At 67.9% G+C, this 57,671-nt stretch carries 48 protein-coding genes and 1 tRNA gene (1 of these 49 only partly in view); 32 read left to right on the top strand and 17 right to left on the bottom strand.

Features of this window, described 5'->3' with window-relative positions; all coding sequences use genetic code 11:
- From ASF81_RS15290 to ASF81_RS11645, 5 genes are all read left to right on the top strand, one after another.
- The coding region (locus ASF81_RS15290; RefSeq protein ID WP_200932956.1) for a hypothetical protein at window positions 1-952 on the top strand (952 nt) is incomplete at its 5' end.
- Window positions 953-1,186: 234 nt separating this feature from the next.
- Complete coding sequence (locus tag ASF81_RS11635) at window positions 1,187-3,589, top strand: EAL domain-containing protein (RefSeq protein WP_156363245.1); 2,403 nt, start codon at window positions 1,187-1,189, stop codon at window positions 3,587-3,589.
- Between the two features lie 74 nt (window positions 3,590-3,663).
- Window positions 3,664-3,735: transfer RNA gene (locus ASF81_RS15090), tRNA-Arg, on the top strand.
- Between the two features lie 149 nt (window positions 3,736-3,884).
- Window positions 3,885-4,310, top strand: a complete 426-nt coding sequence (locus tag ASF81_RS11640; protein ID WP_055808762.1) for a TadE/TadG family type IV pilus assembly protein — start codon at window positions 3,885-3,887, stop codon at window positions 4,308-4,310.
- Window positions 4,310-5,986 (top strand): TadG family pilus assembly protein, encoded by a 1,677-nt coding sequence (locus ASF81_RS11645; RefSeq protein WP_055808764.1) that lies wholly within the window; start codon window positions 4,310-4,312, stop codon window positions 5,984-5,986. Before ASF81_RS11640 ends, ASF81_RS11645 begins: the two co-directional genes overlap by 1 nt.
- 3 nt (window positions 5,987-5,989) lie before the next feature.
- Here the strand turns inward: ASF81_RS11645 and ASF81_RS11650 are convergent, their stop codons facing one another.
- Entirely contained in the window at window positions 5,990-7,345 is a 1,356-nt protein-coding gene (locus ASF81_RS11650; RefSeq protein WP_055808766.1) for a M23 family metallopeptidase, read from the bottom strand.
- Window positions 7,346-7,663: 318 nt separating this feature from the next.
- Between ASF81_RS11650 and ASF81_RS11655 the strand changes: the two genes are divergently transcribed.
- The 3 genes from ASF81_RS11655 (at window position 7,664) to ASF81_RS11665 (ending at window position 11,535) form a co-directional block, all read left to right on the top strand.
- Window positions 7,664-10,876, top strand: coding sequence for a YdbH domain-containing protein (locus ASF81_RS11655; protein WP_055808769.1), 3,213 nt, complete (start codon window positions 7,664-7,666; stop codon window positions 10,874-10,876).
- Window positions 10,877-10,953: 77 nt separating this feature from the next.
- Complete coding sequence (locus ASF81_RS11660) at window positions 10,954-11,142, top strand: YnbE family lipoprotein (RefSeq protein ID WP_055754620.1); 189 nt, start codon at window positions 10,954-10,956, stop codon at window positions 11,140-11,142.
- Between the two features lie 33 nt (window positions 11,143-11,175).
- Entirely contained in the window at window positions 11,176-11,535 is a 360-nt protein-coding gene (locus ASF81_RS11665; protein WP_055808771.1) for a DUF1318 domain-containing protein, read from the top strand.
- A 68-nt stretch (window positions 11,536-11,603) separates the two neighbouring features.
- On the opposite strand, the gene ASF81_RS11670 is transcribed toward ASF81_RS11665, so the two are convergent.
- On the bottom strand, window positions 11,604-12,734 hold the full coding sequence (locus ASF81_RS11670) for a DNA cytosine methyltransferase (RefSeq protein WP_055808773.1): 1,131 nt from the start codon (window positions 12,732-12,734) through the stop codon (window positions 11,604-11,606).
- A gap of 79 nt (window positions 12,735-12,813) precedes the next feature.
- On the opposite strand from ASF81_RS11670, the gene ASF81_RS11675 reads away from it, so the two are divergent.
- Window positions 12,814-13,290, top strand: a complete 477-nt coding sequence (locus ASF81_RS11675) for a COG3650 family protein (RefSeq protein ID WP_055808775.1) — start codon at window positions 12,814-12,816, stop codon at window positions 13,288-13,290.
- A gap of 71 nt (window positions 13,291-13,361) precedes the next feature.
- Here ASF81_RS11675 and ASF81_RS15480 read toward each other — a convergent pair whose 3' ends face one another.
- From ASF81_RS15480 to ASF81_RS11685, 3 genes are all read right to left on the bottom strand, one after another.
- Window positions 13,362-13,619, bottom strand: a complete 258-nt coding sequence (locus tag ASF81_RS15480) for a LytTR family DNA-binding domain-containing protein (RefSeq protein ID WP_235559357.1) — start codon at window positions 13,617-13,619, stop codon at window positions 13,362-13,364.
- Between the two features lie 26 nt (window positions 13,620-13,645).
- Entirely contained in the window at window positions 13,646-14,125 is a 480-nt protein-coding gene (locus tag ASF81_RS15485; RefSeq protein ID WP_235559358.1) for a hypothetical protein, read from the bottom strand.
- A 91-nt stretch (window positions 14,126-14,216) separates the two neighbouring features.
- Window positions 14,217-14,975, bottom strand: a complete 759-nt coding sequence (locus ASF81_RS11685) for a TetR/AcrR family transcriptional regulator (RefSeq protein ID WP_055808777.1) — start codon at window positions 14,973-14,975, stop codon at window positions 14,217-14,219.
- Window positions 14,976-15,152: 177 nt separating this feature from the next.
- Here ASF81_RS11685 and ASF81_RS11690 point away from each other — a divergent pair, with 177 nt between their 5' ends.
- The 8 genes from ASF81_RS11690 to ASF81_RS11725 all read left to right on the top strand — a co-directional run bounded on the left by ASF81_RS11690 (window position 15,153) and on the right by ASF81_RS11725 (window position 27,324).
- Entirely contained in the window at window positions 15,153-17,393 is a 2,241-nt protein-coding gene (locus tag ASF81_RS11690; RefSeq protein ID WP_055808780.1) for a TonB-dependent receptor, read from the top strand.
- 142 nt (window positions 17,394-17,535) lie between these two features.
- On the top strand, window positions 17,536-19,062 hold the full coding sequence (locus tag ASF81_RS11695; protein WP_055808782.1) for an MFS transporter: 1,527 nt from the start codon (window positions 17,536-17,538) through the stop codon (window positions 19,060-19,062).
- An 85-nt stretch (window positions 19,063-19,147) separates the two neighbouring features.
- Window positions 19,148-20,338: an ADP-forming succinate--CoA ligase subunit beta gene (sucC, locus tag ASF81_RS11700; protein WP_055808784.1), complete on the top strand. Its 1,191-nt coding sequence runs from the start codon at window positions 19,148-19,150 to the stop codon at window positions 20,336-20,338.
- Window positions 20,339-20,395: 57 nt separating this feature from the next.
- The gene (gene sucD / locus ASF81_RS11705; protein ID WP_045809475.1) at window positions 20,396-21,298 is read left to right on the top strand and encodes a succinate--CoA ligase subunit alpha; all 903 of its coding nucleotides are present in this window, start codon (window positions 20,396-20,398) and stop codon (window positions 21,296-21,298) included.
- A 262-nt stretch (window positions 21,299-21,560) separates the two neighbouring features.
- On the top strand, window positions 21,561-24,575 hold the full coding sequence (locus tag ASF81_RS11710) for a 2-oxoglutarate dehydrogenase E1 component (RefSeq protein WP_055808786.1): 3,015 nt from the start codon (window positions 21,561-21,563) through the stop codon (window positions 24,573-24,575).
- Between the two features lie 41 nt (window positions 24,576-24,616).
- Window positions 24,617-26,152, top strand: coding sequence for a 2-oxoglutarate dehydrogenase complex dihydrolipoyllysine-residue succinyltransferase (gene odhB, locus ASF81_RS11715; RefSeq protein WP_055808789.1), 1,536 nt, complete (start codon window positions 24,617-24,619; stop codon window positions 26,150-26,152).
- Between the two features lie 56 nt (window positions 26,153-26,208).
- Window positions 26,209-26,820, top strand: a complete 612-nt coding sequence (locus tag ASF81_RS11720; RefSeq protein ID WP_055808791.1) for a glutathione S-transferase family protein — start codon at window positions 26,209-26,211, stop codon at window positions 26,818-26,820.
- Window positions 26,821-26,961: 141 nt separating this feature from the next.
- Window positions 26,962-27,324, top strand: coding sequence for a hypothetical protein (locus ASF81_RS11725; protein WP_197070946.1), 363 nt, complete (start codon window positions 26,962-26,964; stop codon window positions 27,322-27,324).
- On the opposite strand, the gene prfA is transcribed toward ASF81_RS11725, so the two are convergent.
- On the bottom strand, window positions 27,325-28,392 hold the full coding sequence (prfA, locus tag ASF81_RS11730; protein WP_017505440.1) for a peptide chain release factor 1: 1,068 nt from the start codon (window positions 28,390-28,392) through the stop codon (window positions 27,325-27,327).
- Window positions 28,393-28,597: 205 nt separating this feature from the next.
- Here prfA and ASF81_RS11735 point away from each other — a divergent pair, with 205 nt between their 5' ends.
- Genes ASF81_RS11735 through ASF81_RS11745 form a run of 3 tightly spaced genes read left to right on the top strand, consistent with a single transcriptional unit; the run spans window position 28,598 to window position 30,512 of the window.
- Window positions 28,598-29,203: a response regulator gene (locus tag ASF81_RS11735; RefSeq protein ID WP_055808793.1), complete on the top strand. Its 606-nt coding sequence runs from the start codon at window positions 28,598-28,600 to the stop codon at window positions 29,201-29,203.
- 57 nt (window positions 29,204-29,260) lie between these two features.
- Window positions 29,261-29,701 (top strand): Rrf2 family transcriptional regulator, encoded by a 441-nt coding sequence (locus tag ASF81_RS11740; RefSeq protein WP_055808795.1) that lies wholly within the window; start codon window positions 29,261-29,263, stop codon window positions 29,699-29,701.
- Window positions 29,702-29,735: 34 nt separating this feature from the next.
- Complete coding sequence (locus tag ASF81_RS11745; protein ID WP_055808797.1) at window positions 29,736-30,512, top strand: sulfite exporter TauE/SafE family protein; 777 nt, start codon at window positions 29,736-29,738, stop codon at window positions 30,510-30,512.
- 102 nt (window positions 30,513-30,614) lie between these two features.
- Here the strand turns inward: ASF81_RS11745 and ispG are convergent, their stop codons facing one another.
- From ispG to ASF81_RS11765, 4 genes are all read right to left on the bottom strand, one after another.
- Entirely contained in the window at window positions 30,615-31,751 is a 1,137-nt protein-coding gene (gene ispG, locus ASF81_RS11750) for a flavodoxin-dependent (E)-4-hydroxy-3-methylbut-2-enyl-diphosphate synthase (RefSeq protein ID WP_055808798.1), read from the bottom strand.
- 48 nt (window positions 31,752-31,799) lie between these two features.
- Window positions 31,800-32,903, bottom strand: coding sequence for a RodZ family helix-turn-helix domain-containing protein (locus ASF81_RS11755; RefSeq protein WP_200932957.1), 1,104 nt, complete (start codon window positions 32,901-32,903; stop codon window positions 31,800-31,802).
- Window positions 32,904-33,015: 112 nt separating this feature from the next.
- A complete protein-coding gene (gene ptsP, locus ASF81_RS11760; protein ID WP_369814640.1) occupies window positions 33,016-35,274 on the bottom strand; it encodes a phosphoenolpyruvate--protein phosphotransferase in 2,259 nt (752 codons plus the stop codon).
- A gap of 62 nt (window positions 35,275-35,336) precedes the next feature.
- Window positions 35,337-36,611, bottom strand: a complete 1,275-nt coding sequence (locus ASF81_RS11765; protein WP_055808799.1) for an aspartate kinase — start codon at window positions 36,609-36,611, stop codon at window positions 35,337-35,339.
- A 56-nt stretch (window positions 36,612-36,667) separates the two neighbouring features.
- Here ASF81_RS11765 and ubiG point away from each other — a divergent pair, with 56 nt between their 5' ends.
- Complete coding sequence (gene ubiG / locus ASF81_RS11770) at window positions 36,668-37,486, top strand: bifunctional 2-polyprenyl-6-hydroxyphenol methylase/3-demethylubiquinol 3-O-methyltransferase UbiG (protein WP_156363247.1); 819 nt, start codon at window positions 36,668-36,670, stop codon at window positions 37,484-37,486.
- Window positions 37,487-37,629: 143 nt separating this feature from the next.
- On the opposite strand, the gene ASF81_RS11775 is transcribed toward ubiG, so the two are convergent.
- A complete protein-coding gene (locus ASF81_RS11775; RefSeq protein WP_055808800.1) occupies window positions 37,630-39,675 on the bottom strand; it encodes an OPT family oligopeptide transporter in 2,046 nt (681 codons plus the stop codon).
- A 122-nt stretch (window positions 39,676-39,797) separates the two neighbouring features.
- Here ASF81_RS11775 and mutM point away from each other — a divergent pair, with 122 nt between their 5' ends.
- Genes mutM through ASF81_RS11795 form a run of 4 tightly spaced genes read left to right on the top strand, consistent with a single transcriptional unit; the run spans window position 39,798 to window position 42,923 of the window.
- Entirely contained in the window at window positions 39,798-40,661 is an 864-nt protein-coding gene (gene mutM, locus ASF81_RS11780; protein WP_055808802.1) for a bifunctional DNA-formamidopyrimidine glycosylase/DNA-(apurinic or apyrimidinic site) lyase, read from the top strand.
- Window positions 40,662-40,679: 18 nt separating this feature from the next.
- Entirely contained in the window at window positions 40,680-41,123 is a 444-nt protein-coding gene (locus tag ASF81_RS11785) for a hypothetical protein (RefSeq protein ID WP_055808804.1), read from the top strand.
- A 59-nt stretch (window positions 41,124-41,182) separates the two neighbouring features.
- Window positions 41,183-41,971 carry an enoyl-CoA hydratase-related protein gene (locus tag ASF81_RS11790; protein WP_055808807.1) on the top strand — a complete coding sequence of 263 codons (789 nt, stop codon included), beginning with the start codon at window positions 41,183-41,185 and terminating at the stop codon, window positions 41,969-41,971.
- A gap of 52 nt (window positions 41,972-42,023) precedes the next feature.
- Window positions 42,024-42,923 (top strand): alpha/beta fold hydrolase, encoded by a 900-nt coding sequence (locus ASF81_RS11795; RefSeq protein ID WP_200932958.1) that lies wholly within the window; start codon window positions 42,024-42,026, stop codon window positions 42,921-42,923.
- A gap of 3 nt (window positions 42,924-42,926) precedes the next feature.
- Here the strand turns inward: ASF81_RS11795 and ASF81_RS11800 are convergent, their stop codons facing one another.
- From ASF81_RS11800 to ASF81_RS11810, 3 genes are all read right to left on the bottom strand, one after another.
- Complete coding sequence (locus tag ASF81_RS11800; RefSeq protein ID WP_235559359.1) at window positions 42,927-45,101, bottom strand: protein-disulfide reductase DsbD; 2,175 nt, start codon at window positions 45,099-45,101, stop codon at window positions 42,927-42,929.
- An 85-nt stretch (window positions 45,102-45,186) separates the two neighbouring features.
- Window positions 45,187-45,627 carry an OmpA family protein gene (locus tag ASF81_RS11805; protein WP_200932959.1) on the bottom strand — a complete coding sequence of 147 codons (441 nt, stop codon included), beginning with the start codon at window positions 45,625-45,627 and terminating at the stop codon, window positions 45,187-45,189.
- Window positions 45,628-45,746: 119 nt separating this feature from the next.
- A complete protein-coding gene (locus tag ASF81_RS11810; protein WP_055754593.1) occupies window positions 45,747-46,097 on the bottom strand; it encodes a glycine zipper domain-containing protein in 351 nt (116 codons plus the stop codon).
- Between the two features lie 142 nt (window positions 46,098-46,239).
- On the opposite strand from ASF81_RS11810, the gene ASF81_RS11815 reads away from it, so the two are divergent.
- Window positions 46,240-47,175: a diacylglycerol kinase family protein gene (locus ASF81_RS11815; RefSeq protein WP_055808810.1), complete on the top strand. Its 936-nt coding sequence runs from the start codon at window positions 46,240-46,242 to the stop codon at window positions 47,173-47,175.
- The gene (locus ASF81_RS11820) at window positions 47,175-48,026 is read left to right on the top strand and encodes a metallophosphoesterase (RefSeq protein WP_055808812.1); all 852 of its coding nucleotides are present in this window, start codon (window positions 47,175-47,177) and stop codon (window positions 48,024-48,026) included. Before ASF81_RS11815 ends, ASF81_RS11820 begins: the two co-directional genes overlap by 1 nt.
- 167 nt (window positions 48,027-48,193) lie before the next feature.
- Here ASF81_RS11820 and ASF81_RS11825 read toward each other — a convergent pair whose 3' ends face one another.
- Window positions 48,194-49,639 carry an AMP nucleosidase gene (locus ASF81_RS11825; protein ID WP_017505461.1) on the bottom strand — a complete coding sequence of 482 codons (1,446 nt, stop codon included), beginning with the start codon at window positions 49,637-49,639 and terminating at the stop codon, window positions 48,194-48,196.
- Window positions 49,640-49,767: 128 nt separating this feature from the next.
- Between ASF81_RS11825 and ASF81_RS11830 the strand changes: the two genes are divergently transcribed.
- Window positions 49,768-51,018: a multidrug effflux MFS transporter gene (locus ASF81_RS11830; protein ID WP_055808814.1), complete on the top strand. Its 1,251-nt coding sequence runs from the start codon at window positions 49,768-49,770 to the stop codon at window positions 51,016-51,018.
- A gap of 62 nt (window positions 51,019-51,080) precedes the next feature.
- Complete coding sequence (locus ASF81_RS11835) at window positions 51,081-53,033, top strand: M1 family metallopeptidase (RefSeq protein ID WP_055809002.1); 1,953 nt, start codon at window positions 51,081-51,083, stop codon at window positions 53,031-53,033.
- Window positions 53,034-53,035: 2 nt separating this feature from the next.
- Here ASF81_RS11835 and ASF81_RS11840 read toward each other — a convergent pair whose 3' ends face one another.
- The gene (locus ASF81_RS11840) at window positions 53,036-53,467 is read right to left on the bottom strand and encodes a DUF488 family protein (RefSeq protein ID WP_055808816.1); all 432 of its coding nucleotides are present in this window, start codon (window positions 53,465-53,467) and stop codon (window positions 53,036-53,038) included.
- Window positions 53,468-53,582: 115 nt separating this feature from the next.
- On the opposite strand from ASF81_RS11840, the gene ASF81_RS11845 reads away from it, so the two are divergent.
- Window positions 53,583-54,560, top strand: a complete 978-nt coding sequence (locus tag ASF81_RS11845) for a complex I NDUFA9 subunit family protein (protein WP_055808818.1) — start codon at window positions 53,583-53,585, stop codon at window positions 54,558-54,560.
- Window positions 54,561-54,681: 121 nt separating this feature from the next.
- Window positions 54,682-56,523 (top strand): DNA helicase RecQ, encoded by a 1,842-nt coding sequence (recQ, locus tag ASF81_RS11850; protein WP_055809004.1) that lies wholly within the window; start codon window positions 54,682-54,684, stop codon window positions 56,521-56,523.
- A gap of 6 nt (window positions 56,524-56,529) precedes the next feature.
- On the opposite strand, the gene ASF81_RS11855 is transcribed toward recQ, so the two are convergent.
- Entirely contained in the window at window positions 56,530-57,006 is a 477-nt protein-coding gene (locus ASF81_RS11855) for a hypothetical protein (protein ID WP_055808821.1), read from the bottom strand.
- Window positions 57,007-57,105: 99 nt separating this feature from the next.
- Between ASF81_RS11855 and pgi the strand changes: the two genes are divergently transcribed.
- Window positions 57,106-57,671, top strand: the 5' end (the start) of a protein-coding gene (gene pgi, locus ASF81_RS11860) for a glucose-6-phosphate isomerase (RefSeq protein ID WP_055809006.1). It continues 1,042 nt past the right edge of the window; only the first 566 of its 1,608 coding nucleotides appear in the window; its start codon is at window positions 57,106-57,108; the stop codon falls past the right edge of the window.

The raw sequence follows: 57,671 nt of genomic DNA on the forward strand, positions 1-57,671 counted from the left end.
CGGCAACCCAGGCTCGGGCAACCCYGGCAACGGCAACCCRGGYTCGGGCAATCCGGGCAACGGCAACCCAGGCTCGGGCAACCCCGGCAACGGCAACCCGGGTTCRGGCAATCCCGGCAACGGTAACCCCGGCAACGGTAATCCGGGCAATGGCAACCCCGGCAACGGCAACCCGGGTTCGGGCAATCCCGGCAACGGTAACCCCGGCAACGGTAATCCGGGCAATGGCAACCCTGGCAACGGCAACCCAGGCTCGGGYAACCCMGGCAACGGCAACCCTGGCAACGGCAACCCCGGCTCGGGCAATCCGGGCAATGGTAACCCGGGGTCGGGCGACCCGGGCAACGGCAACCCCGGCAACGGCAACCCCGGCAACGGCAACCCCGGCTCGGGCAACCCTGGCAACGGCAATCCGGGCAACGGTAACCCCGGCAACGGTAACCCCGGCAAGGGCAACCCCGGCTCGGGCAACCCTGGCAACGGCAATCCGGGCTCGGGCAACCCTGGCAACGGCAACCCCGGCAACGGCAACCCCGGCAACGGCAACCCCGGCAACGGCAACCCGGGCTCGGGCAACCCAGGCAACGGCAACCCTGGCAACGGCAACCCTGGCAACGGCAACCCCGGCTCGGGCAATCCGGGCAACGGTAACCCCGGCAACGGCAACCCCGGCTCGGGCAACCCCGGCTCCGGCAACCCCGGCTCGGGCAATCCCGGCGCCGGCAACCCTGGCAACGGCAACCCCGGCAACGGCAACCCCGGCAACGGCAATCCGGGCAACGGCAACCCGGGCTCGGGCAACCCAGGCAACGGCAACCCTGGCAACGGCAACCCCGGCTCGGGCAATCCGGGCAATGGTAACCCSGGSTCGGGTAACCCCGGGCAACGGYAACCCYGGCAACGGCAACCCCGGCTCTGGCAACCCTGGCAACGGCAATCCGGGCAATGGTAACCCCGGCTCGGGTAACCCCGGCAACGGCAACCCTGGCAACGGCAAYCCCGGCTCGGGCAACCCCGGCGCCGGCAACCCCGGCTCGGGCAATCCGGGCAACGGTAACCCTGGCAACGGCAACCCCGGCAACGGCAATCCGGGCTCGGGCAACCCGGGCAACGGCAACCCCGGCAACGGTAATCCGGGTGGGGATGATCCCGGCAAGGGCGGTCCTCGGCCTCCGAAGCGGTGACCATGCGCACCGCTGCTGATGGACTCGGTCGACGTCGACTTCCTGTCGTCGTTTGGTCCGTGCTGATCCTGGCGTTCGCTGGCGTTGGCATGCTCGCGAACGCCTTCCGGCCCCTAGACGACGTCATCGCCTCTGCGCGGTTCTCGGTTCTGGAGCGACCTGCCAGCCAGAGCCTGACGATCGTCGAGATCGATTCCCGAAGCCTGGTCGCCGCAGAAGCCTGGCCATGGGACCGGCGAAGATATGCCCAAGCGATCGACAATCTGATTGCGGCCGGCGCGACCCTGGTCGCCGTCGATGTCGATTTCAGCGCGCCGTCCAACCCCGCGTCCGATCAGGCGCTGGCGGCGGCGGTATCGCGCCATCCTGGTCAGGTGGCGTTGGCGACCTTTGAGCAGATGGAGTCGTATGGCGCCGGCGAGAGACGCAGATCGGGCAACCGCCCGATCGGGCCGCTTCTGAACGAGTCGTTGCTCGCGTCGGTCAATGTGCCGGTGGATGGGGACGGACGGGTGCGCCATTACGATTACGGCGCCTCAGAAGACGCGCCGCCATCGGTCGCGGCCCTGCTGGCCGATGCCTCGGTGCGTCAGGGCGCTTTCACCGTCGATTTCGGGATCGAGCAGAAATCGATCCCCCACCTCAGTTTCGAGAACGTCTATAGCGGCCGCTTCGACCCCTCGCTCGTGCGCGGCAAGAAGGTCCTGATGGGGGCGACGGCCCTGGAACTCGGCGACGAGTTCGCCACGCCCGTCGGGCTGTTGCCCGGCGTCATCATCCACGCCCTCGCCTACGAAAGTATCGCTGGCGGACGGGCCTTGATCAGCCTCAGCCCGCTGGCTCTTCTGATCCTCTGCGCCGGACTCGTCGCGGCGCTGCAGCCCGTCAGAAGCGGGGGCGCTGCTCTGTGGCGGTTAGTCGTGCGCCATGTCGCCGTCACGGCCTTGATCGTGATCGCGCCGGTCGTGCTTCAGGCCTTGTTGGCGGTTAGCATCGACATCGCCGCGCTTCTTTTCACGCAGACACTGATGGCGATCTGGGCGACCCGCGTCGAGCTGACGAGGCAGGCCAAGGCGATCGTGCAGGCGCGAGAGGCCGGCCTGCTTCATCTGGCGATGCATCAGCCGGAAACCGGGCTTCCAAACCGCCGAGCCCTGCTGGCGGGCATCGACGATCTCATCGCCACAGCCGAGACGAACGTCGCCGTCTTTGCGATCGGCGTGGATCGCCATGCGGAAATGCGCGGGGTCGTCGGTTATGACGTCGCCAACACCTTGATGGTCCAGCTTGCCGATCGCTTGGCCGATTTGGCCGAAGTGGACCTGGTGGCGCAAATCGCGTCCTCGGTGCTCGCCTTCTCGCGGGCCGATCTGTCCGCCGATCAGCAACACGCCCTGGCCAGATCTCTTCGCGCCGTAGAGACGACCTTCACAGTCGACGGCCAGCCGCTGGATCTGTTCGTCCGCATCGGCAGCGCCTCGCAGGATAGGCAATCGGCGAGCGGCGACGCCCTGATCGAACGGGCGACGACGGCGCTAAACCAGGCCGATCTCTCGGACGACCGTACGGTGCTGTATGACGAGGCGACTTTTGTCGATCCCGACAACAACCTCGCCCTAATGTCGGAACTTCGCGACGCCCTGCGCAGGAGCGACGTCAGTCTGCACTATCAGCCGAAGCGGAAGACCTCGGATGGCTCAACGGCTTCGGTCGAGGCGCTCTGCCGCTGGCATCATCCGGTGCGGGGTCGGATCGGGCCGGACCTCTTCATTCCGATCGCCGAACAGACGGGACAGATCAGGGCGCTGACCGAATGGAGCATCGTTAAGGCGATTGAAGATCAGGCCGCGCTCAGGGCTCGGGGCGTTCATCTGGCCATCGCTCTGAATGTGTCCGGACGGCTCCTTGTGGACGAGGCCTTCCAAGCGCGTGCGCTTCAGGTGATCGAGGGCTGCGACGCCGATCTCATCTTCGAAATCACTGAGACTGCCGTCATCGAAAACCCGAAGATCGCGGCCCAGGCGATCGCGGCCTATCGGTCGGCGGGGGTGCGGATTTCGATCGACGACTACGGCGCCGGCCTATCTTCGCTCAGCTATCTGAAAATGCTGAACGCTGACGAGTTGAAGATCGACCGGTCCCTGATCCTTGATGTCCTCGACAGCGGGCGTGATCGCCTGATCATCAAATCCACCGTCGATCTGGCCCACGGCTTAGGCATGACCGTCGTCGCAGAAGGCGTTGAAACCGAGGAAGTCTTTGACGCCTTGTCGGCTCTGGGATGTGACACCATCCAGGGCTACTGGGTCTCGCGACCACTGCCTTTTGAAGGTCTGGTGAGTTTTTTGACACCATCCGAAAGCACAAAAGTTCTGTCCGACCCCCATCTAGGCACCGCTGCATAGAGCTTGAGGATCGTAACATGAAGCTTGGGGCAGCACGCGATTGGCGCTCGTTACAGGATTGATGATTCTAACGTGCAGAAAATCGGGCATATTTTCCCAGACTACGAATCTGAGGGTCGGGCGTTCGAATCGCTCCGGGTGCGCCACTTTCTCCAAATCGACGACTTTGCGACCACGCGGAGCGGACGACACCGTGTCAGCGCGCCTGACGGCGCCACTTGAGATCGATCCAACACCTATACGAACGCTTAACCCCGCCTGATATACAACCTAAACGAGTAATCGTGAGGTTGGCGTGCGGACGTTCGGACCCATTCCTTCTGCAAGGCGACGCGGGCGCGAGGGCGTGGCGGCGGTGGAGTTTGCGCTGGTGGGGCCGATTCTGGTCCTGCTGCTGATCGTCATCGTCGTTTATGGCGGCTGGTTTCTGATGGCCCAGTCGGTTCAGGCCTTGGCGTCGGAGGGCGCCAGGGCGGCGATCGGGGGGCTGGATCCAGTCGAGCGCGACGGTCTGGCGCGGCGCGAGGTCAGCGAGGCGGTGCGGGGCGTGGCGCTGAACCCCAAGCACACGACCATCGAGGTAATGGAGGACGCCGGCCGGCTGCGGGTCGTCGTCGTCTATGACGCGAGCGACAGTCTGATCATGGCGCTGGGCGGAATGCTGCCGCGTCCGCCGTCTGTCATTCGGCGGTCGGCGGTCATCCATGTGGGCGACTATTGATGAGCGTCCGGGCCCCTTGTCTGCGGCTGCGGTTCGGCGCCGATCGGCGCGGGGCGGTGGCGGTGATCGCGGCGGTCGCGGGCGGTCTGTTGTGTCTGTTCACGGCGGCGGTGATCGACCTAGGTGTTCTGGTTCTGCACACCCGCCGGGTTCAGGGGGCGGCGGATCTCGCGGCGCTGTCGGCGGTACGGAACCTGGCGCAGGGCGAGGGTGCGGTCGCCCGTGCAGCCCAGGCGACGGTCGAGGCCAATGTGGCGCCCGACGTTTCGGTCACGGTGGCGACGGCGCTAGGTGTCTATACGCCCGATCCGGCCAAGGCGCGCAATGACCGGTTCATGACGGGCGGGATCAAGCCGAACGCCGCACGGGTCGAGGTCACCAGCCGCGCGCCGATGTTCTTCACGCCGCTGTTGCTGGGCCGCGATCAGGTGCGGGTCACCCGCCGGGCCACGGCGACGACGGGCGGCGGGACGCCCAAGGCCATGATCTCGATCGGGTCGCGTCTGGCGCGACTGGACGGCGGCGTGGCCAATCAGGTGCTCGGCGGCCTGACCGGGTCCAAGGTCTCGCTCAGCGTCATGGACTATCGTCGTCTGATCGATCTGGACGTCAATTTGCTGGGGTTCACCGACGCCTTGGCGACCGATCTGGGCGTCCAGGTCGGCGACTATGACCGGCTTCTGGCGACCCAGGTCGATGCCGGCCGTGCGCTGAGGGTGCTGGAGCGAGTGGCGGGCGGCCAGGACGGCGGGGCGCTGGGCAAGCTGGCCTCGGCCTCGGTCGGAACGAAGGTCAGGCTGAGCGACCTGATCGGGCTGGAGGCGCAATCGCCCGACGGGATCCGCGAGGGGCTGGACGCGTCGGTCTCGGCCATGGATCTGGTCATGGCCATGCTGGAGGTCGGGGGCGGGGACCGACAGATAGCGCTGAACCTGGGCGTGCCGGTCGGGCTCGCCGATCTGAAGACCAGCCTGGCGATCGGCGAACGGCCCAATCGCTCGCCCTGGCTGACGGTGACGGCCAACGGCCAGCCGATCATCCGCACGGCTCAGGCGCGGCTCTACGTGCGGGCCAAGACGGCGCAATCCCTGTCGGGTCTGGCGCGGATTGAACTGCCGATCCTGATCGAAATGGCGGCGTCCGAGGCGCGGCTGAAGTCGCTGTCCTGCGATCCGGCGCACGCGGTCGAGGTCGATGTGCGGCCGGGCCTGGCGCGCGCATCGATCGGTGTGGTGGACGAGGCCAAGCTTGACGACTTCAAGGCCCCGCTGGCGCCCCAGCGCGCGACCCTGCTGTCGGTCCTGGGCCTCGTCAGCATCACCGGCAAGGCGGATGTCGAGGCGGCGGACGCCGGTTTCAGATCGCTAAGGTTCGACGCGGGCGACATCGACAATCAGCGCACCAAGACCATGGCGTCGCGCGGCTTCGCCAGTGGTGCGGTGGCCAGCCTGCTGGCGCGCCTGGACGTGGATGTGAACGTGATCGGCCTAGGCCTGGGGCTCGGCGACCTGACCAAGGCCCTGGGGCGGCTGCTGGAGCCGCTGGGGCCGGTGCTGGACGGCGCGCTGAATCCGGTACTGGACCTGTTGGGCCTGAAGCTGGGCGAGGCCGATGTGACGGTCCACGGCCTGTCCTGCCCGACGCCGGGGCGCGCAACCCCGCGTCTGGTCGGCTGAACCTTAGCCGCGAGCGGGACGCAGGCCTTCGGCCGAGGCCTGCTGCATGGCCGGGCGCTTTTGACCGCCCGAGGCGATGATGCGGTCGATGCGGGCCTTTTCGGCGCGGAAGGCGGTCAGGTCGGCGCCGGCCAGTTCGGTCCCTTCCTGGGTGCGCACGCCGGCGGGATTGATCCGCTGGCCGCCGCGCCACAGCTCATAGTGAAGGTGCGGACCGGTCGAGGCGCCGGTTGAGCCGACGTAGGCGACGATCTGACCCTGGCTGACCCGCTGGCCGGCGCGGATGCCCGAGCCGTAGCGCGACAGGTGGCCGTAGCCGCTTTCCAGTCCGTTGTTGTGGCGGATGCGCAGCCAGTTGCCGTAACCGCCCCAGCGGCGCGCCTCGACCACCACGCCGTCCGCGGGGGCCACGACCGGCGTGCCGGTTCCGGCGGCGAAGTCGATGCCTTGGTGCATCTTCTTGTAGCCCGAGATCGGGTGGGTGCGGAAACCAAAGCCCGAGGACACGCGGCGGAAGTTCTGCAGTGGCGTGCGCATCATGGCCGAACGCAGGTTCTTGCCGTTCGAATCGAAGAACTGGGCCTCCTTCGCGCCGGCGGGCTTGAAGCGATAGAAGGTCACGCCGCGCAGTTCGGCGTACATCAGGTCGCCCACATCCACCGTGCGGCCGGCTTCGGTCACTTCACGGTCGAAGACCATGGTGAACTCGTCGGAGGCGCGGATGTCGCGCTGCATGTCGAACTTGGTGGCGAACAGGCGGCTGGCGGAACGGACGATGGAGGCGGTGGCGCCCAGTTCACGCGCGCTGGCCGACAGGCTGCGCTCGACATCGCCCTTCAGGACGACGGTCTCGTGAGTGACTTTTTCTTCCAGCGAACGCAGGCGCAGGGCGCCGTCGAAGCTGCGCGATACGGTCAGTTGCGACGCCGGGCCGGTGCGCATCGTCAGGCCGATCAGGCGGGCGTCGCCCCGGCCGTTGCGCGGTTTGGCGATGGCGGTTTCGAACTTCAGTCCGGCGCGCAGATCGGCGAGGTCAAAGGCGTTGGCGACGGTGGCGGCGACCGCGCTGGCTTCTTCGGGGGCGACGCCGGTGCGGCGCACGGCCTGCTCGAAGGTTTCGCCGCGGCGGATCTGGACGTTGACGGCCTCGGGCGCCGTCATTCCGGCGGGAGCGTTGGCGGCGGCGAAGGCCTTGGCTTCCATGGCCGCCATCTGCGTCGAGGTCAGCGCGGGAACTTCTTCCGCCTGAGCGGGTTGATAGGCTCGACCGGCGAGCATCGCCACCGAGATTGCAGCTGCCGCCGTAAGCATGTGCGGCGCGAGCCGCGTCGGCTGGCGGCGTGGGTCGAACTGAGCCATCGGTCCCCGTCGTATTGCGACGCCTTCGGCGCCAAAGCTTTACTCGTTCTCGAAGATCGCGCCGTATCGCCCGTGGCGCGAAGGCGGTCCTATACCGTGCTTGTCTCATTTTGGAAAGCAGACCGTTACAAACGGTTAACGTGCGTCAGACAAAGCTCGACGGCGCAGGGATCCCGACCGGTCGATTCGCCGTTATCTGGCCCAGCTTGACCGGCAGGAAGCGGGCGCCGAAAGCCGACCGTCACGCTTTGATCTTGTGCTGAAGACAAGGATGACCAAGGTGGGCGGCCTGCCGTTTCAATCACGCGATCGATCCGTTTGACCGACACACCGTCCAAGCCCGAGCCAAAGCCAAAGCCGCAGGCCAAGACCCGTCGCGTCCTGCGCGCCGTCGCCGTCGGGGTTCTGATCCTGGCGCTGCTGGTCGGCGTGGTGGCGGCCCTGATCTATCTCAATCGCCGCGCGGTGGCGCGCAACGTCCTCGTCGGCTGGCTGGACCAGCGCGGCATCCCGGCCGACGTCGAGGTGGAGCGGATCGAGATCGACGGCTTCGTCGGCCGCATCCGCATCGGCGATCCGAAGAATCCGGATGTCGTGGTCGAGCGGGCCGAGGTCGATTACGCCGTCGCCCTGCCGTGGTCCAGGTCGGGCCTGGGCGTCACCCCCAGCCGCATCCGTCTGGTGCGCCCGGTCGTCCGGGCCAGCTGGAAGGGCGGAAAGCTGTCGTTCGGCTCGCTGGACCCGCTGATCAAGGAGTTCACCGGCGGGCCGCCGCGTCCGGATTCGCGCGGGCCCCTGGTCATCGTCGAGGGCGGCCGCGGGCGGTTGAATACGGAATACGGGCCGGTCGATCTGCTGGCTGACGCCCGGATTGACGACGGCAAGCTGATGCGGCTGGCGGCGCGGCTGCCGAAGGCCGCGCTGAAGAGCGGTGACACGCAGGCCCAGGGCCTGTCCGGCCTTCTGGATCTGACCACGACCGGCGACCGGATGGCGATCAAGCTGTCGGCCGCCGCCGACAGCTTCGCGACACCGGCGGCCCGAGGGCAGGGGGCTGCGCTGACGCTGACCGGCGATCTGCCCTATCCGGATTTGAAGACGCGGCGCGGCGACGGCCGGGCGGTTCTGGACGCCCGCTTGACCGGCGAGCGCCTGGGCACCCCAACGCTCAGCGCCCGCAGCGCCGATGTCGCCGCCCGGTTCGACGGCGCCGTCTCCGGCTGGATCGAAACCTTCCGGCTGGACGGCGAAGTCACGACCGCGCTGAAGGCGGCGGCTGTCGAGGGCGCGGACCTGCGTATCGCCGATGTCGCCGCGACGGCGACGCGGAGCAAGCTGACGGTGTCGCGCGACGACGCCGTGCGCTGGCGCATGCAGGGGCCGCTGGCCCTGACCGCCGGTTCGGGACGGACGGGTCAGACGACGATCGGCGGACTGTCGTTGACGTCGCGCGACCTGGCCTTGGGCGGCAAGGACTCGGCCTTCGAGGCGACCGGGCCCTTGAGCGCGACCTTCGACCGTTTCGGTTTCGGCGACCTGGCGCTGAAGCGCGGCCGCGCCGACCTGGATCTGGACGTGGTCAGCGACGGCGGGGTTCAGATCGCGGCGAACGGATCGCTGCGCGCCGCCGACGGCGCCTGGCCCCTGTTCGGCGCGGTCGGCCCCGACGACATCGCCGAGCTGGCCGAGATGAAGCGCGCGCTGGGACGCTTCACCCTGAACGCGCCCGCCATCCGCTTCGCCACGGGCGCGGCCGGCACGACCGTCGCCCTGTCGCGTCCCGTGACCCTGACGCCCGCAAACGGCGGCGTCCTGACGGTGGCTCAGGGTCAGGGCGGCGCTTATCAGGCCGAGCCGGGACGGCTGGGCGGCGGGGCGCTGACCCTGACCGCCACGCGCGGCAAGGGCCTGCCGGAAATGTCCGTCGCGGTCCCGAACTGGCGCCTGACCGAGGGCGGGTTCGAAGCGACGCTGGACGGTCGCGCCCGACTGGATTTCGACCTGGCGCGCGGCATCGACGCCCGAACACGTGGCGTCCTGGCTACGAACGCCGGCCGGCTGACCTATGCCACATCCGACTGCGTCGATCTGACCGTCGAGCGGCTGGAGCTGGACGAGAACGACGTGCATCAGGTCGCCGGCAAACTGTGTCCCCAGGGCGGTCCGCTGTTGACGTCCAAGGACGGCGTCTGGCGCGTCGCGGGCGGGTTCAGTCAGGTGTCGGCCCAGGCGCCCTTCCTCGGCATGCGGTTCGCTGACGCTGCGGGCCGTGTCACCGTCGACGGAACCAAGGCGGGGATCGGCCTGACCGCCGACGTGGCCGCCGCCCGCGTCATCGACGCCCTGACGCCCGAACGGTTCGAACCCCTGTTCGCCAAGGGTCGGGCGACCCTGGCCAACGAACGCTGGAGCGGCGCCTTCGATCTGAAGGGCACGGGCGCGGCCGCCGCCTATGATCTCGGCCGCCTGACCCTGGCGCACGATGGGCGCGTTGGGGCAGGCGGCATCGTCATCACCGCCCCGAACGTGGTCTTTTCCGAGCATGGGCTGCAGCCGGAGATGCTCAGCCCGCTCGCCGCCAACTTCCTGCAGTCGCCGGTCGAAGGCGCCGTCAGCTTCGACGGACGTTTCGACTGGACCAAGGACGCCGAACCGACCTCCAGCGGCCATCTGGTCACGCCGGGCCTGGATTTCGTCAGTCCGGTCGGGGCGGTGAAGGGCCTGCGCGGCGACATCGTCTTCAGCAGCCTGACGCCCCTCATCACCGCCCCGAACCAGAAGCTGACGGCCGACAGCCTGGCCGTCGGCACCGCGGTCACGGCGCTGGATTTGACCTTTGCCATCACCGAAGAGGGCGTGCTGATCGACGGCGCGCAGGTCGTCGCCGGCGGCGGGACCGTCTCGGTCGAGCCCTTCACCGTCCCGCTGGACGCCACCCAGCCCTACAGCGGCGTGATCGTGCTGGACCGGGTGCAACTGGGCGATATTGTCGCCGACACCGGCTTTGACGACAAGGTTCAGCTGGACGCTGTCGTCTCGGGCCGCCTGCCCTTCATCATGGACCCCAAGCGCGGGCTCAAGATCACCGCCGGCAAGCTGGAGGCGGTTCAGCCGGGCCGCCTGTCGATCAAGCGGGACGTCCTGACCGATGTCGCCGCCAGCGGCGGGGGCGGCGAGGTATCGGAAAACGTTGTCGAGGACCTGGCCTATCAGGCGATGGAGAACCTGTCCTTCGATCAGCTCAGCGCCGATGTGAACAGCCTGGACGGGGGGCGTCTGGCAGTCCTGTTTCACATCCGGGGTCGCCACGATCCGCCCCAGCGCCAGGAGTTGCGCCTGACCCTGCCTGAGCTGATCAGCCGCCAATTCTTGAACCGCAAACTGCCGTTGCCGTCGAACACCCAGATCGATCTGACGCTGGACACGACCCTGAACGCCAACCAGCTGATCTCGGATCTGCTGGCCGTCAATCGCGCTCGCCAGGGTCAGCAGGATGCGACGCCGGCGCCCGTTCCGGCGCCGGCCGATTGAACTTCACCATTCAGCGCGCGTTCATTGGGCGGCGTGCTATTAGAGACATCACCCTCGGCCGAACCGGAGCCCACGTCATGATCCACAAGCGCCAACTGGCCGGCCTCGGTTTCGGAGCCGTCGTCGTCGCCCTCGCGGCCTGCGCCCCGACCATCCGTCTTGAGGTCGCGCCGATCCAGATCTACGCCAAGCTGGACGCCGACGTGCGCGTTCGGCTTGACCAGGAGCTGCAGCAGCTGTTGCAGCAGAACCCCAATCTCTTCTGATTTCCCGCTTCTCTCTGAAAGGGACAGGCTGACATGACCTTCCGCAAACTCTTCGTCATCGGCGCCGCCGTTGCGGCTCTGGGCGTCGCGGGCGCCGCCCTCGCCCAGACCAGCGCCCAGAAGGCGCAGATCGACCAGGCCAAGGCCGCTGGCACAGTGGGTGAGCAGGCCGACGGTTATCTGGGCTTCCGCACCCCGACCTCGGACGCCAGCCTGCGCGCCGCGGTCGACGCCACCAACTCCGGCCGCCGCGCCGCCTACGCCCGCAGCGCCGCTGAGGCCGGCACCTCGGCCGATGTCGCCGGGGCCCGGATGTTCGAGGCCCAGCTGCTGCCCCGCATCTCCTCGGGTCAATGGTACCGCAACGCCCAGGGCCAGTGGGTCCAGCGCTAGGATCACGCTTTTCCCACCCCTCGGGCGATATCCCGGGGGGTGTTTTATCTGGGCGATCAGTGACGGCGTCAGGCGGCGGCGCGTCGATCCATCAGCGCCGGCGACAGCAGCACTTCGGCCAGCGCCCTGACCACCGGCACGGCCACCGCATCGCCCATCAGCTTCAGCGCTGCGCTTTCGCTCGACGGCAACCGATAGTCGTCCGACACGCCCATCAGCCGCGCGGCCTCGCGTCCGGTCAGCCGCCGAACCCGCGCCCGGCCCTGATCGCACACCACCACATATTGCCGCGACGAGCCGCCGGCGGGCGTGCGCAGGCATCCGGCCAAGCCATCGAACCGGATTTCCAGCCGCTGGACCTTCCGGCCGTTCTCGGTCCGCACCCGGCGATAGGCGGCGCCGACGCAACGCTGACCCGAGGCCAGGGCCGACGCGATCCGGGCGCGGTGCAGCGGCGCGGCCAAGGCCAGGATGGCGTCCGCATCATCCAGCCAGCAGACGGCGTCGTCCGGCTCCAGCATGGCCGCCAGGTCCAGATTGCGCTGCGACGGCGCGGGCAGCGACCACCAGGCCCAGGCCGCCTTGACCGCCTCGGGCAGCCGCGCGTGGGCGGCGACCAGACGCGCTGAATGGAAGGGCTGGGTCGGACCGGCCGCCCGCGGCGCTTCACCCTGAATGGCCACGACGAACAAGCGCGGGCGCGACTGGGGCAGCCAGTGGGCGGCGTCCATCTCCAGCGCGCCGACCGTATAGCCCGCCTCGACCATCGCCGTGCAGACGGCCGTGAAATCTCGCCCCACTTCGGTCCCGGGCCCTGAGGTCAGCAGGCCGATGACGTTCTCCAGCACGATCACGCGCGGGCCGCGTCCCTCGGCCGCCAGCCCCTGCATCAGCCGCCAGAAGCCCCAGAAGGCCCCCGATCGCCCGGCCTCCAGCCCGCCGCGCGCGCCCGCCAAGCTGACGTCCTGACAGGGCGACGAGGCCCAGGCCATGTCCGGCCGTCCCGGCAGATCGTCGACAGTCAAACTCCAGACATCGCCCTGGCGAAACGGGGTATGTGGATGATTGGCTTTGAAGGCGCGCGCCTTGGCCCCGTCCATGTCGTTGGCGAAGACGGTGTCGATGCCGGCGGCGGACAGTCCCAACCCCGCCAGGCCGCCCCCGGCGAAGAACTCGAATGCGGTGGGGCGAATCGACATGGGATCAGCATAACCCAGCCGCGCCCCTTGACCGAGGGCGGCAGGGACCTCACCTGCGCCCGAACCAAAAGGAGCCGTCATGCGCCTCATTCCGCTCGCCGCCGCCCCGTTCGCCATCGCCCCAATTGTCATCGCCCTTGCCGGCCTCTCGCTCGGCGCCTGTTACGACCGCGAGGAGTCCAAGCCCAGGCCGGCGCCGCAGCCCCAGGCCGCCGTCACCCTTGGCGGGGTCGATCTGGGCCAGCCGGTGCGGGCGCTGGGGACCGAACCCTTCTGGGGCGTGGAGATCACGCCGGACGCCCTGATCTACACCCGCGTCGATCAGCCGACCCAGCGAGCGCCGAACCATGGCGCGACGGTCCAGGGCACGGTCGCGACCTTCGCCAGCTCGACCAATCTGAACAAGGCGCTGAACGTCGTGCTGATCGCCACCGAATGTTCGGACGGCATGAGCGACCGCACCTATCCGCTGACGGCCAAGGTCGAGATCGGCGACGACGAGCTGACCGGCTGCGCGGCGCCCGCGTCGATGCTGACCACCCAGCCCGCGCCCTAGCGCGTGATCGTTTCGGATCGGGGCGCAACGCGGCCCCGTCCGAAGCGTGAATCATGCGCTCAAAGAGAGCGTCACCACCATTCGGCGTCGCGCAGCATCCGGGCGTAGCGGCGGCTGACGGGCGCCGACAGGCCGCCGTCCAGCGTCAGGGTCGCGCGCCCGTCGCCGCGTTCGACGGCGCGCACCGCCTCGCGCGCCACCCACCAGCTGCGGTGGGTCTGGGCGCCCTCCAGCCCCTCCAGCTCTTCCACGGCGTCCGACAGCCGCATCAGGATCAGGTCCGACCCCCGGTCGGTGTGGATGCGCAGATAATGGTCCTCGGCCTGCACCGCCCGGATCGTCGCGCCTTTCAGCTTCAGCGGCAGACGGTCCAGAAACCGAACCGGACGGGCCGCTGTCTCGGGCGGCGCCGCAGGGTCTGGACTGGCGTGGCCCGCCCCAGAAAGACGTTCAACGTCGTCACCGCCGCCGTGATGACCACGACGGGCACGACCAGTTCCGGCAGCACCGCCAGCGGATAAAGCCTCTGGGCGAAGAACAGGCCCGTCGCCGCCCACACCAGCACGCACAGCGGCCCGGTGATGATCACGACCATGACCGCGATGCTCAGCCACGGCCGCTCGTCGGAATCCAGAAACCGGCTGACCACGACGCCGCACAGATGCCCCCACAGTCCGCCCAGCACCATGACCAGCACCCAATAGGCCAGCCGTACGGGCAGCGACGCGCCCGCGCTGCCGAAGGCGCCGGTCACCGCCAGAAAGACGCCCGCCAGAACGGCGACGATGAGACCGCGCAAGAAGGTGCGGCGGCGGTCGGCGGCAGGGGACGTCATCTGGGCTTTCGCAGTCGGAAGATCGCGCCTTGAAACCACGATTTTCGGCCGGGCGAAAGTCGGGCGCGCGACGGCACCCCGGCGTGAACGATCAGCCCTGGCGCGGGGTCATTCCCGCCACGGCGCGGAAACCGGCCGCCGCGAACCGGACCATATAGTCGCCGGCCGTCTCCAGATCGCCGGATCGCGCCCGCCCGTTCGACAGCCGGTCCAGGCGCCCGGTCTCGCCCAGCGTCAGGGTCAGGGCGCCCGACAGATTGTGATAGCCCCAGTACAGATCGACCTCGCTGGCGCCCGGCAGCACCTTGGCGATCAGCTCGATCAGCCGGTGGATGGCCGGGTCGAAATAGCGCGCCATCGTCTCGCCGCCGAAGCTGGGGTTTGCGTTGGTCTGGGCCACCAGGGCGGAATAGTGTTTCCAGCCCGGCCCGCCCTTCAGCGACCATTCGAACGGCGGCCGCAGGAAGGCTTCCAACAGGCCCTCCAGCGTCATGTCGTCGCCCGCCGTCTCGGCGTAGCGGTCGATGGCGGCGACCCGGTCGTCGTTCCAGACCTCGGCCCGGCGCAGGAAGACGGCGTCGAACAGCTCGCGCTTGGCCCCGAAATAGTAGTGAACCAGGGCCGTATCGACGCCCGCCTCGCGCGCCACCTCGCGGATGGTGACGCCGTAGAAGCCGTGTTTGGAAAACAGATCCTCGGCCGCATCCAGGATCAGATCGCGCGTCTCGCCCGCCGCCTTGGCTTCGGTCTTGGGCGGCCGGCCGCGCCGCGCCGGCGCAGCGCCCGCCGCCTTGCGGCGCGCGGCGGCGACGGGGCGGGGAAGGGGGGCGGCGGCGTCCGGCTTGCTCATGCGGCAAGGCTAGGCGCACGACCGCGACGGTGCAACGGCGCCACGGTCTGGGAACCAAGTGACGCTGCGTCAGTCCAGTGTTTGACAGACGGCCGAAACCGGGTAGGTTCCGTGAAAATCATTGAACGCTGAATAAAAGCGTCCATCGGGCTGGAAACGACAAAGGGGTCTAGGATCATGAATCGTCATGTGAAGTGCGCGCTGCTGGCCGGCGCGGCGTGGGGCGTGCTTGCGGGGGCCACGTTTGCCCAGGACGCGGAGGCGACCGCTCAGGCCGCGAACGCTCAGGACGCCGCAACCGTCGACGACATCGTCGTCACCGCGCGCCGCCGCGCGGAAAGCCTGCAGGATGTGCCGGTCGCCGTGACCGCCGTCACCGGCGAACAGCTTGAGGCGCGCGGCGCCCTGGACATCACCGAACTGGCGCGCTCGACGCCCAGCCTGACGCTGAACGCCGCGCGGGGCTCGAACTCGACCCTCATCTCCTTCATTCGCGGCGTGGGCCAGCAGGATCCGCTGTGGGGCTTCGATCCCGGCGTCGGCCTGTATATCGACGACGTCTATGTGGCCCGTCCGCAGGCCGCCGTTCTGGACATTTTCGACGTGGAGCGGGTCGAGGTGCTGCGCGGTCCGCAAGGCACGCTTTACGGCCGCAACACCATCGGCGGCGCCATCAAATATGTGACCAGCCGCATCAATGCGGACGAGCCCGAGGGACGCCTTCGCGCCTCCTACGGCAGCTATAACCAGCGCGACGTGATCGCCAGCGCGCAGCTGCCCTTCAGCGACGAGTTCAAGGTCTCGGCCGCCCTGGCCCGCTATCTGCGCGACGGCTACGGCAAGAACCTGAACACCGGCAACGAACACTACAACAAGGACGTGACCGCCTTCCGCGCCAGCGCGGAATGGAGCCCGACCGACAGCCTGTTCTTCCGTCTGGCCGGCGATCTGGTGAATGACGATTCCAACGCGCGCCACGGCCACCGCGAGTTCGCCCCGTCGCCTGCCGATGTCTATGACACCAACGCCGGCGCCGGCGACAAGAACCGCGTCCAGACGCGCGGCGTGTCGCTGACCGGCGAGTGGGAGATGAGCGACATGTTCACCTTCAAGTCGATCACCGCCTATCGTGAGGGCCTGACGCGCGGCAACATCGACTTCGACAACCTGCCTCAGCCCATCCTCGACATCCCCGCCGCCTATGACGACGACCAGTTCAGCCAGGAATTCCAGGTTCTGGTCAGCGCGGGCCGCTTGAACGGCGTCGCCGGCGTCTTCTACATGGACGCCAACGCCTCGGGCGCGTTCGACACCGTCGTGGGTCTGGCCAATCTGACGACCCTGACCTCGGGTTCTGTGGCGACCAAGAGCTACGCCGCCTTCGCCGACTTCTCGTATGACTTCACCGACGCCCTTTCGGTCTCGGTCGGCGGTCGCTTCACCAAGGACGAGAAGGAAGGCACCGTCTTCCGCCAGCAGTATCTGGGCATTCGCAGCCCCTATTTCGGCAACAACGCCGCCGTGCCGCTGGGCGCGCCGCGCACCAACTACACTCGCACGCGCGAGTTCGAGAAGTTCACGCCGCGCGTCTCGGTCAACTACAAGTTCGGCCCCGATCTGACGGCCTATGCCTCGTGGGGCGAGGGCTTCAAATCGGGCGGCTTCGACATGCGCGGCGATGCGGTCCTGTATCCCGCCACCGTCAACGGCTATGCCCCGGAAACGGTCGAAACCTACGAGATCGGGCTGAAGGGTTCGCTGCTGGATCGTCGCCTGACCTTCGCCACCGCGATCTTCGATTCCAGCTACGAGAACCAGCAGATCACGACCCAATATCCGGCCGGCGCGACCGTCGCCTCGGTGGTGGACAATGTCGGCTCCTCCTCGATCCGCGGTTGGGAGTTCGAAGGCCGCCTGCGCGCCACCGACGCCCTGACGTTCAACGCCTCGCTGAGCTACATCGACGCCAAGTTCGACCAGTTCCTGGCCTATATCCCGACGGCCTCGGGCAATACGTCCTGCCCGACCCTGCCGGGCTGCGTCGTCGACGTATCCTCGCAGCGCGACTTCCAGAACACGCCGGAATGGACCGGATCGATCTCGGCCAACTACAACTGGGTCATGGAGAATGGCTCGTCGATCGCCTTCATCCCGTCGGTCGCTTACCGCGGCGCCTATCAGCAGTTCGAAACGCCCGCGCCGCTGCTCGATCAGGACGCCTACTGGATGTATGACGCCAGCATCGTCTGGACCTCGTCCGACGACCGCCTGACCTTCGGCGTCCACGGCAAGAACCTGGGCGACGAACGCTATCGCGTCGGCGGCTACACCTTCCCCGGCGCCCTGACCGGCAACTCGATCATCGGCTTCTACGGCCAGCCGCGCACCGTCACGGCGACCCTGGGTCTGAAGTTCTGATCCACATTCCTAACGCCTGACGACGAGGGGCGGCGGTCTCCGGGCCGCCGCCCCTTTTCGCTCCGCCAGGCCTATTTTGCACAGGGCGGACTTGCGGCTAGGCTCGCCTCAACAAACAACAAGACGCCGAGGGGAAACGCCGATGACGACGGAGACGCTGACGATCCAGGAGGCGCGGCCCGAGCGGCCTGAGCGGCCCGGCTACCGCTACTATGTGCTGGCGGTTCTGATCCTGATCTACATGCTGAACTTCCTGGATCGCCAGATCATCGGCATCCTGGCCGCGCCGCTGAAGGAAGAGTTCGGCATGTCCGACAGCCAGTTTGGCCTGTTGGGCGGCATCGCCTTCGCCTCGGTCTATTCGACATTGGCCATTCCTCTGGCCTGGCTGGCGGATCGGTTCAGCCGGGTCTGGATCATGACTGGCGCCCTGGCCGTCTGGTCGGGCTTCACCGCGCTGTGCGGCATGGCCGGGTCGTTCGGCCAGCTGTTCCTGTGCCGGATGGGCGTGGGCATCGGCGAGGCGGGCGGCGTGGCCCCGGCTTATTCGCTGATCGCCGACTATTTCCCGCCGCATCAGCGCGCGCGGGCCATGGCGGCCTTCGCCTTCGGCATTCCGCTGGGCATGGCGGCGGGCACCCTGGTCGGCGGCCTGCTGGCGGCGACCTACGGCTGGCGCACCGCCTTCATCGTGGTCGGCCTGCTGGGCGTGCTGGTCGCACCCCTGCTGCGTCTGACGGTGCGTGATCCCAAGCGGGGCGGCACAGACGCCATCAAGACCGAGGCGCAGGTCGCGGCCTTGGCGGCCGTGCCGGTCGGCACGGACCGGGCCGGCAAGATCGCCGCCCAGATCATGCTGGGTATTGGCGTCGGTCTGCTGATCCTCGGCGCCTTGAGCTGGCTGATGGGCATGTCTCTGGGCAATCCGCTGGTGCTCGCTTTCGGCGGCCTGCTGGCGGTGGTGATCGGCGTGTCGCTAATGATCGCGCGGCGCACCGCCTCGGTGGTTATCCGCAAGCCCAGCTTCTGGCTCCTGGGCCTGGGCGCCGCCTCATCGTCGGTGTGCGGCTATGGCGTGGCCGGCTGGCTGCCCCTGTTCTTCATGCGCAGTTTTGACCTGACACTGAAACAGACCAGCATCTACTATTCCGGCATCGCCCTGATCGGCGGCATCCTGGGCATCTGGCTGGGCGGCATGATCGCCGACAAGCTGTCCAAGAAGGGCAAGGGCGCCTATCCGCTGACGCCGGCCGTCGCCTTCCTGATCTCGGCGCCGTGCTTCATCCTGGCGATGAACTCGCCCTGGCTGATCGGCCTGGTTCTGCCCGGCGGCGGCAGCCACGTTCAGCAGTTGACCCTGGCCTTCCTGATCTTCCTGTTGCCGACAGGACTGAACCTGGCCTGGCTGGGTCCGATCACGGCGGCGGTCCAGCATCTGGTGCCGGCGGCCATGCGCTCGACGGCCTCGGCCCTGTTCCTGCTGCTGAACAATCTGCTCGGGATCGCGGTCGGCTTCTATTATTTCGGCTGGATGAGCGACCTGCTGGCGCCGCGCTTCGGCGAGGAAAGCCTGCGCTGGGCCATCTACACCGGCATGGGCTTCTATGTGCTGGCCGCGATCCTGCTGATCGGGGCGTCGCGCACCCTCAAGAAGGACTGGGTCGACTAAAGGGGGGCTGTGGACGGTTGCACCTGCGAAGGGGTGGGGCCTATAAGCCCCGCAACTCTCCCAGCAGCGGTTGCGACGGTCCCCCATGAACATTCACGAATATCAGGCCAAGCAGGTCCTCAAAGGCTTCGGCGCACCCGTAGCCGAAGGCGTCGCGGTGACGTCGGTCGATCAGGTCGAGGCGGCCGCCAAGTCGCTGCCCGGCCCGCTCTATGTCGTGAAGTCGCAGATCCACGCCGGCGGCCGCGGCAAGGGCAAGTTCAAGGAACTGCCGGCCGACGCCAAGGGCGGCGTTCGCCTGGCCTTCTCGGTCGAGGAAGCCGTCGCCCACGCCAAGGAAATGCTGGGCAACACCCTGGTCACCGCCCAGACGGGCGACGCCGGCAAGCAGGTCAACCGCCTCTACATCGAGGACGGCGCCGACATCGAGCGTGAGCTGTACTGCTCGCTGCTGGTTGATCGCGCTTATGGCCGCATCGCCTTCGTCGTCTCGACCGAAGGCGGCATGGACATCGAAACCGTCGCCCACGACACGCCCGAGAAGATCCAGAACATCGTCATCGACCCGAGCGCGGGCGTGACCGACGCCGACGTCGCCGCCATCGTCGCCGCCTACGGCCTGACGGGCGCCGCGGCCGAAGACGCCAAGTCGCTGTTCCCCGCCCTGTACAAGGCCTTCGTCGAGAAGGACATGGACATGCTGGAGGTGAACCCCCTGATCGTGATGAAGGACGGCCACCTGCGCGTTCTGGACGCCAAGGTCAGCTTCGACGGCAACGCCCTGTTCCGCCACGACGACATCAAGGAACTGCGCGACGAAACCGAAGAAGACGCCAAGGAAATCGAAGCGTCCAAGTGGGACCTCGCCTACGTCTCGCTGGACGGCAACATCGGCTGCATGGTCAATGGCGCAGGGCTCGCCATGGCGACGATGGACATCATCAAGCTGTACGGCAAGGAGCCGGCCAACTTCTGCGACGTCGGCGGCGGCGCCGGCAAGGAGAAGGTCGCTGCGGCCTTCAAGATCATCACCGCCGACCCGAACGTCCAGGGCATCCTGGTCAACATCTTCGGCGGCATCATGAAGTGCGACGTCATCGCCGAGGGCGTGGTCGCGGCCGTGAAGGAAGTCGGCCTGAAGGTGCCGCTGGTCGTGCGTCTTGAAGGCACCAACGCCGAATTGGGCAAGAAAATCCTGAACGAGTCGGGCCTGACCATCCAGGCCGCCGACGACCTCGACGACGCCGCCCAGAAGATCGTCGCGGCGGTCGGCTAAGGCCTCGGCCTTACTCGCCACCGCCCCGCTGACACATCGAATTCAGAGCACAGACCCATGTCCATTCTCGTCGACAAGAACACCAAGATCATCGTCCAGGGCCTGACCGGCAAGACCGGCGGCTTCCACACCGAACAGGCCCTGGCCTATCACGGCACCCAGATGGTCGCCGGCGTGCACCCCTCCAAGGGCGGCACGAACTGGACCGGATCGCACGGTGAGAGCCTGCCGATCTACGCCTCGGTCGCTGAAGCCAAGGACGCCACGGGCGCCGACGCCTCGGTGATCTACGTCCCGCCGTCGGGCGCGGCCGCCGCGATCATCGAAGCCATCGACGCCGAAATCCCCTTCATCACCTGCATCACCGAGGGCATCCCGGTGATGGACATGGTCAAGGTCAAGCGTCGCCTGGAAGGCTCCAAGTCGCGCCTGCTGGGCCCGAACTGCCCCGGCATCCTGACGCCGGACGAGTGCAAGATCGGCATCATGCCGGGCAACATCTTCAAGAAGGGCTCGGTCGGCATCGTGTCGCGTTCGGGCACCCTGACCTATGAAGCCGTGTTCCAGACCACCAACGAAGGCCTGGGCCAGACCACGGCCGTCGGCATCGGCGGCGACCCGGTCAAGGGCACCGAGTTCATCGACGTGCTGGAGCTGTTCCTGGCCGACGAGGAAACTACCTCGATCATCATGATCGGCGAAATCGGCGGCGGCGCGGAAGAAGACGCCGCCCAGTTCCTGATCGACGAAGCCAAGAAGGGCCGCAAGAAGCCGATGGCCGGCTTCATCGCGGGCCGCACGGCTCCGAAGGGTCGCACCATGGGCCACGCCGGCGCGGTCGTCTCGGGCGGCAAGGGCGATGCGGAATCCAAGATCGCGGCGATGGAAGCCGCCGGCATCCGCATGTCGGAATCGCCCGCGCGCCTCGGCAAGACCCTGGTCGAAGTCCTCAAGGGCTGAGGCTTCGAAGTGCGCGCTGCGCGCGGGCGCTACGCTCGCCGCGCGGCGCCTCGCTGCTTGAGCGCCTTTTCGGCATCAAAAATGCCGTGTGACGCATCGATGGACGCCCTCGGCTCAGGCCGAGGGCGTTTTTTCTTGGGTCTGCGACCAATTTCCTACCAAATTGCCCCGTTTCGGTCATGACCCGTCAGGAAACGACGCCTATATGACGGGCGCGCCCCTCACGGAGATGTGTCCGTCGGGGCCCAGGGATTGCGAAACGATGGCGGACGATGCCGGTCGGCTGAACCAGGTCTTTGCCGAGACCTCATTCCTTTACGGGTCCAATGCGGCCTACGTCGAGGAGCTTCAGGAGAAGTGGGCGAAAGACCCCGGCTCCGTCTCCGCCGAATGGAAAGCCTTCTTCGACCAGCTGCGCGACAACGCCGCGCTGGTGACCGCTTCGGCCGGCGCCGGGAGCTGGGGCCGCGGCGTGGCGACCGAACCGACCGAGGAGACCGGCGTCTTCGACGGCCGTTGGCCGGCCCCGAAGCCCGATCCCAAAAAGCCCGGCGCTGCGCCGGCTGCTGCTGCGCCCAAGGCTGCGCCCCCCGACGTCTCGGCCGATGCGATCCGCGCCGCCGCCCACGATTCCATCCGCGCCCTGATGCTGATCCGCAGCTATCGCGTGCGCGGCCACCTGCAGGCCAAGCTGGACCCGCTGGGCATCGAGCAGCCGGTCGAGAACCCTGAGCTGACGCCCGAATTCTACGGCTTCAGCGGCGCCGATCTGGATCGTCCGATCTTCCTGGACGGCGTGCTAGGTCTTCAGACCGGCACGATCCGCGAAGTGCTGGAGATCCTGAAGCGCACCTACTGCGGCAATATCGGCATCCAGTTCATGCATATCGCTGAACCGGAAGAGAAATCCTGGCTGCAGCAGCGGTTCGAGGGCGCCGACAAGTTCGAGCAGAACGCCTTCTCCAAGGAAGGCAAGCTGGCCATCCTGTCCAAGCTGGTCGAGGCCGAAGGCTTCGAACGCTTCCTGCACAAGCGTTTCCCCGGCACCAAGCGCTTCGGTCTGGACGGCGGCGAGGCCATGGTCCCGGCGCTGGAGCAGGTCATCAAGCGCGGCGGTTCGCTGGGCGTCGACGAGGTCGTGCTGGGCATGGCCCACCGCGGCCGCCTGAACGTGCTCGCCGCCGTGATGGGCAAGCCCTACAAGGTCATCTTCCACGAGTTCCAGGGCGGCTCGGCCGTGCCGAGCGACATCGAGGGTTCGGGCGACGTCAAATATCACATGGGCGCCTCGTCGAACCGCGAGTTCGACGGCAACCACGTCCACCTGTCGCTGACCGCCAACCCGTCTCACCTCGAAATCGTCAACCCGGTCGTGCTGGGCAAGGCGCGCGCCAAACAGGCGTTCGACATTCGCGAGGCCAACGAGGGCGTGCCGGAAGGCCAGTGGGCGCTGGATCGCTCCAAGGTCGTGCCGCTGCTGATCCACGGCGACGCCGCCTTCGCCGGCCAGGGCGTGGTCGCGGAGTGCTTCGCCCTGATGGGGCTGAAGGGTTACCGCACCGGCGGCACGCTGCACTTCGTCATCAACAACCAGATCGGCTTCACCACCAGCCCGCGCAACTCGCGCTCGTCGCCCTATCCGTCGGATGTGGCCCTGATGGTCCAGGCGCCGATCTTCCACGTCAACGGCGACGATCCCGAAGCGGTCGTCTTCGCCGCCAAGGTGGCCACCGAATACCGCCAGAAGTTCCACAAGGACGTGGTGGTGGACATGTTCTGCTACCGCCGCTTCGGCCACAACGAAGGCGACGACCCCACCTTCACCCAGCCGCTGATGTATTCGAAGATCCGCGCCCAGCCCTCGACCCGCGAACTGTATTCGCAGCGTCTGGTGGCCGAAGGCGTGATCAGCCAGGCCGAAGTGGACGCCGAGGTCGAGCGGTTCGAGAAATTCCTCGACGAGCAGTTCGAGGCCGGCAAGACCTGGTCCGCCGAAAAGGCCGACTGGCTGGACGGCCAGTGGCAGGGCTTCCAGTCGCCCAAGGACGAGCTGCGCGGCGACACCGCCGTGCCGCTGGCCAAGTTGACCGACCTGGGCCACCGCCTGACCACGATCCCCAACAGCGTCGACATGCACAAGACGCTGAAGCGCGTCATCGACGGTCGCCGCGAAGCCGTCAGCTCGGGTCAGGGCCTGGACTGGGCCACGGCCGAGAGCCTGGCCTTCGCCAGCCTGGTCGATGAAGGCTTCCCGATCCGTCTGTCGGGGCAGGATTCGGTGCGCGGCACCTTCTCGCAGCGTCACTCGGGCATCATCGATCAGACGACCGAAGAGCGCTACATCCCGCTGAACAACCTGCGCGAAGGCCAGGCCAATTTCGAGGTCATCGACTCGGCCCTGTCCGAAGAGGCGGTGCTGGGCTTCGAGTACGGCTATTCGCTGGCCGACCCCAATACGCTGGTCATGTGGGAAGCCCAGTTCGGCGACTTCGTGAACGGCGCCCAGGTAGTGATCGACCAGTTCATCTCTTCGGGCGAACGCAAGTGGCTGCGCATGAGCGGCCTGACCATGCTGCTGCCGCACGGCTATGAAGGCCAGGGGCCGGAACACTCCTCGGCCCGTCTGGAGCGCTTCCTGCAGGCGTGCGCCGAAGACAATATGCAGGTCGCCAACTGCACCACCCCGGCCAACTATTTCCACATCCTGCGTCGCCAGATGCACCGGCCGTTCCGCAAGCCGCTGATCCTGATGACGCCCAAGTCGCTGTTGCGTCACAAGAAGGCGGTATCCAGCCTGGCCGATCTGGCCGAAGGCTCGTCCTTCCACCGCGTCCTGCACGACGACGCCCAGACGCGGCCCGAGATCGCTGGCATCACGATCAAGGCGGACAAGGACATCCGCCGCGTCATCCTGTGTTCGGGCAAGGTCTATTACGATCTGCTGGACGCGCGCGAGAAGAAGGCCAAGGACGGTCAGGCGGTGGACGACGTCTACATCCTGCGTCTGGAGCAGTTCTATCCGTGGCCGATCCAGTCGCTGCGCAAGGAACTGGCCCGCTTCCCCAACGCCGAACTGGTCTGGTGCCAGGAAGAGCCGAAGAACATGGGCGGCTGGACCTTCGTGGATCCGTGGCTGGAGTTGACGCTGGACAAGCTGGACGTGAAGGCCAAGCGCGCCCGCTACGTCGGCCGTCCCGGATCGGCCTCGACCGCCGCCGGTCTGATGAGCCGGCACCTGAAGGAACTCGAAGCCTTCACGACCGAAGCCTTCGCCTGATACACGTACAAAAGACCGACTAGAGACGAGCTGGACCTGACATGGCCGACATCCTGACCCCCGCCCTCGGTGAATCCGTCACCGAAGCCACCATCGCAAAGTGGACCAAGAAGGTCGGTGATCCGGTCAAGAAGGACGAACTGCTGGTCGAGCTGGAGACCGACAAGGTCTCGCTGGAGGTCGTCTCGCCCGCCGACGGCGTGCTGGGCGACATCAAGGCGGCCGAGGGCGACAATGTCGTTCCCGGCACGGTCCTGGGTTCGGTGACCGAGGGCGCGTCCGCCGCCGCCGCTCCGCCCGCTGCGCCCGCCGCTGCCCCTGCCAAGGCCGCCAAGGCTGACGCCAAGGCCGCGCCGGCCGCCGCCGCCGCGATCGACATCACCGTGCCGGTCATGGGCGAGAGCGTCGCCGAAGGCTCGATGGGCAAGTGGGTCAAGAAGAACGGCGATGCGGTCAAGAAGGACGAGCTGCTGGTCGAGATCGAGACCGACAAGGTCGCGGTCGAGGTGTCGGCTCCGGCTGACGGCGTCCTGACCATCGCCGCCGACGAAGGCGCGACCGTCACGCCGGGCCAGAAGATCGGCTCCATCTCGGGGTCGGGCTCGGGTTCGGGCGCGGCGAGCGCGCCGGCCGCCGCGGCTCCGGCGCCCGCCGCCGCTCCGGCCAACACCGGCTCGGCCCAGGTCTCGGCCGCCAAGAACGAAACCCTGTCGCCCGCCGTCCAGCGCGTGGTCGGCGAGAACAATCTGGATCCCAAGGCCCTCGCCGCCACGGGACCGAAGGGCAATATCACCAAGGCCGACGCCATCGCCGCTATCGGCCAGGCCTTGGCTCCGGCCCCTGCCGCCGCCGCGCCGGCCGCCCCGCGCGCTGACCAGCCGCGTGAAGAGCGGGTGAAGATGACGCGCCTGCGTCAGACCATCGCCCGTCGCCTGAAGGAATCGCAGAACACGGCCGCCCAGCTGACCACCTTCAACGAGGTGGACATGACCAACGTCATGGCCCTGCGCGCCCAGTACAAGGACGTGTTCGAAAAGCGCCACGGCGTGAAGCTGGGCTTCATGTCCTTCTTCACCAAGGCCGTCGTCGCGGCCCTGCATGAGATCCCGGCCGTCAACGCCGAGATCGACGGCACCGACATCATCTACAAGAACCACTACGACATCGGCGTCGCCGTCGGCACCGACAAGGGTCTGGTGGTTCCTGTCCTGCGTGACGCCGACACCCTGTCGCTCGCCGGCATCGAAAAGGGCATCGGCGCCCTGGGCAAGGCCGCACGTGACGGCTCGCTGACCATGGATCAGATGCAGGGCGGCACCTTCACCATCACCAACGGCGGCACCTATGGCTCGCTGATGTCGACGCCGATCTTGAACGCGCCGCAGTCGGGCATCCTGGGCATGCACAACATCGTCCAGCGCCCGATGGCCATCAACGGCGAGGTCAAGATCCGCCCGATGATGTATCTGGCCCTCAGCTACGATCACCGCATCGTGGACGGCAAGGAAGCCGTGACCTTCCTGGTCCGGGTCAAGGAACTGCTGGAAGATCCGGCGCGGGCCCTGCTGGACCTCTGATTTCCTGAAAGGCGGCGATGATTTCGTCGCCTTTTTCTTTGGTGCGAGGCGCGACCATGCTGACCCTCTACGCCGCGACCGGATCCTGCAGCCGGGCCAGCCATATTGCGCTGGAAGAGTCGGGGCTGGCCTATGAGGTTCGTCTGGTCGATTTCGCCAAGGCCGAGCAGCGCGAGACGGCCTATCTGGCGATCAATCCCAAGGGGCGCGTTCCTGCGCTCGCGACCGATCAGGGCGTCCTGACCGAGAGCCCGGCCATTCTGGCGCACATCGCCGCCCTGTCGCCGCCCGGCCTCTTGGCGCCGAGCGATCCCTTCGCCTTTGCGCGGATGCAGGCGTTCAACCTCTTTCTGGCCACCACCATCCACGTCGCCCACGCCCACGGTCGTCGCGCCGCGCGCTGGAGCGACGATGCCGCCGCCCAGGCGTCAATGGCGGCCAAGGTCACGCAGAACATGCGCGACGGCTTCGCCCGGATCGAGGCGGACCTGACCGGCGAATGGGCGATGGGCGACGCCTATACGGTCGCGGACCCCTATCTGTTCACCTTCGCCGGCTGGCTGGAAAGCGACGGCGTGGACATCGCCGCGTTCCCACGCGTCCAGGCGCATTTCGAGCGCATGAAGGCGCGTCCGGCGGTTCAGCGCGCCCTGGCCGCCAAAGCTTAGCGGGCGCGCTCGCAGACCAACGGTTGTGTCTAATTTGCGCCGGTCGTTAACGATCCGAATCGGCGCCGCATTTTCCCTGATTACAAGCGCCGAAAATGGCGCCTTATTTCGGACATGGAGTGGGCGGCGCGCGCGATAGGGATGTTCTACGTCTTGGGCGGACTGATGCTTTTGTATCAGGCCTGGCTCAACTGGCGTCTGCAACGGGCCTTGGCCGGCGTCATCGCCGTTCCCGCTAACGATCAGATCGCAGACGGCGTGATCGCCCTGGGCGGCGTGGTGGTGCTGATGTCGGGCGTCGCGCTGGCGGCGCTCAGCGCTTGGGCCGTGGTCGCCTTTCTCGCCGGTTGGGCGATCCAGGCCGCCTATCTACTGTGGGTAAACCGCGCCGATCTCGACAGCCCCCTGGCCAGCGGCCGGTTGAAGTCGGTGCATGCCTTCGCCGCCTATACCGCCGTCACTGGCGTGGTGCTGTGGCTGCCGCTGACCGGCGTCCTGGGCTGATCAGCCGAACTCGGCTTCCAGGTCGGCCAGACGCGCCGCCTGGTCCTCGGCGATCAGGGCGTTCAGCAGCGGATCGATGTCGCCTTCCATGATCTGGGGCAGGCTGTGCAGGGTCAGGTTGATGCGGTGATCGCTGACCCGCCCTTGCGGATAGTTGTAGGTGCGGATCCGTTCGGACCGGTCGCCCGACCCGACCTGGGACTTGCGGCTGTCCGAACGGGCCAGGTCCTTGGCCTGGCGCTGCATGTCGTACAGGCGCACGCGCAGGTTCTTCATCGCCTTGTCGCGGTTGACGTGCTGGGACTTCTCCGACGACGTCACCATGATGCCGGTGGGCAGGTGGGTGATGCGTACGGCGGAATCGGTCGTATTGACGTGCTGACCGCCCGAACCCGACGCGCGGAAGGTGTCGATGCGGATGTCCTTGTCGTGGATTTCGATCTCCACGTCCTCCACCTCGGGTAGGACCGCCACCGTCGCCGCGGAGGTGTGGATGCGCCCTTGCGACTCGGTCGTCGGCACCCGCTGCACCCGGTGAACGCCGCTTTCGAACTTCAGCCGGCCGAACACGCCCTCGCCCGTCACCGTGGCGATGATCTCCTTATAGCCGCCGGCGTCGCCCTCGGTCGCGGAATCCAGCTCGATCCGCCAGCCGCGCGTTGAGGCGTAGCGCGAATACATGCGGAACAGATCACCTGCGAACAGGGCCGCCTCGTCCCCGCCGGTGCCGGCGCGCACTTCCAGAACGGCCGAGGCGTTCTCGTCGGCGTCGCGCGGGGCCAGCAGCAGGGCGACCTCGCGTTCCAGCTCGGGCAGCCTGTCGGTCAGCGCCCGCAGCTCCTCCTCGGCCATCGCCGCCATTTCAGGATCGGCCGTCATGGCCTCCAGGTCCGCCATTTCGGCGCGCGCCCTGGCCAGGCCCTGGACCGCATCGACGACGGGCTTCAGCTCGGCGTGCTCCTTGGACAGCCGCACGATCTCGGCGCCGTCGGTCGCCGAACCCATGCGCGCCTCCACCTCGTGGAAACGGTCGAGCACCTGATCGAGACGGGCCTGGGGCAGTCGCAAGAGGGAAATGTCCTGAGAAAAAGCGGAGCGCCGTCCTTACCCGCCGGGGGCCGTCGTGTCGATTGCAAGCCGTGTCGGGGCGTGAACCGGCGCCGGCGCCGCGCTTGTGATCGGCGATAACGGCCGGGTCACGATGGCGTCAGTCGCGGTGACGCAATCGGCTCAAAGCCATTAGTTGAGGCCGAACAACCGTGAGGAGGACGCCATGTTCGATCGCCCGCCCCCATCGCAGCCCGACGCCGCCGAGGTCGCCGAAAGCGTCGATCGCCTGTGCCGCCTGTACGACAGCCGTCTGGCCGAGACCGGCGGCGACCTGTCGCCCGAGGACGCCCGCGAACTGAGGGCCATGGCCGCCATCTACGATCTGGACACCGACCGCCCCTCGACCGAGGTCTGGCGCGACCTTCGCGCCGTCGTCACCCGCCAGGCGCCGCTTGACGCCACGGCGCCGGCCGAGGTCGAGGCCCTGACCCTTCTGGTGGTCGAGGACGATCCCGACGCCGCCGCCTCCCTGACCGAACTGCTGACCGAGGCGGGCCACAATGTCGTCGGCCCGTTCCACAGCGCCGCCGCCGCCGAGGCCGCCGCTGCGCTGCACAGCATCGATGCGGCCTTGCTGGACATCAACCTGTCGGGCGAGATGACCGGGGTGGAACTGGCCCGCGTCCTGACGGACCGCTGGGCCGTACGGGTCATCTTCATTTCCGGCGATGTCGCCGCCGCCGCGAAGAATGCGGACATGGCCGAAGCCCTGGTGCTGAAACCCTACAACGGTGCGCAAATCCTGGAGGCTGTGGCGCGCCTCGCCTGAGGGTGGGATCCAGATCCCCCAGCTTGCGTCTAAGGCGCAGGCGGGCGATCACGGATCATGCTGTCGAACCGGTCCCGCTACGCCCTGCGCGCCATGGTGCATCTGGCCGGTCTGCCGGATGGCGGCCCCGCGACCATCGCAGAGATCGCCGAGGCGGCGGCGGCTCCGCGAAAGTTCCTAGAGGCCATCCTGCTGGACCTGCGTCGTCAGGGTCTGCTGGCTTCGAAGCGGGGCAGGGCGGGCGGCTATGCGCTGGGCGCGCCCGCCGACGCCATCAGCTTCGCCGACGTCATCCGCGCGCTGGAAGGCCCCCTGGCCCTCGCGCCCTGCGCCTCGCGCACCGCCTACGGCCCGTGCGAAACCTGCCCGGATGTCGAGACCTGTCCGTTGCAGCCCGTGCTTCAGGACGGGCGCGACGCGATCGCCGCCGTCTTCGAGGCGCGAACCCTTCTGCAAGCCGCCGTCACTTCTTCTCCTATTGACCGACTAGGGAAATAGCCCGCACCGTTCGCTCCCCACTCCAGAGGCCGTCATGCAAGATTTCCTGCTCTTCCTCGCCGTCGGATTTCTGGCCCAGATCGTGGATGGGGCGCTGGGCATGGCCTATGGCGTGATCTCCTCCACCGTCCTGCTGTCGTTCGGCGTGCCGCCCGCGACGGCGTCGGCCAGCGTCCACGCCGCCGAGGTCTTCACCACGGCGGCCTCGGCCGGGTCGCATACGGTCAACAAGAACGTGAACTGGAAGCTGTTCGTGCCGCTGGCGCTCGGCGGGGTCGTCGGCGGCGGCTTCGGCGCCTTCGTCCTGACCAGCATCGACGGCGATCTGCTGAAGCCCTTCATCACCACGTATCTGGCCATCATGGGCGTGGTGATCATCTGGCGCGCCACCCGTCAGACGCGCGAGCGGATCTTCCCGCGCAAGTTCGCCGGCCCCCTGGGTCTGGTCGGCGGCTTCTTCGACGCCATCGGCGGCGGCGGCTGGGGACCCACGGTCACCACCACCCTGGTCGGCACGGGCCAGGATCCGCGCGTCTCGATCGGCACCACCAATACGGCTGAGTTCTTCGTCACCTCCGCCATTTCCGCCACCTTCCTCGCCGCCCTGCTGACCGGTCACTGGCAGGAGGCCGAGGGCTTCTCCACCCACGCCATGGCCGTGCTGGGCCTGATCATCGGCGGCCTGATCGCCGCCCCCTTCGCCGGCGTCATCGCCCGCATCGCCCCGCGCCGGGCTCTCACCTACGGCGTCGGCGCCGTGGTGCTCCTGTCCGCCGGCTATCAGGCCCTGCGGCTGTTCAAAGTGATCTAAAACGCAAAACGGCGGAGGGTTCGCGCCCGCCGCCGATCCAACTTCGACTTTGATTTCCGAATACCGCCGGCATCGCCACCCTGCATAAGCGGCTTCCGCAGCCTACTCCGCCGCCTGAAGCGCCGCCGCGCGTGCGGCGTCCAGTTCGGCGGCCTTTTGTTCGACTAGGTCGACGATGTGGTCGATCATGCCGTCGTTGGCCTGTTTGTGGGCGATCTTGCCGTTCAGATAGATCATGCCCGCGCCCTTGCCGCCGCCGGTGAAGCCGATGTCGGTATAGAGAGCCTCGCCCGGTCCGTTCACGACGCAGCCGATCACCGACAGGCTCATCGGCGTCGAGATATGGGCCAGCTTCTCTTCCAGCACCGCCACCGTCTCGATGACGTTGAAGCCCTGACGCGCGCAGGACGGGCAGGCGATGATGTTGACCCCGCGGTGGCGCAGACCCAGCGACTTCAGGATGTCGAAGCCGACCTTGATCTCCTCGACCGGATCGGCGGCCAGGGACACGCGGATGGTGTCGCCGATCCCGGCCCACAGCATCGACCCCAGGCCGATGGCGGACTTGATGGTGCCGGTGCGCAACGGCCCCGCCTCGGTCACGCCCAGATGAAGCGGGCAGTCGATCGCCTCGGCCAGCTGCTGATAGGCGGCGACGGTCAGGAACGGGTCGGACGCCTTCACCGAAATCTTGAACTCGTGGAAGTCGTGGTCCTGCAGGATGCGGGCGTGGTTCAGGGCGCTCTCGACCATGGCGTCGGGGCAGGGTTCGCCGTACTTTTCCAGAAGTTCCTTTTCCAGCGAGCCGGCGTTGACGCCGATCCGCATCGAGCAGCCATTGTCCTTGGCCGCCTGGATCACGTCGCGGACGCGGTCGGCCGAACCGATGTTGCCCGGGTTGATGCGCAGGCAGGCGGCGCCCGCCTCGGCCGCCTCGATGCCGCGCTTGTAGTGGAAGTGGATGTCGGCGACCAAGGGGACCTTGGCCTCGCGCACGATGGTCCTGAAGGCGGCGGTCGATTCCACGTCGGGGCAGGAGACGCGCACGATATCGGCGCCGGCCTCTTCCAGCTGACGGATCTGGTCGATGGTCGCCGCCGCGTCCGTCGTCGGCGTATTGGTCATCGACTGGACGCTGATCGGGGCGTCGCCGCCCACCAGGACGGAGCCGACGCGGATCTGGCGGCTCTTGCGACGCTCGATGTGGCGCCAGGGTCGGACGTGCGTGTGATCGCTCATGGGAGCATCATATAGGCCGATGATGACGGCGGGACCACGGCCGACGCATCAGTTCGGCGCGGGGGCGGGTGAAGAGGGCGCGGGCGCAGGGGAAGGCGTCGCCCCTGGCGTCGCGGCCGCCTGGGTCCGGGCCTGGGCGGCCTGAGCCTGGACCTGGGCGCGCGCCTGGCTGGCGGCCAGCGCCTTGGCCGCCTGATCCGCGCGACTGTTCAACTGCGCCAGCGGCGTCAGCACTCCGGCCAAGGGTCCGCCGTACTCGCCGTTAAGGAAGACGTCGAAAGCCGCCGGGTCGGACACGTCCACCGTCGCCGCCACGCCGATGGGCGCGCGCCAGGCCTCGCCCGGCGCCATCTGACGCGCGAACAGGGCCTGACCGTCGCCCAGCCGAACGACCAGGGCGCCGGCCGTCTTGGCCTGGATCACCACCATCGAGGCGTTGGCCGAGGCGCCATAGACGGCCCCGCGCGGGTTGAACGCCTTCTGCACCGGCTCCGGATTGGCGGCGGCGGCGATCACGGCCGGATCGGTCGGATCGACCCCGGTCAGTTCGGCCTCCAGCCCTGGTGTGATATACAGCGCCGGCGTCGTCTGGTCGGGCGGGGCGGACATGGGCGCGCTGAGCGCGACCTGCGGATCCGGATCGGCCGCCCCGGTCCAGGTCTTCGGCACGGCGGCGATATCGGACGGATGGGCGGTCTGATGCAGGCTGGCGCGCTGGAACACGTTCCAGCCGATGACGGCGACCACCACGGTGGCGATGCCCGCGACGATGCGCGGCGAATGGCGTTTCACGTCCTCGAAGGCGATGCCGATGGGCGCCTTCAGCGGCACGGAGGTGTCGGGGCTCTCGCGCTTGAACCGCTCGACGGCGGTCTGTTCGTCCAGCGCCAGGGCCGAGGCATAGGCCCGCACATAGCCCAGGGCGAAGACCCGCGAGGGCAGGGACGACCAGTCGTTCTGCTCCAGGGCGGTCAGGAACCGGCGATGCACCTTGGTCTCGGCCGCCAGTTCGGCCGCCGACTTGCCCGACCGCTCGCGGGCGGCGCGAAAACCGTCGCCCAGGGTCGCGGCGTCGACGAAGGCGGCCGTCGGATCGGGCCGGTCCGCAATGCTTTCGATCGCCTCGGGGGCGACCCCCGCATTCAGCGTCATGACGCCTGACCCCATGTCCGGGAAACACAGCGCCGACGCGCCGTTCACAGGGCCCGAGATAGACGATTGCGCGCCGACCAGCAACGCCGCCCGTGCGTCCAGACGGCTGCGATCAGACCGCGACGTTCAGCTTGCGCGCCAGGGATTCAATCTCGTTACGAACCGAGCCGGTGGACAGGTTCAGCAGATTGGCCATGCCGCGCCGGGCCGCATTCAGGTCCGCCGACAGGATCATCCGCTTGACCGGCCCGACCCCGCCCGCCGGCGCCGACAGTCGGGTGAAGCCCAGCACGATCAGAGCGAAGGCCTCCAGCGGCCGCCCCGCCAGTTCGCCGCAGATCGAGACCGGCGTGCCGGTGTCGGCGCAGGCCTTCTGGATGGTCTGGAGCGCACGCAGGGTCGGCGGCGACAGCGGGTCGTAGCGATCCGACACCAGCGGATTGGTCCGGTCGGCCGCATACATGTACTGGAACAGGTCGTTGGTGCCGATGGAGACGAAATCCGTCAGCGGCAGCAAGGCGTCCAGATGCCACAGCAACGACGGGCATTCGACCATCGCCCCGACGCGCAGCAGGGCGGGCAAAGCGCGCCCGCGACGCCGCGCCCAAGCGCATTCGATATCGACCAGCTCGCGCGCGGCCCGGAACTCGTCCACCGTGGCGATCATCGGGAACATGACGCGCAGTTCGCGCCCGGCCCCCGCCGCCAGCAGCGCCCGAAGCTGCATTCGCAAAAGCGACGGTCGGTCCAGACCCAGGCGGATGGCGCGGCGGCCCAGCGCGGGGTTCTCTTCGCGCTCGGCTTCCAGATACGGCAGGACCTTGTCGCCGCCGATGTCCAGGGTGCGGAAGGTCACGGGTTTGTCGCCCGCCGCGTCCAGCACCAGCTTGTAGAGCGCCGTCTGGGCGTCCAGCCGCGGCAGTTCGTCCGAGACCATGAACTGGAATTCGGTGCGGAACAGGCCGATGCCCTCGGCGCCCGTCTCGATCATGTTTTCCAGATCGACCGCCAGCCCGGCGTTGGTCAGGACCGTGATCCGCTGCCCGTCCAGGGTCACGGCCGGCACGTCGCGTAGCTGGGCGAACTCGGCCTGGCGCTGTTCGCGCACGGCCATGCGCGACTGCACGGCCTCCAGCATGTCGGGGCGGGGACGCAGATAGGTCTCGCCGGTCTCGCCGTCGGCGATGACCATGTCGCCTTCCGACAGCCGGTCGCGCAGGCCCATCAGACGACCGACGCACGGGATCTGCAGCGCGCGGGCGACGATGGCGGCGTGGCTGGCGGCCGAGCCCTCTTCCAGCAACAGCCCCTTCAGCTTGTCGCGCGGATATTCCAAGAGGTCGGCGGGGCCCAGGTTGCGCGCCACCAGGATGGCGTCGTCGGGCAGTTCGCGCTCGCCCGGCTTGTCGCCCGCCAGCACCCGCAGCAGCCGGTTGGCCAGGTCCTCGAAGTCGTGCAGCCGCTCGCGGATATAGGGGTCGCGCGCCTGGGCGAAGCGGGCGCGGTGTTCGTTTCGGACGCGGTCCACCGCCGCCTCGGCCGTCAGGCCGTTCCGCACCGCCTCCTCCAGCGACCGGTTCCAGCCCCGGTCGTCGGCGAACATCCGATAGGTTTCCAGCACCTCGAACGACGGACCGGCCAGGCCCTGACCCTTGTCCAGCATGACATCCAGGCCGCTCTTCAGCGTGGCCAGCGCCAGCTTCAGCCGCGCCTCCTCCATCGCCGGGTCGTCGGATAGCAGGCGTTCGGGCGCCAGCGGCGCCTCGTGCAGAACCACATGGCCGAAGGCCAGGCCGTCGGCGAACTTCTGGCCCTTCAGTCGTTCGGGCCGGTGCGGCGCCAGCTCCACGTCGCGCAGCTCGTCCAGCGCCAGCAACTCGCCCGACGACACGGTTTCGGACAGGACCATGGCGATGGTCTGGATGTCCTCGACCTCTTCCTCGTCATAGCGCCGCTCAGTGCGGTTTTGAACGACCAGGACGCCGATGGCCCGGCCGCCGCGCAGCAGCGGGGCGCCCAGGAAGGCGTGATAGGGGTCTTCGCCCGTCTCGGGGCGATAGGAGAAGGACGGGTGCGACGGGGCGTCCGACAGGCTGATGGGTTGGGCCATCCGCGCCACCTCGCCCACCAGGCCCTCGCCGGGCCGCAGCCGGGTATTGTGCACGGCGTCGGGGTTCAGACCCTCGGTGGCGAACAGTTCGAGCTCGCCCGACGCGCGACGCAGATAGATGGAGCAGACCTCGGCGACCATCGACCGGGCGATGATCTTGACGACCATGTTCAGCCGGTCCTGCGCCGGCGTCGCGCCCGCGCCGGCCCCGCCCAGAGCCTCGCGGATCTGGCGCAGGAGGATCCGGGGTCCTCTGGTCATCGCGCCGCCTGCCGGCATCATGTCTCCCGCGCCCCGGCGCCTAGGCGCCTTCTGAAATCACCCTATACCGCGTCCAGCCCATATGCCGAATGCAGGGCGCGAACGGCCAGCTCGGCGTAGGCGGCGTCGATCAGCACGCTGATCTTGATCTCGGAGGTCGAGATCGCCTGGAACTTCACGCCCTTGTCGGCCAGGGCCTTGAACATGGTCTGGGCGACGCCCGCATGGCTGCGCATGCCCACGCCGACGACCGAGACCTTGGCCACGTCCTCGTCGACCCGGATTTCCTCGAAGCCGAGCTGCGCCTTGGCGGCGGTCATCAGGTCGGCGGCGCGCACGGCGTCGCGACGGCCGGTCGTGAAGGTCAGGTTGACCGTTCCGGCGGTGCGCGACTGGCTCTGCACGATCATGTCGACGTTGACGTTGGCCTCGGCCAGGCGCGTGAAGACGTCGGCGGGCGCGTCCACCCGGTCGGACAGGCCCAGCAGGGTGATGCGGGCCTCGTCACGGCTCATGGTCACACCGGACACGATACGTTTTTCCACGATCTCCTCCTCGTCGCAGATCAGGGTTCCACCCTTGTCGGGCATGACGCCATTCGCGTCGGGTTCGATAAAGCTTGAAAGGACGCGGACCGGCACCTGTTTAGCCATGGCCAACTCGACCGAGCGGGTCTGCAGCACCTTGGCGCCCAGGGACGCCATTTCCAGCATCTCTTCGTAGGACACCTTGGCCAGGCGGCGCGCGCGGTTCTCGATGCGCGGGTCGGTCGTATAGACGCCGTCCACGTCGGTATAGATGTCGCAGGGGCAGCCCAGGGCCGCCGCCACGGCGACCGCCGAGGTGTCCGAACCGCCGCGCCCCAGGGTCGTGATCTTGCCGTCCGCCGTCACGCCCTGGAAGCCGGGCACGATTGCGATCTCGCCGGCGTCGACGGCGGCGCCCAGCTTCTCGCCGGGAATGTCGATGATGCGGGCGCGGGCGTGGGCGTCGTCGGTCAGGATCGGCACCTGCCAGCCCATCCACGAGCGCGCGTTGAAGCCCATGTTGCGCAGGGTCGCGGCCAACAGGCCCGAAGTCACCTGTTCGCCCGAGGCGACCACCACGTCATATTCGTCGTCGCTGAGCGGCAGGCCTGCAGCGGCCGGTCCGGCGCCGTCGGTCCAGGCGACCAGTTCATTGGTTTTGCCCGCCATGGCGGAGACGACGACGGCGACCTGTTTGCCCGCCGACACTTCGGCTGCGACGATCCGCGCCGCACGCCGAATGCGTTCGAGGTCGCCCATCGAGGTGCCGCCGAACTTCATCACCAGTCGTGTCGTATCGGGCCGCGTCATCGTGGCGTTCCGCCCCCTGCTTGCGTGAAAGGGCGCGAAGGTTCATCCCTCGCGTCATGACCGCTTCTAACGGCGCCGCTCCGTCTCGCCTACCCCAACAGGGGCATGGTTTTTCGCAAAATTCGTCCGAAACGGCGTTCGGCGCATCGATCGACCCCGCCGACGTGGCGCGCTTCTCGGCCCAGGCGGCCGAATGGTGGGACGCGCACGGGCCGTTCGCGCCGCTGCACCGCTTCAACCCGGCGCGGCTGGCGTTGATCCGCGACCAGCTTTGCACGCGGCTGGGCCGCGATCCCAAGGCGCGGGCGCCGTTCGAAGGTCTGACCCTGCTGGATGTGGGATGCGGCGGCGGACTGATCGCCGAGCCGATGCGGCGGATGGGCTTTGATGTCACCGCTCTCGACGCCTCGTCCGAGAACATCGGAACGGCCCGCGCCCACGCCGACATGGTCGGTCTGGATATCGCCTATCGCGCCGCCACGGTCGAACAGATCGAGGCGGAAGGGGCGGGGCCGTTCGACGTGGTCCTGACGATGGAGGTGATCGAACATGTCGCCGATCCCGAAGGCTTCGTGCGCGCCTGTTCGCGCCTGGTCCGGCCGGGCGGGGTGATGATGGTCGCCACCCTGAACCGGACCCTGAAGTCGCTGGCCTTGGGCAAGGTGGCGGCGGAATACATCCTGCGCTGGGTGCCGGCCGGCACCCACGACTGGCGCCAGTTTCTGAAGCCCGAGGAAATCCGCGCGATGCTGGCCGCCGAGCCGGTGGCGGTCGAGGGGCCCTATGGCCTGAACTACGACCCGCTTCACGACCGATGGAGCCAGACCGACGATGCGGGCATCAACTATATGATGGTCGCGACGCGCAGCGCTTAAGCAATCTCCCTCCCCTTCATGGAGAGGGACGATCGCGCAGCGATCAGGGTGGGGGCGTAAGGGCGCGAGCGGGGTGGCCTTAACCTCCCCACCCTGGCTCCGCTTCGCTTTGCCGTCCCTCCCCATGAAGGGGAGGGAGAAAATCAGACCTTTTCGGCCTTCTTGCGCGTCCAGCTGTAGAGGCCGAACACCGCCGCCGCGAAGACGACGATCCCGGCCAGCATGGCGGGCCAGGCCGAGCCTTCGGGGATCATGGCGAAGGGGGCGTCGCTGTTCGTGCCGACGATGACGCTGGCGTAGAAGACGCCGAACAGGCTTTCGCCCACGATCAGGCCAGACGCCAGCAGCACGCCCATGCGGCGCGCCACATCGGCGAACCGGGTCGTCTTGACCGCCTTGTCATAGAACCAGCCGACCACGGCGCCGATGACCAGCATCGTCGTCACGGCCGCCGGCAGATAGAAGCCGATGCCCACGGCCAGAGGCGGAAGCTTGATCTTGCCCTTGGTCGATTTGGACACGACGGCGTCCAGCACGATGATGATCACGCCGATCACCGCGCCCAGGCCGATCAGGTCCCAACGCAGGTCGCCGCCGATGACGCCGCGCGCCAAGGCCGAGATCAGGGTCGCCTGCGGCGCCGCCAGCGGCTCGTTGGCGATGCCGGAAGGACCGCCCTCGAACCCGAAGGCGCCGTTCAGCTTGTTCAGGATGAAGGGGATGACCAAGGCGCCGGCGACGACGCCGATGATCAGGGCGACCTGCTGACGCCACGGCGTGGCGTCGACCAGTTGGCCGGTCTTCAGATCCTGAAGGTTGTCGTTGGCGATGACGGCGACGGCGAAGACGACCGCCGTCACGATCAGGGCGAAGGCGATGATCGACCCGTCGGCCGGCACGCCCGCGATCTTCATTACGCCCAGCATCAACAGCGAGGCCACGATGATGGCCAGGATGCCGACACCCGAGACCGGGCTGTTCGACGAGCCGATCAGACCGGCCATATAGCCGCAGATGGCCGCGACCGCGAAGCCGATCAGCACCACATAGACCAGGCCGCCGACGACCAGCAGGGGCGCGGACGCCGCCAGCGTGGGCGAGGCCAGGGCGATCCAGGTCAACAGGCCGGCGATGGCGATCAGGGCCGCCACCGAGACGGCGCCGACGATCTTGATCGGAATGTCCTGTTCGGTCCGCTCCAGCACCTCGCCGTGCGAGCGCTTGGATTGGGCCGCCAGGGCCGAGGTCAGGCCGCCGATCAGCGGACCAGCCAGTTTGATCAGGGTCCAGATCGCCGCCACGCCGATGACGCCGGCGCCCATGAAGCGAACCTCGCGGCTCCAGACCGTCATGGCCAGCTCTTCGGCGTGCGTCTCGGCCGGCAGGGTCGCGGCGATCGAGGGCAGGCCGTGCGAGGTCAGCCAGGCGATGGTGTCGGGGCTGGTCAGGATCGGCACGGCGATGACCCAGGCCAGGATCAAACCAAACAGTTGGGCCAGGCCGACCGTCAGGCCGATCAGGTGACCGGCGCCCAGCAGGGCGAACTGCATGCCAAAGCCGACGCCCGTCGCGCCGCCGCCCAGGGCGGCCGGCAGTTTGAAGAACCTGGCCGTCTCGCCCGCAAAGACGCGACCCGCGACCAGCAGGGCGTAACCGGCCGACACCACGGCGCCGGCGACCACGACCCACAGGCCGGACTTGTTCTCGCGCACAGCGCTTTCGGTCTGTTCGGCGCCGCGCGAGCCGACCTTCAGCACCTCGGCGGCGGCGACGCCTTCGGGGTAGGGCAGGCCGCCGTTGGTCACCAGGGCGCGACGCAGCGGGATCGAGAAGGTGACGCCCAGTATGCCGCCGAAGATGCAGATCAGCGTCGATTCCCAGAACGGAAACTCCAGCCACCAGCCGATCATCACCAGGCCGGGCAGGACGAAGATGATCGAACTCATGGCGCCGCCGACCGAGGCGACGGTCTGGACCGTCATGTTCTCCCAGATGGTCGAGGTGCGGAAACCGCGCAGGATCGCCATCGAAATGACCGCCGCCGGAATGGCCGAGGCGAAGGTCAGGCCCACCTTCAGGCCCAGGTAGGTGTTGGCGGCGGTGAAGACCACCGCCAGCAGCACGCCTAGCACAAGGGCGCGAAGGGTAAGCTCAAGCCGGCCCTTCGGGGCGGCGGCGGCGTCAGTCATCGAAAAATTCCCCACGTTTGCGCGGACGTAAGCGCATTCTGTCGCAGGCGGCAACTGGTCGCGGTCAGATGCGGGCGCCCCCGCCGCTTGGCCCCGCGACCCGGACGGGCTAGGACCGGCCCATGCCTGAACTTCCCGAGGTCGAAACCGTCCGACGCGGCCTGACGCCGGTGCTGGAGGGCGCGCGGCTGTCGCGGGTCCGGATCAACCGGCCCGACCTGCGATTTCCCTTCCCCGAGCGCTTTGTCGAACGGCTGGAGGGAGCGACGGTGCTGCGGATCGACCGGCGGGCCAAATATCTGCTGATGCCGCTGTCGACCGGCGAGACCTGGATCACCCACCTGGGCATGACCGGCCGCTTCACCCTGGACGGAACCCTGCTGGGCGAGTTCGAGGAGGCCGCGCCCATCGCCGGCAAGCACGAACATTTCAGCGGCGGCGCCATCCGCGATGGGGCGGCGACCCGCATCGGATACGCCGACGCGCGCCGGTTCGGCTTCATGGGCCTGATATCCAGCGACCAGATCGAGACCCATCCCTGGTTCGCCGGTCTGGGGCCCGAGCCGCTGGGCAACGGCTTTTCCGGCGCCCATCTGGTCGAGGCCTTCGCGGGCAAGAAACAGAACATCAAGGTCAGTCTGCTGGATCAGCGGATCGTCGCCGGCCTGGGCAATATCTATGTCTGCGAGGCCCTGTACCGCGCCCGCATCTCGCCCCTGGTCGCGGCCGGATCGGTGTCGAAGGCGCGGCTGGAGCGTCTGGCGACCGAGGTCCGAAACGTCCTGAACGACGCCATTGCGGCGGGCGGCTCGACCCTGCGCGACTTCGCCAACGCCGAGGGCGGCCAGGGTTATTTCCAGCACCGGTTCGACGTCTATGGCCGCGAGGGCGAGCCTTGCCGAGGCGACAAATGCACCGGCGTCGTCGCCCGCATCGTCCAGGGCGGCCGTTCCACCTTCTACTGCCCCTCCTGCCAGAAGCGATAAGCCTTCGAGGTCCGACCCATGCGCAAAATCCACTTGTGGATCAGTCTGATCGTCGGCGTCCTGGTCTGGGGCGCCTATTTCGTCCACTTCGTCCAGGGCTTGCGCGACGGCGACCTCGGCGACCTGATCTGGTGGTTCGTCGCCGCCCTGGTCGTCGCCGCCGTCGCCGAGGCCGCCGCCACCGGCCTGATCGCCCGGCTGTTCCGCCGCCGCGCCCGCGTGCTGGACGAGGGGCCGACGCTTCAGGCGGCGTTGAAGGCGGGTCATGTCGCCCTGATGCTGCTGGTCGGCCTGGTCCTGATCTCGGCGCTGATGCTTGCCCTGTCGTCCGTCTTCGGCTGGACGCTGGACCTGTCGGGCGCGCGGGGCCAGGTGATCGCCGCCAATCTGCTGCTGGGCATGGTGGTCGTGGTCGAACTGTTCCGCGCCGCCCTGACCCTGGCCCTGATGCCCCGACGGTAGCGCCTGCGCTAGCGGGGCCCGCCTCGCGCCTGTATGACCGTCGTCAAAGGAGACCGACCATGGCCGACGCCTATGCCAACCTGCTGATCGAACGCCACGCCGACGGCTATGCGGTGGTGACCCTGAACCGGCCCGAGGCGCTGAACGCCCTGAACGCGGCCCTGTTCAAGGATCTGGCCGACTTCCTCGACAGCGTCGAACAGGACGACAGCGTGCGCTGCCTGATCCTGACCGGCTCGGGCGAAAAGGCCTTCGCCGCCGGCGCCGACATCAAGGAGATGGCGGACCAGACCTATGCCCAGATGTACACGGGCAACTATTTCGCCCTCGGCCACGACCGCATCACCCGGTTCAGAAAGCCGATCATCGCCGCGGTCAACGGCTTCGCTCTCGGCGGCGGCTGCGAACTGGCCATGCTGTGCGACTTCATCGTCGCTTCGGACAAGGCGAAGTTCGGTCAGCCCGAGATCAACTTGGGCGTCGCGCCGGGCATCGGCGGGTCCCAGCGCCTGACCCGTCTGGTGGGCAAGTCCAAGGCCATGGACATGGTCCTGACCGCCCGGATGATGGATGCGGCGGAAGCCGAACGCGCCGGCCTCGCCTCGCGCGTCTTCCCGCACGACACCCTGCTGGATGAAACCCGCAAGATCGCCGCCAAGATCGCCTCGCAAAGTCCGCTGGCGATCATGGCCAACAAGGAGATGGTCAACGCCGCGCTGGAGACGACCCTGACCCAGGGCGTCCAGTTCGAACGCCGCCTGTTCCACTCCCTGTTCGCCTTCGAGGATCAGAAGGAAGGCATGTCCGCCTTCGTCGAAAAGCGCAAACCCGAGTTCAAGGGGCGATAGGTCGCAACGCACGCGTCAACCGATCGCCGTGATCGGGCGTTAGGGGCGAATGATGATCCGCCTCCTCGCCTCGCTCCTTGCGACCCTGTTCGTTCTCGCCCCTGTCGCCGTCCAGGCCCAATCCCAGACCCAAGCTCAGGCTCCGGCCTTCAGTTCCAGCCGCATCATTGTCGAGACGCGCGGTCGGGGGCCGGACATCATCTTCATCCCCGGCCTGGGCTCCACCGGCTCGGCCTGGCGATCGACGGCGGATCGGCTGGATGACCGCTATCGGGTGCATCTCGTCACCCTGCGCGGCTTTGGCGAGACCCAGATCGGCGACAATGTCAGCGGCGGTCTGGCCGGCCCCGCCGCCAGCGAGATCGAACGCTACATCCGCGAGCAGCGCATCGACCGTCCCGCGGTGATCGGCCATTCGCTGGGCGGCCAGATCGCCCTGCGCGTCGCCGCCGATATGGGCGACCGGATCGGGCGCGTCATGGTGGTCGATTCCTCCCCCTTCTTCCCGTCCCTGATCGACGCGCGCACCACATCGGATCAGGTCGAGCCCCTGGCCCGGCTGGGCTATCAGGCCCTGCTCCTGTTCGGCGATCAGGCGCTGAAGTCCCAGGTCGCGGCCTTCGGCGTGGACATGGGTCTGGCCGGCGACATGGTGTTCCAGGGGCTGGGGCTTCAGGGCGGCGACCGGCGCGTCCTGGCCCAGGGTCTGTATGAGGCCCTGACCGTCGATCTGCGGCCCCGCCTGTCGCAGATCACCGCCCCGGTCACTGTCGTCTATGGCTGGACCCGCGATCCCGACGCGCCCCGCAACAGACTCGAGGGTCTGTATCGCTACGGATTCCAAGGCCTGGCGCGCACCGCCAGGTTCGAGCGGATCGAAGGCGCCGAGCACCAGGTGATGATCGAACAGCCGCAGCGGTTCCTGGCGGCGGTGCAGCGGTTCCTGAGCTGACGCTCAATCCTTCAGCGCATCCACGACCACGCCCTCGGTCAGTAGCTGCGGCAGGATTTCCGGCTCGGCCCGACCCGGGCGATACAGCAGATACAGCGGCACGCCCGATCGCCCGTGCGCCTGAAGCTCACGCGTGATGACGTCGTCGCGCCGGGTCCAGTCGCCGACCAGATAGGCGGCGTTCGCCTCGCGCATGGCCTTGGCGACACGGGGCGAAGACAGGGCCGCGCGTTCGTTGATCTTGCACGTCACGCACCAGTCGGCGGTCAGATTGACCAGCACGGGGCGTCCCGACGCGGTCGCTGCCTTCACCGCCGCCGCCGACCAGGGCTGGGCCGCCAGCGGGCCGCTGTCGCCTTGGGGCGTGGCGTCCGCATATCGCGCTGCGCCGGCCGCAACGCCTGCCAGGCCCAGCGCCAGAACGCCGACGACGATCGCGCAGATCGTGGTCAGGATCGGCCGTTCATCACGCTGGCGCGCCGCTTGCGCCAAGCCTGTCAACCAAGCCGCCAGGGCCAGCAGCAGCGCCGCCGTCAGCAACAGGCCCAGAGCATCGACGCCGCCCTGTCGCGTGAAGACCCACAGCAGCCACAGCGCCGCCCCATACATGGGAAAGGCCAGCAGACCCTTCAGCCGCTCCATCCAGACGCCCGGTCGCGGCAGGCGCGACAGCAGGCTGGGCGACAGGCTGATCGCCAGATAGGGCAGGGCCAGACCCAGCCCCAGCATCAGGAACACGGCCAGCGCCATCGGCCAGGGCAGAACCAGGGCCGCCCCAAGAGCTGCGGCCATGAAGGGCGCGGTGCAGGGCGCCGCAACGACCACGGCCAGCACCCCGGTGAAGAAGGCGCCCGCCGATCCGGGCAGGCGCGACAGGGGGCCGGACCCCGCGTTCTGCAATCCGGCGCCGACATGGAAGACACCCGACAGATTCAACCCGACCAGCAGCATGACCAGGGCCAGGGCCGCGACCACGCCCGGCGACTGGAGCTGGAAGCCCCAGCCGATCGCCTGACCCGCCGCCCTGAGCGCCAGCAGAACACCGGCCAGAACCAGGAAGCTGACCAGCACCCCGGCGGTGAAGGCCAGGCCGTCGCGCCGGGCCCGCGCCGGATCATGCGCCGCCGCCGACAGCGACGCCGCCTTCATCGCCAGAACCGGGAAGACGCACGGCATCAGGTTCAGCACCAACCCGCCCAGCAGCGCAAGGGCCAGCGCCTGAAGGAAGACCAAAGCGCCGGTCTTCGCCGGCGTGGCCGTGGTCTCGTCCAACGGCTTCAGCGCCGCGCCGCCTTGGGCGCCCGCCAGAGGCGCGCCCGGCTCCGCCGTGATCTCCCACGCGCCCTTGTCGGTCGCCAGGATCCCGCTCAGCGCCGTCAGCGTGGCATCCTTGCCGGCCGTCAGCGTCAGGGTCAGGCCGTTGGGCCCCCGCTGGCCCGACTGGGCCGCCGCATGGTCGATCCGCCCGCCGTCGAAAGGATAGAAATAGACTTGGCCGATGTCGGCGCCCGCCTCGTCACCAGATAGCGGCCCGCCGGTAGCGGTCAGGATCAGCTGGCCGCCCTGACGCGTGACGCGCGCCTCGATCCCGGCCGGGCGCGGCGCGGTTTCGACCAGCTGTTCGATCTCCTCACCCCACGGCTTGGCCAGGGGCGCTGCGCCCTCGCGCACCGGCAGGGCCAGCGACAGGGTCATCGGCTCGGGCACGCACATTTGATCGCTGCACACCAGGAACAGCACGTCCGTCGTCAGGGTCAGCACTTCGCCCGGCCGCGCCGTCGGCGGCACATGGATCGGCACGGGCAAGAGCACCGCGCCCGAATAGCCATAGTTCATCAGGCTCATCAGCCGCTGGCGGCTGGGGAGGGGCCACAGGATCGGATCAGCGGTCACCCCGGCGGGCAGGGTCCAGATCAGGCTGGTCGCGCCGCCGCTGTCGCCGGGATTGCGCCAATAGGTGTGCCAGCCGGGCGCGATCTTCTGGCGCACCGCCACCACGGTCGTCGAACCGGGCGCGACCCATTGCGACATCGGGACCAGTTCGGCCTCGATCCGCTCGGTCCGCTGCGGTCCGAAGGCGACGACGCCCGTGGGCTGGCTCTGCACCGGCTGGGCGACGGTCGCCGAAACGCCCGTCAAACTGAACAGCAGGCCGAGGAGAAGAGCGAAGAGGCGCAAACGCGTGTTCCGGCAGGCGAGGGGAGCGCCGCAACCTAATGCGTCACGCGTCCCCGCGCCATCGCTGCGCCCGCTCCCGCGTCGATCAGCGCGGATAGGCCTCGTAGATCACTTCCGCACGGCGCCGCAGCGGTTCGTCATTGCCGGCTGAGGTCGTGGCGCCCGCATCGCCCGCAGCGTTCAGCTCGAAGATCGGCGCGGGCATGCCCGCCTGGGTCAGCGCCTCGACCACCGTGCGGGCGCGCCGCTGTGACAGGTTCAGATTGGCTTCGGGCGTTCCCGTGGCGTCGGCTAGGCCCACCACGCGCACCTTGCGCACGTCGCAATCCTTGGCCTTGGTCGCCGCCGCCTTCAGCACCATCGCCGCCGGCTCGGTCAGCCGTGCCTGGTTCTCCAGGAAATAGATATCGAAACGCCCCGGCGCGCACAGCGATTCGCCCACCACCAGCGCCTCGCGCTTCGGCATCGGCGCGCAGGCCGCCAGCATTCCCACCGCCGCCACAGCCAGTCCCATCGATCGCTTCATCTCAGCCCTCCTCCGGCTCGGCCGGCCCATTACGCAAAAGAGGCGGCCCGTCGTCCGACAGGCCGCCTCTTCAACCTAACGCCGGTCGCGGACCTTCGCGACCGGCATTTGATCACTGATCAATAACGGCGCTGACCGTTGTCCCAGTAGCACTCGTCCTGACGATTATCGTAGCAGTAGTAGTAGCGGCCTTGATTGTCCCGGTAGCGCTGCTGGTTGTTGCGGTCCTGGTTGGAGCCGCGGATGGCGCCGGCCGTGCCGCCCAAGGCGCCGCCGATCAGGGCGCCGGTCGCAGCGTTGCCGCCGCCGACGTTGTTGCCGATGATGGCGCCGGCGACGGCGCCCAGGCCGGCGCCGATGGCGCCTTGGCGGACGGTTTCGTTCGAACCGTTGTTATAGCCATACGGGTCGCTGGCGCAGGCCGAAGCCAGCAGGCCGGCGCCGGCAATCGCGATAATCGCCTTTTTCATGATGAATTCCTTTGTCCCTGGGTGTTGGCCCCTGTGGGCAGCAAACGTGTCCTCGCGGCATAGGTTCCGCGTCGGCAGACTGCATCCGCAACTATGGTGACGCTTGGGCGGAACGACGGCGCCTGCGGGGCGTTCGGCCGCCATGACCGATGTCGCCCAACCCCCCTCCGATGCAGACGACAAAACTGCGTTGACGCCCCATGCCCAGATCCGGCACGCCGTGATGCTGGTCAATCCGCTGTCCGGAAGCGTGGGGCCACGCGCCGCCGGCGAGGCCGAAGCCCTGTTGGGGCAGTATGACCTCAAGGCCGAGGTCGTGTCGTTTGAAGGGGGCAACTTCGACCAGATCATCGCCGACGCCTTCGCCGCCAAGCCGGACGTGATCTTCGTTCTGGCCGGCGACGGCACGGCGCGCTCGGTGGCGTCGAAGGCCAAGCCTGACGGTCCGATGATCGCGCCCCTGCCCGGCGGTACGATGAACATGTTGCCCAAGGCGCTTTATGGCACCGCGGACTGGAAGCTGGCGCTGAAGCGGGCGCTGGAGGAGGGCGAGCCTCAGGCCGTTTCGGGCGGCGAGGTTCAGGGCGAATACTTCTATTGCGCCGCCATTCTGGGATCGCCGGCGCTGTGGGCCCCGGCGCGCGAGGCGATGCGGACCGGCAAGATCAAGCTGGCCTGGCAATATGGCCGGCGCGCCCTGAAACGCGCCTTCTCCGGCCGTCTGCGCTTCACCCTGGATGGCGGCGAGAAACGCCGGACCGAGGCTCTGGTTCTGATCAGCCCGATGATCTCCAAGGCGATGGAGGATCCCATCGGACTGGAGGCCGCCGCCATGGACCCCAGCGACACGACCCAGGCCTTCCGCCTGGCTGCGACAGCCTTGTTCAGCGATTGGCGCCAGGATCCGGCCGTCTCGACCCGCCCGGCGAAACGGATCGAGGTGCGCGCCCGCTCGAAAATTCCGGCCGTGATCGACGGCGAGCCGCTGCTGCTCAAGCCCGAGGCCGTAATCCGTTTCGTGCCCAAGGCCTTCAAGGCGCTAGCGCCCAAACCGCCCTCAGCCGAGGACAGCATCTAGTGGGACGCGTTCTTCAGTTCTCCGACGTCCATTTCGGCTGCGAGCACAAACGCGCCTGCGCCGCCGCTCTGGAATACGCCCACGCCACGCCGAACGATCTGGTGCTGATCACCGGCGACATCACCCAGAAGGGGTTCCCCGACGAGTTCACGGCCGCGGGCGAATGGATGCGGGCCATGCCAGAGCCACGCTTCGTCATCGTCGGCAATCATGACGTGCCCTATTGGGACGCCATTGCGCGGGTCTTCCATCCTTGGCGCGCGTTCGAGACGGCGACCGGCTTTCCGGCCCACGACGGGCAGTTCTGCAGCGATGCGGTTATGGTGCGCGGCGTCGTCACCGCGCGCGGCTGGCAGGCGCGGCCCAACTGGTCGAAGGGCGTCATCGATCTGGACCAGACGCGACGTGCAGCCGAGGCCCTGCGTCAGGCGCCGATCGGCGCGCTGCGGATCCTGGCCTGCCACCATCCGCTGATCGAGATGGTCGGCACGCCGATGACCGGCGACGTCAAGCGCGGCGACGAGGCGGCCCTGATCTTCGCCGAGGCGGGCGTCGATCTGATCATGACCGGCCACGTCCATGTGCCGTTCGCTATGCCGATCCCGCTGGCGGATCGATGCTCCTACGCCGTCGGCTGCGGGACGCTGTCGCACCGCGAGCGCGGCGCGCCGCCCGGCTTCAACCAGATCGATTGGGACGCCAAGACCATAACGGTGACGGCCCTGGCCTGGGATGGAACGAGCTATCGCTCGCACCAGGTGTGGCGCCTGCCGCGCCGTCAGGACACCCGCAAGGCGACCACCGCGCCCAGCCCGGTCGAGCCGGGCGCCTTGGAGAAGGCGGCGGTCTGAAGACCTCAGATCCGTCCCCTCCCCGCGAAGCGGGGAGGTGGCTCGAAGCGCAGCTGAGAGACGGAGGGGTTCTTTGCTGGCTACAGGCGCCGGTGGGACTTCAAGAGCCCCTCCACCACGCTACGCGTGGTCCCCCTCCCCACGCTGTGGGGAGGAGACTTTCTCGCCTACCGGAACGGCGGTTCGTCGAAGGCGCGCAGCTTGCGTGAGTGCAGCTTTGAGCCTTCGCTGCGCATCAGATCGACCGCCTGGATGCCGATCTGCAGGTGTTCGGAGATCGAGCCTTCGTAGAAGCGGTTGGCCTGACCCGGCAGTTTGATCTCGCCGTGCAGCGGCTTGTCCGACACGCAAAGCAGCGTCCCGTAGGGTACGCGGAAGCGATAGCCCTGGGCCGCGATGGTGGCGCTTTCCATGTCGATGGCGACGGCTCTGGACTGGTTGAAGCGCAGGGCCGACTTGGAATAGCGCAGCTCCCAGTTCCGGTCGTCGGTGGTGACAACGGTGCCGGTGCGCAGGCGAAGTTTGACCTCGTCGCCCGGCATGCCGCTGACCGACTTGGTGGCGTCATAGAGCGCGCGCTGAACCTCGGCGATCGAGGGGATCGGAATGTCGGGCGGCAGCACCGCGTCCAGCACGTGATCGTCGCGCAGATAGGCGTGAGCCAGGACGTAGTCGCCGATGGTCTGACTGGCGCGCAGGCCGCCGCAGTGACCGATCATCAGCCAGACGTGCGGTCGGGTGACGGCCAAGTGGTCGGTGATCGTCTTGGCGTTAGACGGGCCGACGCCGATGTTGACCAGGGTCACGCCCTTATGGCCCGGCGCGGTCAGGTGATAGGCCGGCATCTGGTGCTTTTTCCAGGCCGTGTCGCTGATCGCCGCCTCGGGGTTGGGCGTGTCGCGCGTGATCACCACGCCGCCGGCGCAGGACAGGGTCTGATACGGCGAGCCGGGCGTTCGAAGCTGCTCGATGGCCCAGCGCACGAACTCATCGACGTAGCGATTGTAGTTGGTGAACAGGACATAGGACTGAACGTCGTCCACCGGCGTGCCGGTGTAGTGTTTCAGCCGCGCCAGCGAGAAGTCGGTCCGCAGGCCGTCGAAGTGCGACAGCGGGAAGTCGCCGCCCATTTCGAACAGGCCGTCGGCGATCTCGTCGCCGATATGGGCCAGGTCCGTAGTAGGGAACCAGCGCGCCAGGGCGGCCGTCATCGACCGGTCCAGCGCGACCTCCAGCCCATCGGTCACATAGGGGAAGGGGATCTCCTGGCGCGAGACGCCGACCTCGAAGGTCGCATTATATTCCTGCTCCAGCAGGCCGAGCTGTTCGGTCAGATAGGGGCGGAAAAGGTCGGGTCGCGTGACCGTGGTCGAATAGCTGCCCTGTCTCGACAGTCGGGCGTAGGCGCGCGGCTCCAGGTCCTGGGGGCGATCCCCGTCCCAGCGGATGCGAAGTTCGGGATAGGCGAACACCCCCTCGGCGCGTTTGACCGGATCGGGCCGCGCGCCGGTGTTGACGAAATCCCGCACGGCGTCGCGCAGGTTGGTCACGGATTGGGTGTAGAGGGTTTCGAGGCGGTCCAGCGCCGCCTGTGCTGTCATCTGTTCTGTCATGACTTCCTCTAGCGAAGCTTCGCGGCTTTGGCGAGGCGCCGCCCGTTCAAACCCGATTTCGCTGCATTGCAGCAATTTATGACGGGCGTGCGGTTGCGGATCGGGGCGTGACGGCGCATCTGGCCCGGATGTCTTCTTCCCTTGCGTCAGCGCCCGCCAAGAAGGAGCTCGGCTTCGTCGAGTTCGTCTGCCTTATCGCCCTGATGATGGCGCTGAATGCGCTGGCGATCGATTCGATGCTGCCGGCCCTGCCGCACATCGGCGCCGACCTGAACGTGGCGACCGACAACGACCGGCAATGGGTTGTGACGGCTTATCTGCTGGGCTTCGGCGGGGCGCAGCTGTTCTACGGTCCGTTGGCGGACCGGTTCGGGCGAAAGCCTGTCCTGCTGTTCGGCGTCGGCGTCTATGTGATGTTCAGCCTGCTGGCGACCCTGGCGCCGACCTTCGAGACGCTGATCATGGCCCGCGTCGGTCAGGGTCTGGGCAGCGCCTGCACCCGCGTGCTGGCCGTCTCCATCGTGCGCGATCGGTACGAGGGGCGCACCATGGCGCGGGTCATGTCGTTCAGCTTCCTAGTCTTCCTGGGCGTGCCGATCCTGGCGCCGTCGCTGGGACAACTGATCATGCTGGTGGGACCGTGGCGCTGGATCTTCGCGGGGCTGGGTCTGATCGGGGTCGGCCTGATCGTCTGGGCGTCTTTGCGTCTGCCCGAGACGCTGAAGCCCGAGGACCGTCTGCCCATTCAGGTCAAGCGTCTGACGGCGGCCTACAAGATCGCCCTGACCGACCGCACCGCCGTCGGCTACACCCTGGCCATGACGGCGATCACCGGGGCCCTGTTCGGCTTCATCAACTCGTCGCAGCAGATTTTCGCCGACGTCTTCCACGCCGAGGCGGCGTTTCCGGCGGTATTCGCGCTGATCGCGGGCGGCATCGCTGTGGCCTCGATCGTCAATGCGCGGCTGGTGGTGAAGCTGGGTTCGCGCAAGATTTCGCACACCGCCCTGATCGGCTTCACCAGCATCGCCGCCATCCATGCGGGGGTGGCGATCAGCGGTCATGAATCGATCTGGACCTTTGCGGTGCTGCAGACCCTGACCATGTTCTGTTTCGGCCTGATCGCGGGCAATTTCGGATCGATGGCCATGGAGACGATGGGCAAGATCGCGGGCACCGCCGCCTCGATCCAGGGGTTCATCTCCACGATCGTCGGCTCGCTGCTGGGCTTTGCGGTGGGCCAGCAGTTCAACGGCACGACCATTCCGATGTCGGTCGGCTTCACCGTCTTTGGTTTGATCGCCCTGGGTTGGGTGCTGTTCGCCGAGCGGGGACGGCTGTTCCGGGCCCATCACGCGCCGGTCGCCGCCAAGGCTTGATCTTTTTCGCGTTTCCGCGCGTTCTCCGGGCCAATCGTCAAGATCAGCCCAGGAAAACCTCGATGACGCGCAAAGCGCTCGGTCTCGTCTCCGCCCTCGCCCTGGCCACCGCCATGGGTCTGAGCGCCTGCTCCACCACGACGGGAGGGTCGGCCATGACCCCGCCCGCCATCGCCCCGGCGCCCGGTCCCGAAGCGGTGGACGTCCACACCCACGCCCGTCCCGAGATCGCCCGCGTCGTCGATGTCGCCTTGGATCTGACCGCCGACTTCAACGCCAAGACCCTGGCGGGCACGGCGACCCTGGACATCCTGGCGATCCCGGGCGCCAACGAGATCGTGCTGGATATCCGCGACCTGGACATTCAGGACGTGCGCGACGCGGCGGGTCAGCCGCTGCGCTATGTCGTCGGCGACAATGACGCCGTTCTGGGCCAGCCGCTGACGGTCTATTTCCCGGCCTTCGCCGCCAATGAGCGACGCAAGATCACCATCCGCTACTCGACCCGCCCCAACGCGGCGGCGCTGCAATGGCTGAACGCCAGCCAGACGGCCGGTGGACAGAAGCCCTATCTGTTCAGCCAGGGCCAGGCGATTCTGACCCGCACCTGGGTGCCGACCCAGGACAGCCCGGGCATCCGCCAGACCTATTCGGCCCGCATCACCGCGCCCGAAGACCTGACGGTGGTCATGAGCGCCGACCACCTGACGCCCAACGGCGAGCGAGCCGCAAACGGGATGAAGACCTGGCGCTTCCGGATGGACAATCCGATCCCGCCCTATCTGATCGCGCTGGGCGTCGGCGACATCGCCTTTGCACCGTTCGACGGCCGCACCGGGGTCTGGACCGAGCCCAGCCGCCTGCGGGCCGCCCAGTGGGAGCTGGAGCCGACCGCCCAGATGGTGACGGCGGCCGAGAAGCTGTACGGCCCCTATCGCTGGGGCCGCTACGACCTCTTGGTCCTGCCGCCGTCCTTCCCGTTCGGCGGGATGGAGAACCCGAAGCTGACCTTCGCCACCCCGACCATCATCGCCGGCGATCGCTCGCTGGTGTCGCTGGTCGCGCACGAACTGGCGCACTCTTGGTCGGGCAATCTGGTGACCAACGCGACCTGGAACGACTTCTGGCTGAATGAGGGCTTCACCGTCTATTTCGAGAACCGGATCATGGAGTCGGTCTATGGCCATGACCGCGCCATGCAGGAGCAGGTGCTGGGCTGGGATAGTCTTCAAGACACGCTGAAGTCCTTGCCGGCGGCGGACACCCGCCTGCACCTGGACCTGAAGGGCCGCGATCCCGACGACGGCATGAACGACATCGCCTACGAGAAGGGCGCCCTATTCCTGCGGACCATCGAACGCACCGTCGGACGGGATCGGTTCGACGCCTGGCTGCGCGGCTATTTCGACCGCAACGCCTATCGTCCGATGACCACGGCCATGTTCCTAAAGGACATCCGCGACAACCTGATCAAGGGCGACGCGGCGCTGGAAAGCCAGCTGCAGATGGACGCCTGGGTCTATCAGCCTGGCCTGCCGTCCAACGCCGTGGCGCCGGTGTCCCACGCCTTCGAGCCGGTGGATGCGGCCGCCGTCGCCTTCTTCAAGGACAAGGGACCGGCCTCGGCCATTCCGTGGGCGGACTGGAACACCCAGCAGCGCCAGCGTTTCCTGGGCTGGCGTCCCGAGGGTCTGCGGACGGGCGCCGACTGGCTGACGAATGCACAACTGGCCGATCTGGAGCGCACGCTGAACCTGGCGAATGAAGGCAACGCCGAACTGACCTTCGCCTGGCTGCAGATCGCCCTGGCCCATCGGTATCAGCCGTCGGTCGCCACGGCCGAGAAGTTCCTGACCAGCCAGGGCCGTCGCAAGTTCGTCCTGCCGCTGTTCCAGACCCTGTGGAACGAGGGCGACTGGGGTCGCGGCAATGCGCGTCGCATCTACGCCGAGGCCCGGCCGCTCTATCACCCGGTCACCAGCGGTTCGGTCGATCAGCTGGTCGGACGGCAGTAAGGCTAGAGGTCCACGACCGCCACGCCGGTTTCCGCCGACAGCCGTTCCGCCAGGACGGCCCGGTGGCAGCCGGCGTGATCGGCCTCGAAGCACAGCAGGGCGACGGGTTTGTCGGCCGCCAGCGCCTTCAGTCGCTCGTACTCGATCTGCGCCTGGGGCTCGGCCAGGTGATCGGCGAAGATGGCGCGCATCTCGTCGACACGGCCCTTGCGCGCCGCGTCACGTCCGGCCTTGGGCGTACCCAGCCCGCGCAGGTGGACATAGTCGATCCCTTCAGCCTTCAGGCTCTCGCCCAGGATCGTTTTGGAAAAGCCGGCGCGACGGGATGCGGCGACCGCGCGGACATCGACCAGGGTCTGCACGCCGGCCGTCTTCAGCCGCGCGATGACGTCGGCCTGGGTCGCGCCCTCGTAGCCAATGGTAAAAAGCTTCATCCGCTTCAGATGGGCGGCCGCACGTCGAACGCCAGCGTGACCGTGAAGGCCCGCGTTGCGGTGCGGCGCCCTATCGTCTATCCCGCCGAAACGGATTTCGACTGGAGCTTTCCCCATGGCTGACCTCGCCCCCGGCGTCGTGACCCTCTTTGGAGGTTCGGGCTTTATCGGGTCGCAGGCGGTGCGCGCCCTGGCGCGTCGCGGCTGGCGCATTCGGGTCGCCGTGCGCAACCCGGTCCTGGCGATCGAAATCCAGCCGCTGGGCGATCCTGGCCAGATCCAGTTCATGCGCTGCGACATCACCAACTCGTCGGATGTGGCGCAGGCCGTGCGTGGCGCGGACGCTGTCGTCAATCTGGTCGGCGTCCTGCATGACGCAGGCGGCAAGCGCGGCTTCGACGCCGTTCATACCGAGGCGGCCAAGACCATCGCCGAGGCCGCCAAGGCGGCGGGCGTGCAGCGCCTGGTCCAGATCTCGGCCATCGGCGCCGACGCCGCCAGCCCTTCGGCCTATGGTCGCACCAAGGCCCAGGCCGAGGCGGCCGTGCGCGCCGTCTATCCGGACGCGGTAATCCTGCGTCCGTCGCTGGTGTTCGGCGCGGGCGACAGCTTCCTCAATCGCTTCGCCGCCATGGCGATGATGGCGCCGGCCCTGCCGCTGATCGGCGGCGGCGAGACCCGGTTCCAGCCGGTCTATGTCGGCGATGTCGCCGAGGCCATCGCGCGCGGCGTGACCCGCGCGAACGCCGCCGGCCGCACCTATGAACTGGGCGGGCCGAGCCTCTACACCTTCCGGGAAGTGCTGGAGCTGGTGCGTCGCGAGACGGGCCGCCACCGGATGCTGGTCCCCGTGCCCTTCGTCGTCGCCAAGCCCCTGGGCTCGCTGCTGCAACTGAGCCGGTTCGTCGGCCTGACCCCGCCGCTGACGCGCGATCAGGTGCTGATGCTGGAGAAGGACAATGTGGTCGCCGCCGATGCGCTTGGCCTCAGCGATCTGGGCATCGACCATCCGGCCGGCATGGCGGCGATCGCCCCGTCCTATCTGTGGCGCTACCGCGTCGGCGGCCAGTTCGCCGAAGCGCCCGCCCACTAAAACCCTCCCCCTATGACGCCGCCGCCGGTCGCCTTCGCGGCCGGCGGCGTCTTCTGTTCGGGAACAAAGAGTGCACAGCTTAAGGATGCCGGCCACGCGCCCCCAGTTTTCCTCGACCGATATGCCTGACCTGAACGATGCGCGGGCGTTGTTGGCGCGCGTGTGGGGGCACGCCGATTTCCGGGGGCTGCAGGGGCAGGTGGTCGAGCAGATCCTGTCGGGCGGTGATGTGCTGGCGGTCCTGCCGACCGGCGGCGGCAAGAGCGTCTGCTATCAGATCCCGGCCATCCTGCGCCCCGGGCTGGGGCTGGTGGTGTCGCCGCTGATCGCCCTGATGACCGATCAGGTCGAGGCGTTGAAGCAGCAGGGCGTCGCGGCGGCGCGGCTGGATTCCGGCGTGTCGCTGGACGAGCGTTCGGCCATCTGGGCGGCCGCGCGTTCGGGGGAACTGGACCTGCTCTACGTCTCGCCCGAAGGCCTGGCGGCGGGCGCCATGATGGATCGGCTGGCGGAACTGCCGCTCAGCCTGATCGCCATCGACGAGGCGCACTGCGTTTCGCAATGGGGCCACGACTTCCGCCCCGATTATCGAAACCTGGGTCTGCTGGCCGAGCGGTTTCCCGATGTGCCGCGCATCGCGGTGACGGCGACCGCCGACGCCCGCACGCGCGACGACATTCTGCGCTCGCTGCGGCTGGAAGAGGCGACGGTCTTCGTCGACAGTTTCGCGCGTCCGAACCTGCAACTATCGGCCGAGCGCAAGGAGAGCGCGTCTCGGGCCAAGACCGATGCGCGGGTCATCGAACTGGTGCGCGAACGGCGGGGCAAGTCGGGCGTCGTCTATTGCGGCAGCCGCGACGGTTGCGACCGCGTCGCCCAGGCGCTGCGCGACGCCGGGACCAACGCCATCGCCTATCACGCCGGCATGGATACGAAAGAGCGCGACCGCCGGCTGGAACGCTTCCTGGCCGAGGAGGGCGCCGTGATGGTCGCCACGATCGCCTTCGGCATGGGCGTCGACAAGGCCGACGTGCGCTTCGTCATTCACGCCGATCCGCCGGGCAGCCTGGAGGCCTATTGGCAGGAGATCGGCCGGGGCGGGCGCGACGGCGAGCCGGCCGAGGGCATCACCCTGTATGGGCCGTCCGACATCGCCTGGTCCTTACGTCGGCTGGACAGCCGTCCGATGGCCGAGGAGGTCAAATCGGTTCAGGTCAGGAAGACCCGCCAGCTGTTCGCCATGCTGGACGGCGCCGTCTGTCGCGCCCAGGCCGTGCGGCGATACTTCGGCGAGCATGACGCCCAGCCTTGCGGCGTCTGCGACATCTGCGGCGACCCGCCCCAGCTCTATGATGCGACCGTCCCGGCCCAGAAGGCGTTGGCGGCGGTGCAGCGCTTGGGCGGCCGGTTCGGGCGCAATCGCGTCGTCGATCACCTGACCGCCCGCACCAAGGACGTGCAGCCGTGGGAGCAGCAACTGTCCACCTGGGGCATCGGGCGCGAGATTTCGCTGAACAGCTGGCGCGAGATCGTCGATCACCTGCTGTTCGAAGGTCTGCTGGCCGAGGATCCCAACGACGGCAAGCCGCTGGTCGGGCTGGGCGATTCCGAGGCGGTGCGGGCCGTCTATCGCGGCGAGCGCCAGATCGAGGTGCGTCGCGCGCCGCTGAGGGCGGATACCGCCCCGCGTCGTCGTGACCGATCGGGCGAAGGGCGCAATGCGGCGCTGGAGACGATGGACGCCGATGTGCGCGCCCGGTTCGAGGCCTTGCGCGCCTGGCGCCGCGACCGCGCCTCGGAACAGCACGTCCCGCCCTATGTCATCTTCCAGGACCGGACGCTGCTGGAGATCGCCCACGCCGAGCCGGGCGACCTGAACAGTCTGGGCGCCATTTCCGGCGTCGGTCAGTCCAAGCTGGATCGCTACGGCAAGGGCGTGCTGGAGGCGCTGGCCGCCCTCTAGAAGCCGTCAGACTTCCGGCTTGGGCGGGGCGGTGATGACTTCGACGTTGTCGTTCAGCAGATAGGACAGTTCCGACAGGGCTGTGGCGCGTTCGGCCGGGTTGGCGGCGGCCTGAACGGCTTGAACCTTCTTGGGCATGTCCTCGGAAATGCCGCGCAGGATGCATTTCAGATCGCCGTCGGTGCCGCGTTCCTTCAGGATCAGGTGGCCCTGCATGTCCAGAGCTGCCAACTGTTCCGCCTGGGCCTTGAAGCCGGTGAAGGCCTGGCTGGTGAAGAAGGCGGCGTCGTCGGCGGCCTTGGCGGCGGCCCAGCCGTCGACCACGGCCTTCAGGCTGGCCGAGCGCGAGATGATGTCGGCGAACAGCGGCTCGCCCGCCACCGAGATCGGCGCACCGGGCGCGGCGGCCGGCTGTTCGGCCGCCAGGGCCACCGAGGGATTGGACATCGCCAGGGCGATCGTGAGAGCAAGGCCGCAGGACATGGAGGTGACTTCCTGTTTCAGCGTCCGCTGGGACGTTGAACCTGAATACGCCCCAGCCGTAAACGAGTGTTTACCCTGTCATTCCCGATGGAGACGACGATGACCCGCGACGCCGCCTGGACCGCCTTCGACCAAGCCGCCGCCGAGGCCGCCTCCGCGCGGATCGTGGACCAGTTCGCCGCCGATCCTGATCGGCTGGCGCGGATGTCGGTCGAGGCGGCGGGCCTTTATCTCGACCTGTCGAAACAGAGCTGGACCAAGGCCGCCTTCGACGCCTGTCTGGACCTGGCGCGCGCCAGCGACGTCGAGGAGCGGCGCGCGGCCCTGTTCGCCGGCGAGGCCGTCAATCTGACGGAAGGGCGGGCGGTCCTGCATCCGGCCCTGCGCGCCGCGCCGGGCGCCGACTTCAAGGCCTTGGGCGAGCCCGTCTCGGCCGAGGTGGACGCCGTGCGAGTGGACATGAAGGCCTATGCCGATGCAGTACGGTCGGGCGCCGAGGCGGGCGCGACGGGCAAGACGTTCGAGGCCATCGTCCACGTCGGCATCGGCGGGTCGGACCTGGGGCCGCGCGTGGTCTGGGATGCGCTGCGCCCGCTGGACCCGGCCATCGACCTGCGCTTCGTCGCCAATATCGATCCGCGCGACATGGCCGAGGCGCTGACCGG

This window comes from Brevundimonas sp. Leaf168, from assembly GCF_001423685.1.
Taxonomy (GTDB): Bacteria; Pseudomonadota; Alphaproteobacteria; order Caulobacterales; family Caulobacteraceae; genus Brevundimonas; species Brevundimonas vesicularis_C.

Bases quoted from the DNA above. Each gene is read 5' to 3' on its own strand.
- ASF81_RS11695 (WP_055808782.1), top strand. From the start codon at position 17,536: ATGACGACGGAGACGCTGACGATCCAGGAGGCGCGGCCCGAGCGGCCT.
- ASF81_RS11815 (WP_055808810.1), top strand. From the start codon at position 46,240: ATGACCGATGTCGCCCAACCCCCCTCCGATGCAGACGACAAAACTGCG.
- ASF81_RS11775 (WP_055808800.1), bottom strand. From the start codon at position 39,675: ATGACTGACGCCGCCGCCGCCCCGAAGGGCCGGCTTGAGCTTACCCTT.
- sucD (WP_045809475.1), top strand. From the start codon at position 20,396: ATGTCCATTCTCGTCGACAAGAACACCAAGATCATCGTCCAGGGCCTG.
- ASF81_RS11855 (WP_055808821.1), bottom strand. From the start codon at position 57,006: ATGTCCTGCGGCCTTGCTCTCACGATCGCCCTGGCGATGTCCAATCCC.
- odhB (WP_055808789.1), top strand. From the start codon at position 24,617: ATGGCCGACATCCTGACCCCCGCCCTCGGTGAATCCGTCACCGAAGCC.
- ASF81_RS11670 (WP_055808773.1), bottom strand. From the start codon at position 12,734: ATGTCGATTCGCCCCACCGCATTCGAGTTCTTCGCCGGGGGCGGCCTG.
- ASF81_RS11735 (WP_055808793.1), top strand. From the start codon at position 28,598: ATGTTCGATCGCCCGCCCCCATCGCAGCCCGACGCCGCCGAGGTCGCC.
- ASF81_RS11645 (WP_055808764.1), top strand. From the start codon at position 4,310: ATGAGCGTCCGGGCCCCTTGTCTGCGGCTGCGGTTCGGCGCCGATCGG.
- ASF81_RS11790 (WP_055808807.1), top strand. From the start codon at position 41,183: ATGGCCGACGCCTATGCCAACCTGCTGATCGAACGCCACGCCGACGGC.
- ASF81_RS11745 (WP_055808797.1), top strand. From the start codon at position 29,736: ATGCAAGATTTCCTGCTCTTCCTCGCCGTCGGATTTCTGGCCCAGATC.
- ubiG (WP_156363247.1), top strand. From the start codon at position 36,668: ATGACCGCTTCTAACGGCGCCGCTCCGTCTCGCCTACCCCAACAGGGG.
- ASF81_RS15485 (WP_235559358.1), bottom strand. From the start codon at position 14,125: ATGACGTCCCCTGCCGCCGACCGCCGCCGCACCTTCTTGCGCGGTCTC.
- ASF81_RS11805 (WP_200932959.1), bottom strand. From the start codon at position 45,627: ATGAAGCGATCGATGGGACTGGCTGTGGCGGCGGTGGGAATGCTGGCG.
- ASF81_RS11675 (WP_055808775.1), top strand. From the start codon at position 12,814: ATGCGCCTCATTCCGCTCGCCGCCGCCCCGTTCGCCATCGCCCCAATT.
- ASF81_RS11755 (WP_200932957.1), bottom strand. From the start codon at position 32,903: ATGACGCTGAATGCGGGGGTCGCCCCCGAGGCGATCGAAAGCATTGCG.
- ASF81_RS11660 (WP_055754620.1), top strand. From the start codon at position 10,954: ATGATCCACAAGCGCCAACTGGCCGGCCTCGGTTTCGGAGCCGTCGTC.
- ASF81_RS11835 (WP_055809002.1), top strand. From the start codon at position 51,081: ATGACGCGCAAAGCGCTCGGTCTCGTCTCCGCCCTCGCCCTGGCCACC.
- mutM (WP_055808802.1), top strand. From the start codon at position 39,798: ATGCCTGAACTTCCCGAGGTCGAAACCGTCCGACGCGGCCTGACGCCG.
- ASF81_RS11635 (WP_156363245.1), top strand. From the start codon at position 1,187: ATGCGCACCGCTGCTGATGGACTCGGTCGACGTCGACTTCCTGTCGTC.
- ASF81_RS11840 (WP_055808816.1), bottom strand. From the start codon at position 53,467: ATGAAGCTTTTTACCATTGGCTACGAGGGCGCGACCCAGGCCGACGTC.
- ASF81_RS11650 (WP_055808766.1), bottom strand. From the start codon at position 7,345: ATGGCTCAGTTCGACCCACGCCGCCAGCCGACGCGGCTCGCGCCGCAC.
- ASF81_RS11690 (WP_055808780.1), top strand. From the start codon at position 15,153: ATGAATCGTCATGTGAAGTGCGCGCTGCTGGCCGGCGCGGCGTGGGGC.
- recQ (WP_055809004.1), top strand. From the start codon at position 54,682: ATGCCTGACCTGAACGATGCGCGGGCGTTGTTGGCGCGCGTGTGGGGG.
- ASF81_RS11830 (WP_055808814.1), top strand. From the start codon at position 49,768: ATGTCTTCTTCCCTTGCGTCAGCGCCCGCCAAGAAGGAGCTCGGCTTC.
- ASF81_RS11740 (WP_055808795.1), top strand. From the start codon at position 29,261: ATGCTGTCGAACCGGTCCCGCTACGCCCTGCGCGCCATGGTGCATCTG.
- ASF81_RS11810 (WP_055754593.1), bottom strand. From the start codon at position 46,097: ATGAAAAAGGCGATTATCGCGATTGCCGGCGCCGGCCTGCTGGCTTCG.
- ASF81_RS11725 (WP_197070946.1), top strand. From the start codon at position 26,962: ATGTTCTACGTCTTGGGCGGACTGATGCTTTTGTATCAGGCCTGGCTC.
- ASF81_RS11665 (WP_055808771.1), top strand. From the start codon at position 11,176: ATGACCTTCCGCAAACTCTTCGTCATCGGCGCCGCCGTTGCGGCTCTG.
- ASF81_RS11795 (WP_200932958.1), top strand. From the start codon at position 42,024: ATGATCCGCCTCCTCGCCTCGCTCCTTGCGACCCTGTTCGTTCTCGCC.
- ASF81_RS11710 (WP_055808786.1), top strand. From the start codon at position 21,561: ATGGCGGACGATGCCGGTCGGCTGAACCAGGTCTTTGCCGAGACCTCA.
- sucC (WP_055808784.1), top strand. From the start codon at position 19,148: ATGAACATTCACGAATATCAGGCCAAGCAGGTCCTCAAAGGCTTCGGC.
- ASF81_RS11845 (WP_055808818.1), top strand. From the start codon at position 53,583: ATGGCTGACCTCGCCCCCGGCGTCGTGACCCTCTTTGGAGGTTCGGGC.
- ptsP (WP_369814640.1), bottom strand. From the start codon at position 35,274: ATGACCAGAGGACCCCGGATCCTCCTGCGCCAGATCCGCGAGGCTCTG.
- ASF81_RS11720 (WP_055808791.1), top strand. From the start codon at position 26,209: ATGCTGACCCTCTACGCCGCGACCGGATCCTGCAGCCGGGCCAGCCAT.
- ispG (WP_055808798.1), bottom strand. From the start codon at position 31,751: ATGAGCGATCACACGCACGTCCGACCCTGGCGCCACATCGAGCGTCGC.
- ASF81_RS11765 (WP_055808799.1), bottom strand. From the start codon at position 36,611: ATGACGCGGCCCGATACGACACGACTGGTGATGAAGTTCGGCGGCACC.
- ASF81_RS11825 (WP_017505461.1), bottom strand. From the start codon at position 49,639: ATGACAGAACAGATGACAGCACAGGCGGCGCTGGACCGCCTCGAAACC.
- ASF81_RS11685 (WP_055808777.1), bottom strand. From the start codon at position 14,975: ATGAGCAAGCCGGACGCCGCCGCCCCCCTTCCCCGCCCCGTCGCCGCC.
- ASF81_RS11785 (WP_055808804.1), top strand. From the start codon at position 40,680: ATGCGCAAAATCCACTTGTGGATCAGTCTGATCGTCGGCGTCCTGGTC.